General features: G+C 52.2%; 52 protein-coding genes, 2 tRNA genes and 1 pseudogene. 37 read left to right on the top strand and 18 right to left on the bottom strand.

Going from position 1 to position 54,001, the window contains the following annotated elements; genetic code table 11:
- The first annotated feature begins 120 nt into the window (after window positions 1-120).
- From Q9I99_RS05195 to Q9I99_RS05185, 3 genes are all read left to right on the top strand, one after another.
- Complete coding sequence (locus Q9I99_RS05195) at window positions 121-2,268, top strand: transferrin-binding protein-like solute binding protein (RefSeq protein WP_301667106.1); 2,148 nt, start codon at window positions 121-123, stop codon at window positions 2,266-2,268.
- A gap of 86 nt (window positions 2,269-2,354) precedes the next feature.
- On the top strand, window positions 2,355-5,102 hold the full coding sequence (gene tbpA, locus Q9I99_RS05190; RefSeq protein WP_301667105.1) for a transferrin-binding protein TbpA: 2,748 nt from the start codon (window positions 2,355-2,357) through the stop codon (window positions 5,100-5,102).
- Window positions 5,103-5,119: 17 nt separating this feature from the next.
- Window positions 5,120-5,254 carry a hypothetical protein gene (locus tag Q9I99_RS05185; RefSeq protein ID WP_301667104.1) on the top strand — a complete coding sequence of 45 codons (135 nt, stop codon included), beginning with the start codon at window positions 5,120-5,122 and terminating at the stop codon, window positions 5,252-5,254.
- Window positions 5,255-5,949: 695 nt separating this feature from the next.
- Here Q9I99_RS05185 and Q9I99_RS05180 read toward each other — a convergent pair.
- On the bottom strand, window positions 5,950-7,092 hold the full coding sequence (locus tag Q9I99_RS05180) for an extracellular solute-binding protein (RefSeq protein WP_002224944.1): 1,143 nt from the start codon (window positions 7,090-7,092) through the stop codon (window positions 5,950-5,952).
- A 302-nt stretch (window positions 7,093-7,394) separates the two neighbouring features.
- Here Q9I99_RS05180 and rpsT point away from each other — a divergent pair, with 302 nt between their 5' ends.
- The 5 genes from rpsT (at window position 7,395) to Q9I99_RS05155 (ending at window position 12,114) form a co-directional block, all read left to right on the top strand.
- Complete coding sequence (gene rpsT / locus Q9I99_RS05175) at window positions 7,395-7,658, top strand: 30S ribosomal protein S20 (RefSeq protein ID WP_002212556.1); 264 nt, start codon at window positions 7,395-7,397, stop codon at window positions 7,656-7,658.
- 162 nt (window positions 7,659-7,820) lie between these two features.
- Window positions 7,821-8,969 (top strand): phospholipase A, encoded by a 1,149-nt coding sequence (locus tag Q9I99_RS05170; protein ID WP_301667095.1) that lies wholly within the window; start codon window positions 7,821-7,823, stop codon window positions 8,967-8,969.
- 142 nt (window positions 8,970-9,111) lie between these two features.
- Window positions 9,112-9,813, top strand: a complete 702-nt coding sequence (locus Q9I99_RS05165) for a DUF502 domain-containing protein (protein WP_301667094.1) — start codon at window positions 9,112-9,114, stop codon at window positions 9,811-9,813.
- A 57-nt stretch (window positions 9,814-9,870) separates the two neighbouring features.
- A complete protein-coding gene (gene aspS / locus Q9I99_RS05160) occupies window positions 9,871-11,679 on the top strand; it encodes an aspartate--tRNA ligase (protein WP_301667092.1) in 1,809 nt (602 codons plus the stop codon).
- 150 nt (window positions 11,680-11,829) lie between these two features.
- Window positions 11,830-12,114, top strand: a complete 285-nt coding sequence (locus Q9I99_RS05155; RefSeq protein ID WP_301667091.1) for a PepSY domain-containing protein — start codon at window positions 11,830-11,832, stop codon at window positions 12,112-12,114.
- 80 nt (window positions 12,115-12,194) lie between these two features.
- Here Q9I99_RS05155 and Q9I99_RS05150 read toward each other — a convergent pair whose 3' ends face one another.
- Entirely contained in the window at window positions 12,195-13,211 is a 1,017-nt protein-coding gene (locus Q9I99_RS05150; protein WP_301667090.1) for a L,D-transpeptidase, read from the bottom strand.
- Between the two features lie 30 nt (window positions 13,212-13,241).
- On the opposite strand from Q9I99_RS05150, the gene rlmD reads away from it, so the two are divergent.
- The 10 genes from rlmD (at window position 13,242) to Q9I99_RS11435 (ending at window position 20,394) form a co-directional block, all read left to right on the top strand.
- The gene (rlmD, locus tag Q9I99_RS05145; RefSeq protein WP_301667089.1) at window positions 13,242-14,657 is read left to right on the top strand and encodes a 23S rRNA (uracil(1939)-C(5))-methyltransferase RlmD; all 1,416 of its coding nucleotides are present in this window, start codon (window positions 13,242-13,244) and stop codon (window positions 14,655-14,657) included.
- Between the two features lie 151 nt (window positions 14,658-14,808).
- Window positions 14,809-15,150 (top strand): hypothetical protein, encoded by a 342-nt coding sequence (locus tag Q9I99_RS05140; RefSeq protein ID WP_003753224.1) that lies wholly within the window; start codon window positions 14,809-14,811, stop codon window positions 15,148-15,150.
- Between the two features lie 128 nt (window positions 15,151-15,278).
- Window positions 15,279-15,485 (top strand): RHS domain-containing protein, encoded by a 207-nt coding sequence (locus Q9I99_RS05135; protein WP_301667088.1) that lies wholly within the window; start codon window positions 15,279-15,281, stop codon window positions 15,483-15,485.
- A gap of 192 nt (window positions 15,486-15,677) precedes the next feature.
- The gene (locus Q9I99_RS05130) at window positions 15,678-17,096 is read left to right on the top strand and encodes a tetratricopeptide repeat protein (protein WP_301667087.1); all 1,419 of its coding nucleotides are present in this window, start codon (window positions 15,678-15,680) and stop codon (window positions 17,094-17,096) included.
- A 19-nt stretch (window positions 17,097-17,115) separates the two neighbouring features.
- The gene (locus Q9I99_RS05125) at window positions 17,116-18,213 is read left to right on the top strand and encodes a response regulator (protein ID WP_301667086.1); all 1,098 of its coding nucleotides are present in this window, start codon (window positions 17,116-17,118) and stop codon (window positions 18,211-18,213) included.
- 11 nt (window positions 18,214-18,224) lie between these two features.
- The gene (locus Q9I99_RS05120) at window positions 18,225-18,761 is read left to right on the top strand and encodes a GTP-binding protein (protein ID WP_003710372.1); all 537 of its coding nucleotides are present in this window, start codon (window positions 18,225-18,227) and stop codon (window positions 18,759-18,761) included.
- Between the two features lies 1 nt (window position 18,762).
- Window positions 18,763-19,407, top strand: coding sequence for a peptidase M23 (locus Q9I99_RS05115; protein WP_301667085.1), 645 nt, complete (start codon window positions 18,763-18,765; stop codon window positions 19,405-19,407).
- Between the two features lie 20 nt (window positions 19,408-19,427).
- Complete coding sequence (locus tag Q9I99_RS05110; RefSeq protein WP_003710368.1) at window positions 19,428-19,787, top strand: roadblock/LC7 domain-containing protein; 360 nt, start codon at window positions 19,428-19,430, stop codon at window positions 19,785-19,787.
- 92 nt (window positions 19,788-19,879) lie between these two features.
- A tRNA-Asn gene (locus Q9I99_RS05105) sits at window positions 19,880-19,955 on the top strand.
- A gap of 205 nt (window positions 19,956-20,160) precedes the next feature.
- Window positions 20,161-20,394, top strand: coding sequence for an MmcQ/YjbR family DNA-binding protein (locus Q9I99_RS11435; protein WP_308447940.1), 234 nt, complete (start codon window positions 20,161-20,163; stop codon window positions 20,392-20,394).
- 154 nt (window positions 20,395-20,548) lie between these two features.
- Here Q9I99_RS11435 and dacB read toward each other — a convergent pair whose 3' ends face one another.
- Window positions 20,549-21,958: a D-alanyl-D-alanine carboxypeptidase/D-alanyl-D-alanine endopeptidase gene (gene dacB, locus Q9I99_RS05095; RefSeq protein WP_301667084.1), complete on the bottom strand. Its 1,410-nt coding sequence runs from the start codon at window positions 21,956-21,958 to the stop codon at window positions 20,549-20,551.
- 158 nt (window positions 21,959-22,116) lie between these two features.
- On the opposite strand from dacB, the gene Q9I99_RS05090 reads away from it, so the two are divergent.
- The 3 genes from Q9I99_RS05090 to Q9I99_RS05080 all read left to right on the top strand — a co-directional run bounded on the left by Q9I99_RS05090 (window position 22,117) and on the right by Q9I99_RS05080 (window position 24,810).
- Window positions 22,117-22,689, top strand: coding sequence for an NADPH-dependent FMN reductase (locus Q9I99_RS05090; RefSeq protein ID WP_301667083.1), 573 nt, complete (start codon window positions 22,117-22,119; stop codon window positions 22,687-22,689).
- Between the two features lie 114 nt (window positions 22,690-22,803).
- Entirely contained in the window at window positions 22,804-23,478 is a 675-nt protein-coding gene (locus Q9I99_RS05085) for a response regulator transcription factor (RefSeq protein ID WP_301667082.1), read from the top strand.
- Window positions 23,479-23,559: 81 nt separating this feature from the next.
- Complete coding sequence (locus Q9I99_RS05080; protein WP_301667119.1) at window positions 23,560-24,810, top strand: ATP-binding protein; 1,251 nt, start codon at window positions 23,560-23,562, stop codon at window positions 24,808-24,810.
- A 34-nt stretch (window positions 24,811-24,844) separates the two neighbouring features.
- On the opposite strand, the gene rng is transcribed toward Q9I99_RS05080, so the two are convergent.
- The gene (gene rng / locus Q9I99_RS05075) at window positions 24,845-26,338 is read right to left on the bottom strand and encodes a ribonuclease G (RefSeq protein ID WP_301667081.1); all 1,494 of its coding nucleotides are present in this window, start codon (window positions 26,336-26,338) and stop codon (window positions 24,845-24,847) included.
- Between the two features lie 213 nt (window positions 26,339-26,551).
- Here rng and grxC point away from each other — a divergent pair, with 213 nt between their 5' ends.
- The 4 genes and pseudogenes from grxC to Q9I99_RS05055 form a co-directional block, all read left to right on the top strand.
- Window positions 26,552-26,809, top strand: a complete 258-nt coding sequence (gene grxC / locus Q9I99_RS05070; protein ID WP_002214462.1) for a glutaredoxin 3 — start codon at window positions 26,552-26,554, stop codon at window positions 26,807-26,809.
- Window positions 26,810-26,829: 20 nt separating this feature from the next.
- On the top strand, window positions 26,830-27,273 hold the full coding sequence (gene secB / locus Q9I99_RS05065; RefSeq protein ID WP_002229859.1) for a protein-export chaperone SecB: 444 nt from the start codon (window positions 26,830-26,832) through the stop codon (window positions 27,271-27,273).
- A gap of 85 nt (window positions 27,274-27,358) precedes the next feature.
- Window positions 27,359-29,401, top strand: a complete 2,043-nt coding sequence (gene recG / locus Q9I99_RS05060) for an ATP-dependent DNA helicase RecG (RefSeq protein WP_301667080.1) — start codon at window positions 27,359-27,361, stop codon at window positions 29,399-29,401.
- Between the two features lie 431 nt (window positions 29,402-29,832).
- Window positions 29,833-29,949: pseudogene (locus Q9I99_RS05055) on the top strand (IS5/IS1182 family transposase); the annotation flags it as partial.
- Between the two features lie 152 nt (window positions 29,950-30,101).
- On the opposite strand, the gene argC reads toward Q9I99_RS05055, so the two are convergent.
- The 3 genes from argC to Q9I99_RS05040 all read right to left on the bottom strand — a co-directional run bounded on the left by argC (window position 30,102) and on the right by Q9I99_RS05040 (window position 33,025).
- Window positions 30,102-31,145: an N-acetyl-gamma-glutamyl-phosphate reductase gene (gene argC / locus Q9I99_RS05050; RefSeq protein ID WP_301667079.1), complete on the bottom strand. Its 1,044-nt coding sequence runs from the start codon at window positions 31,143-31,145 to the stop codon at window positions 30,102-30,104.
- A 208-nt stretch (window positions 31,146-31,353) separates the two neighbouring features.
- Window positions 31,354-31,803, bottom strand: coding sequence for a DUF6636 domain-containing protein (locus tag Q9I99_RS05045; RefSeq protein ID WP_301667078.1), 450 nt, complete (start codon window positions 31,801-31,803; stop codon window positions 31,354-31,356).
- A gap of 4 nt (window positions 31,804-31,807) precedes the next feature.
- On the bottom strand, window positions 31,808-33,025 hold the full coding sequence (locus tag Q9I99_RS05040) for a YihY family inner membrane protein (protein ID WP_301667077.1): 1,218 nt from the start codon (window positions 33,023-33,025) through the stop codon (window positions 31,808-31,810).
- 98 nt (window positions 33,026-33,123) lie between these two features.
- Here Q9I99_RS05040 and wrbA point away from each other — a divergent pair, with 98 nt between their 5' ends.
- From wrbA to Q9I99_RS05005, 7 genes are all read left to right on the top strand, one after another.
- Window positions 33,124-33,726 (top strand): NAD(P)H:quinone oxidoreductase, encoded by a 603-nt coding sequence (gene wrbA, locus Q9I99_RS05035; RefSeq protein WP_301667076.1) that lies wholly within the window; start codon window positions 33,124-33,126, stop codon window positions 33,724-33,726.
- Window positions 33,727-33,851: 125 nt separating this feature from the next.
- A complete protein-coding gene (gene queC, locus Q9I99_RS05030; RefSeq protein ID WP_301667075.1) occupies window positions 33,852-34,511 on the top strand; it encodes a 7-cyano-7-deazaguanine synthase QueC in 660 nt (219 codons plus the stop codon).
- A gap of 27 nt (window positions 34,512-34,538) precedes the next feature.
- On the top strand, window positions 34,539-35,054 hold the full coding sequence (locus tag Q9I99_RS05025; protein ID WP_301667074.1) for a DUF1543 domain-containing protein: 516 nt from the start codon (window positions 34,539-34,541) through the stop codon (window positions 35,052-35,054).
- A gap of 6 nt (window positions 35,055-35,060) precedes the next feature.
- A complete protein-coding gene (gene queD / locus Q9I99_RS05020; protein WP_301667073.1) occupies window positions 35,061-35,483 on the top strand; it encodes a 6-carboxytetrahydropterin synthase QueD in 423 nt (140 codons plus the stop codon).
- A gap of 376 nt (window positions 35,484-35,859) precedes the next feature.
- Entirely contained in the window at window positions 35,860-36,279 is a 420-nt protein-coding gene (locus Q9I99_RS05015; RefSeq protein WP_042508533.1) for a hypothetical protein, read from the top strand.
- Between the two features lie 270 nt (window positions 36,280-36,549).
- Window positions 36,550-36,921 carry a DUF1304 domain-containing protein gene (locus tag Q9I99_RS05010; protein ID WP_301667072.1) on the top strand — a complete coding sequence of 124 codons (372 nt, stop codon included), beginning with the start codon at window positions 36,550-36,552 and terminating at the stop codon, window positions 36,919-36,921.
- Window positions 36,918-37,556: a 7-carboxy-7-deazaguanine synthase QueE gene (locus Q9I99_RS05005; protein ID WP_301667071.1), complete on the top strand. Its 639-nt coding sequence runs from the start codon at window positions 36,918-36,920 to the stop codon at window positions 37,554-37,556. The genes Q9I99_RS05010 and Q9I99_RS05005 overlap by 4 nt, the downstream gene beginning before the upstream one ends.
- 331 nt (window positions 37,557-37,887) lie before the next feature.
- Here Q9I99_RS05005 and Q9I99_RS05000 read toward each other — a convergent pair.
- From Q9I99_RS05000 to Q9I99_RS04990, 3 genes are all read right to left on the bottom strand, one after another.
- A tRNA-Pro gene (locus tag Q9I99_RS05000) sits at window positions 37,888-37,964 on the bottom strand.
- A 223-nt stretch (window positions 37,965-38,187) separates the two neighbouring features.
- A complete protein-coding gene (gene nagZ / locus Q9I99_RS04995) occupies window positions 38,188-39,273 on the bottom strand; it encodes a beta-N-acetylhexosaminidase (protein ID WP_301667070.1) in 1,086 nt (361 codons plus the stop codon).
- 56 nt (window positions 39,274-39,329) lie between these two features.
- Window positions 39,330-40,850 carry a Na+/H+ antiporter NhaC family protein gene (locus Q9I99_RS04990; RefSeq protein WP_301667069.1) on the bottom strand — a complete coding sequence of 507 codons (1,521 nt, stop codon included), beginning with the start codon at window positions 40,848-40,850 and terminating at the stop codon, window positions 39,330-39,332.
- Between Q9I99_RS04990 and Q9I99_RS04985 the strand changes: the two genes are divergently transcribed.
- Window positions 40,823-41,023 carry a hypothetical protein gene (locus Q9I99_RS04985; protein ID WP_301667122.1) on the top strand — a complete coding sequence of 67 codons (201 nt, stop codon included), beginning with the start codon at window positions 40,823-40,825 and terminating at the stop codon, window positions 41,021-41,023. The genes Q9I99_RS04990 and Q9I99_RS04985 overlap by 28 nt on opposite strands.
- A 26-nt stretch (window positions 41,024-41,049) precedes the next feature.
- On the opposite strand, the gene Q9I99_RS04980 is transcribed toward Q9I99_RS04985, so the two are convergent.
- The 3 genes from Q9I99_RS04980 to Q9I99_RS04970 all read right to left on the bottom strand — a co-directional run bounded on the left by Q9I99_RS04980 (window position 41,050) and on the right by Q9I99_RS04970 (window position 43,775).
- Entirely contained in the window at window positions 41,050-42,549 is a 1,500-nt protein-coding gene (locus tag Q9I99_RS04980) for a DegQ family serine endoprotease (RefSeq protein ID WP_301667068.1), read from the bottom strand.
- Window positions 42,550-42,686: 137 nt separating this feature from the next.
- Window positions 42,687-43,316: an endonuclease III gene (gene nth / locus Q9I99_RS04975; RefSeq protein ID WP_301667067.1), complete on the bottom strand. Its 630-nt coding sequence runs from the start codon at window positions 43,314-43,316 to the stop codon at window positions 42,687-42,689.
- Window positions 43,317-43,361: 45 nt separating this feature from the next.
- The gene (locus tag Q9I99_RS04970; protein ID WP_301667066.1) at window positions 43,362-43,775 is read right to left on the bottom strand and encodes a YqaA family protein; all 414 of its coding nucleotides are present in this window, start codon (window positions 43,773-43,775) and stop codon (window positions 43,362-43,364) included.
- Between the two features lie 205 nt (window positions 43,776-43,980).
- Here Q9I99_RS04970 and Q9I99_RS04965 point away from each other — a divergent pair, with 205 nt between their 5' ends.
- Together Q9I99_RS04965 and nhaC are read left to right on the top strand one after the other, a co-directional pair.
- Window positions 43,981-45,204 carry a sugar MFS transporter gene (locus Q9I99_RS04965; protein ID WP_301667065.1) on the top strand — a complete coding sequence of 408 codons (1,224 nt, stop codon included), beginning with the start codon at window positions 43,981-43,983 and terminating at the stop codon, window positions 45,202-45,204.
- A gap of 290 nt (window positions 45,205-45,494) precedes the next feature.
- The gene (gene nhaC / locus Q9I99_RS04960; protein WP_301667064.1) at window positions 45,495-46,874 is read left to right on the top strand and encodes a Na+/H+ antiporter NhaC; all 1,380 of its coding nucleotides are present in this window, start codon (window positions 45,495-45,497) and stop codon (window positions 46,872-46,874) included.
- Between the two features lie 247 nt (window positions 46,875-47,121).
- Here nhaC and Q9I99_RS04950 read toward each other — a convergent pair whose 3' ends face one another.
- The gene (locus Q9I99_RS04950; protein ID WP_301667063.1) at window positions 47,122-47,946 is read right to left on the bottom strand and encodes a CorC family transporter; all 825 of its coding nucleotides are present in this window, start codon (window positions 47,944-47,946) and stop codon (window positions 47,122-47,124) included.
- Between the two features lies 1 nt (window position 47,947).
- Entirely contained in the window at window positions 47,948-48,463 is a 516-nt protein-coding gene (gene ybeY, locus Q9I99_RS04945) for an rRNA maturation RNase YbeY (RefSeq protein ID WP_301667062.1), read from the bottom strand.
- 118 nt (window positions 48,464-48,581) lie between these two features.
- Between ybeY and hemC the strand changes: the two genes are divergently transcribed.
- The gene (gene hemC / locus Q9I99_RS04940) at window positions 48,582-49,517 is read left to right on the top strand and encodes a hydroxymethylbilane synthase (RefSeq protein WP_301667061.1); all 936 of its coding nucleotides are present in this window, start codon (window positions 48,582-48,584) and stop codon (window positions 49,515-49,517) included.
- Window positions 49,518-50,127: 610 nt separating this feature from the next.
- Here hemC and Q9I99_RS04935 read toward each other — a convergent pair.
- Window positions 50,128-51,321, bottom strand: a complete 1,194-nt coding sequence (locus Q9I99_RS04935; protein ID WP_301667060.1) for an amino acid aminotransferase — start codon at window positions 51,319-51,321, stop codon at window positions 50,128-50,130.
- A gap of 81 nt (window positions 51,322-51,402) precedes the next feature.
- The gene (locus Q9I99_RS04930; protein WP_301667059.1) at window positions 51,403-51,900 is read right to left on the bottom strand and encodes a DNA-mimic protein DMP19; all 498 of its coding nucleotides are present in this window, start codon (window positions 51,898-51,900) and stop codon (window positions 51,403-51,405) included.
- A gap of 115 nt (window positions 51,901-52,015) precedes the next feature.
- On the opposite strand from Q9I99_RS04930, the gene Q9I99_RS04925 reads away from it, so the two are divergent.
- Window positions 52,016-52,219, top strand: a complete 204-nt coding sequence (locus Q9I99_RS04925) for a zinc-finger domain-containing protein (RefSeq protein WP_025458070.1) — start codon at window positions 52,016-52,018, stop codon at window positions 52,217-52,219.
- 167 nt (window positions 52,220-52,386) lie between these two features.
- On the opposite strand, the gene Q9I99_RS04920 is transcribed toward Q9I99_RS04925, so the two are convergent.
- Window positions 52,387-53,973, bottom strand: coding sequence for an L-lactate permease (locus Q9I99_RS04920; RefSeq protein WP_003712526.1), 1,587 nt, complete (start codon window positions 53,971-53,973; stop codon window positions 52,387-52,389).
- Window positions 53,974-54,001 lie beyond the last annotated feature (28 nt).

Here is a 54,001-nt window from a genome sequence, read left to right as displayed (position 1 = left end):
ATGCGTGGGAATGACGGGATTTTGGTGTATTCCCTAAAAAAAAATAAAAAAGCATTTGCAAATTTGTTAAAAATAAATAAAATAATAATCTTTATCATTCTTTAATTGAATTAGGTTTATATGAACAATCCATTGGTGAATCAGGCTGCTATGGTGCTGCCGGTGTTTTTGTTGAGTGCTTGTCTAGGCGGAGGCGGCGGCAGTTTCGATCTTGATTCTGTCGATACCGAAGCCCCGCGTCCCGCGCCAAAGTATCAAGATGTTTCTTCCGAAAAACCGCAAGCCCAAAAAGACCAAGGCGGATACGGTTTTGCAATGCGCTTCAAGCGGCGGAATTGGTATCCGCAGGCAAATCCTAAAGAAGATGAGAAAAAACTTTCTGAAAATGATTGGGAGGCGACGGGATTACCAAGTGACCCTAAAAACTTACCCGAGCGACAGAAATCAGTTATTGATAAAGTAGAAACAGGCAGCGACAGCAATATTTATTCTTCCCCCTATCTCACGCAATCAAACCATCAAAACGGCAACACTGGCAACGGTGCAAACCTGCCAAAAAACGAAGTAACAAATTATAAAGATTTCAAATATGTTTATTCCGGCTGGTTTTATAAACATGCTAGAAACGAAATCATAAGAGAAAACAGCTCAATTAAGGGTGCAAAGAACGGCGACGACGGCTATATCTTTTATCACGGCAAAGAACCTTCCCGACAACTTCCCGCTTCTGGAACAGTTACCTATAAAGGTGTGTGGCATTTTGCGACCGATGTCAAAAAATCCCAAAATTTTCGCGATATTATCCAGCCTTCGAAAAAACAAGGCGACAGGTATAGCGGATTTTCGGGCGATGATGATGAACAATATTCTAATAAAAACGAATCCATGCTGAAAGATGGTCAAGAGGGTTATGGTTTTACCTCAAATTTAGAAGTGGATTTCGACAATAAGAAATTGACGGGCAAACTGATACGCAATGATAAAGTTACAAACGCTACTACTGGCGACAAACATACCACGCAATATTACAGCCTTGAGGCTCAAGTAACAGGCAACCGCTTCAACGGCAAGGCAACGGCAACCGACAAACCCCAAAACAGCGAAACCAAGGAACATCCCTTTGTTTCCGACTCGTCTTCTTTGAGTGGCGGCTTTTTCGGCCCGAAGGGTGAGGAATTGGGTTTCCGCTTTTTGAGCGACGATAAAAAAGTTGCGGTTGTCGGCAGCGCGAAAACCAAAGACAACACTGCAAATGGCAATACTGCGGCGGCTTCAGGCGGCGCAGGTGCGGCAGCATCGGGCGGTGCGGCGGCTATGCCGTCTGAAAACAGTAAGCTGACCACGGTTTTGGATGCGGTCGAGCTGACGCACGGCGGCACAGCAATCAAAAATCTCGACAACTTCAGCAACGCCGCCCAACTGGTTGTCGACGGCATTATGATTCCGCTCCTGCCCGAGGCTTCCGAAAGTGGGAATACCAATCAAGGTACAAACGGCGGAACAGCCTTTACCCGCAAATTTGCCCACACGCCGAAAAGCGATGAAAAAGACACCCAAGCAGGTACGGCGGCGAATGGCGATCAAGCCGCTTCAAATACGGCAGGTGATACCAATGGCAAAACAAAAACCTATGAAGTCGAAGTCTGCTGTTCCAACCTCAATTATCTGAAATACGGGTTGCTGACGCGCAAAACTGCCGGCAATACGGGGGAAGGTGGCAACGGCAGCCCAACCGCCGCCCAAACGGGCGCGCAGAGTATGTTCCTTCAAGGCGAGCGCACACCGGTATCTGATATGGCGGCAAGGACAGAGGCAAACGCCAAATATCGAGGCACTTGGTACGGGCATATTGCCAACGACACAAGCTGGAGCGGCAATGCTTCAGATAAAGAGGGAGGCAACAAGGCGGACTTTACCGTGAATTTTGGCGAGAAAAAAATTACCGGCACGTTAACCGCTGAAAACAGGCAGGCGGCAACCTTTACCATTGAGGGAACGATTCAGGACAACGGTTTTTCCGGTACGGCAAAAACTGCTGACTCAGGCTTTGATCTCGATCAAAGCAATACCACCCGCACGCCTAAGGCATATATCACAGATGCCAAGGTGCAGGGCGGTTTTTACGGGCCCAAAGCCGAAGAGTTGGGCGGATGGTTTGCCTATCCGGGCGACAGTCAGGCGCAGCCGTCCGCTTCGGGGTCAGGTACGTCAGCCGCCAACAGCGCGACCGTGGTATTCGGTGCGAAACGCCAACAGCTTGTGCAATAAGCACGGCTGCCGAACAATCGAGAATAAGGCTTCAGACGGCATCGTTCCTTCCGATGCCGTCTGAAAGCGAAGAGTAGGGAAACACTATGCAACAGCAATATTTGTTCCGATTAAATATTTTATGCCTGTCGCTGATGACCGCGCTGCCCGTTTATGCAGAAAATGTGCAAGCCGGACAAGCACAGGAAAAACAGTTGGATACCATACAGGTAAAAGCCAAAAAACAGAAAACCCGCCGCGATAACGAAGTAACCGGTTTGGGCAAATTGGTCAAAACCGCCGACACCCTCAGCAAGGAACAGGTACTCGATATCCGCGACCTGACTCGCTACGACCCCGGCATCGCCGTCGTCGAACAGGGGCGCGGCGCAAGCTCGGGCTATTCGATACGCGGTATGGACAAAAACCGCGTTTCCTTGACGGTAGACGGCTTGGCGCAAATACAGTCCTACACCGCGCAGGCGGCATTGGGCGGGACGAGGACGGCGGGCAGCAGCGGCGCAATCAATGAAATCGAGTATGAAAACGTCAAGGCTGTCGAAATCAGCAAAGGCTCAAACTCGGTCGAACAAGGCAGCGGCGCATTGGCGGGTTCGGTCGCATTTCAAACCAAAACCGCCGACGATGTTATCGGGGAAGGCAGGCAGTGGGGCATTCAGAGTAAAACCGCCTATTCCGGCAAAAACCGGGGGCTTACCCAATCCATCGCGCTGGCGGGGCGCATCGGCGGTGCGGAGGCTTTGCTGATCCACACGGGTCGGCGCGCGGGGGAAATCCGCGCCCACGAAGCCGCCGGACGCGGCGTTCAGAGCTTTAACAGGCTGGTGCCGGTTGAGGATACCAATCAGTACGCAAATTTCATCGTTGAAGAAGAATGCGAAAGCGGGAGTTATGAAACGTGTAAAGCGAATCCGAAAAAAGATGTTGTCGGCAAAGACGAACGTCAAACGGTTTCTACCCGAGACTACACGGGTCCCAACCGCTTCCTTGCCGATCCGCTTTCATACGAAAGCCGGTCGTGGCTGTTCCGCCCGGGTTTTCGTTTTGAAAACAAACGGCACTACATCGGCGGCATACTCGAACACACGCAACAAACTTTCGACACGCGCGATATGACGGTTCCGGCATTCCTGACCAAGGCGGTTTTTGATGAAAATAAAAAACAGGCGGGTTCTTTGTCCGGCAACGGCAAATATGCGGGCAACCACAAATACGGCGGACTGTTTACCAACGGCGAAAACGGTGCGCTGGTGGGCGCGGAATACGGTACGGGCGTGTTTTACGACGAGACGCACACCAAAAGCCGCTACGGTTTGGAATATGTCTATACCAATGCCGATAAAGACACTTGGGCGGATTATGCCCGCCTCTCTTACGACCGGCAGGGTATCGGTTTGGATAATCATTTTCAGCAGACGCACTGTTCTGCCGACGGTTCGGACAAATATTGCCGTCCGAGTGCCGACAAGCCGTTTTCCTATTACAAATCCGATCGCGTGATTTACGGGGAAAGCCACAGGCTCTTGCAGGCGGCATTCAAAAAATCCTTCGATACCGCCAAAATCCGCCACAACCTGAGCGTCAACCTCGGTTTTGACCGTTTTGGTTCCGACCTCCGCCATCAGGATTATTATTATCAAAATGCCAACCGCGCCTATTCGTCGAAAATACCCACTCAAAACGGCAATCAAAACATTAGCCCCAACGGCAGCCAAGACAAACCCTATTGGGTCAGCATAGGCGGGGGAAATGTGGTTACGGGGCAAATCTGCCGCTTGGGCAATAATACTTATACGGACTGCACGCCGCGCAGCATCAACGGCAAAAGCTATTACGCGGCAGTTCGGGACAATGTCCGTTTGGGCAGGTGGGCGGATGTCGGCGCGGGGTTGCGCTACGACTACCGCAGCACGCATTCGGACGACGGCAGCGTTTCCACCGGCACGCACCGCACCCTGTCCTGGAACGCAGGCATCGTCCTCAAACCTGTCGACTGGCTGGATTTGACTTACCGCACTTCAACCGGCTTCCGCCTGCCCTCGTTTTCGGAAATGTACGGCTGGCGGTCGGGCGATAAAATAAAAGCCGTCAAAATCGATCCGGAAAAATCGTTCAACAAAGAAGTCGGCATCGTGTTTAAAGGCGATTTCGGCAACTTGGAGGCAAGTTGGTTCAACAATGCCTACCGCGATTTGATTGTCCGGGGTTATGAAGCGCAAATTAAAAACGGCAAAGAAGAAGCCAAAGGCGACCCGGCTTACCTCAATGCCCAAAGCGCGCGGATTACCGGCATCAATATTTTGGGCAAAATCGATTGGAACGGCGTATGGGATAAATTGCCCGAAGGTTGGTATTCTACATTTGCCTATAATCGTGTCCGTGTCCGCGACATCAAAAAACGCGCAGACCGCACCGATATTCAATCACACCTGTTTGATGCCATCCAACCCTCGCGCTATGTCGTCGGCTTGGGCTATGACCAACCGGAAGGCAAATGGGGTGTGAACGGTATGCTGACTTATTCCAAAGCCAAGGAAATCACAGAGTTGTTGGGCAGCCGGGCTTTGCTCAACGGCAACAGCCGCAATACAAAAGCCACCGCGCGCCGTACCCACCCTTGGTATATTGTGGATGTGTCCGGTTATTACACGATTAAAAAACACTTTACCCTCCGTGCGGGCGTGTACAACCTCCTCAACCACCGCTATGTTACTTGGGAAAATGTGCGGCAAACTGCCGGCGGCGCAGTCAACCAACACAAAAATGTCGGCGTTTACAACCGATATGCCGCCCCCGGCCGCAACTACACATTTAGCTTGGAAATGAAGTTTTAAACGTCCAAACGCCGCAAATGCCGTCTGAAAGGCTTCAGACGGCATTTTTTACACAATTCCTACCGTTTCCCATCATCCCCGACAATACCGTAATCTTGAAACCCGTCATTCCCGCGAAAAAGGCGGGCGTAGGATGTGCAGCGTGGGCATAGGGCAGGCTGCAAGGCAGGTGTAGGGCTGGCTGTAGGGTGGGCTTCAGCCCACCAACCCCTCCAATCCCTCCAACTCCGTCAATGTTATCCATCCTGCCCAATCCCACCGAAAACCGAAACTGCCGAATCACGCCTATTCCCCAAAAACCTTTGATGCGGTGAAATTGGTGGGGTTGGTGGGCTGAAGCCCACCCTACAGCCCACCCTACGGCTCGCTGAAATTTCGTCATTCCCGCGCAGGCGGGAATCTAAGTTTGTCGGTGCGGAAACTTATCGGATAAAACGGTTTCTTTAGATTTTACGTTCTAGATTCCCGCCTGCGCGGGAATGACGGGATGTAGGTTTCTGTGCGGACGTGTTCTAGATTCCCACTTTCGTGGGAATGACGGGATTTCAGTTTGCGGATTGATTTGAAGTTGCAAAATCCCAACGGACCGGATTCCCGCTTTCGCGTTTCAAAGTTACGGCGTTATCGGAAAAACAGAAAATCAAAGCTGCGAGGATTTATTTAAAACAACCGAATTTCAACGAACCGGATTTTCGCCTGCGCGGCGGCGGAAGGTTTTTTGTTTTTCCTGACAACTGTCCGCAACCTGAAATTCTGGTCGCCGGCATAACGGTATAAATATTTTCTATTTGAATCCAATATAAAATGCCGTCCGAACATTGTTCGGACGGCATTTTAATGCTTCAAATCAGTTGGTGCCGACTTTGATTTTCTGCCACAGGCTGACTGACAGTTTTTTCGCATCCGTACTCATTTGCGGCATCACGAAACCGTCTTTCATATCCTGCTCGTTCGGGAAGATGGAACGGGTGTTCACCAGCTCGGCAGGCATTTTTTCGCGCGCCGGTTTGCTGGCGGGGGCAAAGGTTACGGCGATGCCGTTTTTCGCCGCGATTTCGGGGTCGAGCGTGTAGTTGATGTATTTGTGGGCATTGGCAACGTTTTTCGCATCGGCGGGAATCAGCCAAGACTCAATCCAGAAGCCCATACCTTTCGGTGTCAGCACTTCGATGCCGACGTTGTTTTTCACTTCTTCGGAACGTGCTTTCGCCAAGTTCAAATCGCCGCCGTTGCCTGCCGCCAGGCAGATGTCGCCGCGCGCCAGCTCGTCAATGATGGACGGGCTGAAACGTTTGACATCCGGACGGATAGACTTCAACACTTCCGCCGCCGCCTTCAAATCTTCAGGATTCGAGCCTTTGGGGTCTTTGCCCAAGTAGTTCAGCAAAATCGGGAACATTTCGCTCGGGGTGTCCCACAGGGCGATGCCGCAGGATTTCAGCTTGTGGGTGTATTCGGGTTTGAACAGCAAATCCCAGCCGTTTTCGGGCAGCTTGCCGCCCAAAAGCTCTTTGCCCTTCGCCGTAATCGCAATCGTGTTCACGCCGGAGAAATAGGGGACGGCATACTGGTTGCCCGGGTCGGCGGTTTCCAGCATTTTCAAGAGTTCGGGATCGATGTTTTTATAGTTGGGAATCAGGTCTTTGTTGACTTTTTGATACGCGCCCGCCTCAATTTGGCGCGGCAGGAAGGCGATGCCCGGCACAACCAAATCGTAACCGGATTTGCCGGTCAGCATTTTGGCTTCCAGCGTTTCGTTGTTTTCGTACAAGTCGTAAGTCAGCTTCAGATTGTTGGCTTTTTTAAAGTCTTCGACCGTACTCTCGTCAACATAGTTCGACCAGTTGTAGATGTTCAGAGTATCGGTGGCAGCGGCTTCGGCATTGGCAGCAGACGCAGCGTCTGCTTGAGGTTGCACGGCGTTTTTTTCGCTGCCGCCGCAGGCTGCCAGAGACAGCGCGGCCAAAACGGCTAATACGGATTTTTTCATACGGGCAGATTCCTGATGAAAGAGGTTGGAAAAAAAGAAATCCCCGCGCCCCATCGTTACCCCGGCGCAAGGTTTGGGCATTGTAAAGTAAATTTGTGCAAACTCAAAGCGATATTGGACTGATTTTCCTAAAAAATTATCCTGTTTCCAAAAGGGGAGGAAAACGGTTGCCCGATTTTGCCGTTTTCCTGCGCTGTCAGAGTGTCCGACGGGCGGATAGAGAGAAAAGGCTTGCATATAATGTAAACCCCCTTTAAAATTGCGCGTTTACAGAATTTATTTTTCTTCCAGGAGATTCCAATATGGCAAACAGCGCACAAGCACGCAAACGTGCCCGCCAGTCCGTCAAACAACGCGCCCACAACGCTAGCCTGCGTACCGCATTCCGCACCGCAGTGAAAAAAGTATTGAAAGCAGTCGAAGCAGGCGATAAAGCTGCCGCACAAGCGGTTTACCAAGAGTCTGTCAAAGTCATCGACCGCATCGCCGACAAGGGTGTGTTCCACAAAAACAAAGCGGCACGCCACAAAAGCCGTCTGTCTGCAAAAGTAAAAGCGCTGGCTTGATTTTTGCAAAACCGCCAAGGCGGTTTTTTATATGTAATAAGCAAAAAACCCTGAGGCCTGACGGTTTCGGGGTTTTTGCATTGTGGGGGCAAAATCCCGAAATGGCGGAAAGGGTGCGGTTTTTTATCCGAATCCGCTATAAAATGCCGTCTGAAAACCAATATGCTGACAATGGGGGTGGAGATGAATACACGGAATATGCGCTATATCCTTTTGACAGGACTGTTGCCGATGGCATCCGCTTTTGGAGAGACCGCGCTGCAATGCGCCGCTTTGACGGACAATGTTACGCGTTTGGCGTGTTACGACAGGATTTTTGCGGCACAGCTTCCGTCTTCGGCAGGGCAGGAAGGGCGGGAGTCGAAAACCGTACTCAATCTGACGGAAACCGTCCGCAGCAGTCTGGATAAGGGCGAGGCGGTCATTGTTGTTGAAAAAGGCGGGGATGCGCTTCCTACCGACAGTGTGGGCGAAACCGCCGACATCTATACGCCTTTGAGCCTGATGTACGACTTGGACAAAAACGATTTGCGCGGGCTGTTGGGCGTGCGCGAACACAATCCGATGTACCTTATGCCGGTTTGGTACAACAGTTCGCCCAACTATGCCCCGGGTTCGCCGACGCGCGGTACGACTGCGCAGGAAAAATTCGGACAGCAGAAACGTGCGGAAACCAAATTGCAGGTTTCGTTTAAAAGCAAAATTGCCGAAGATTTGTTTAAAACCCGCGCGGATCTGTGGTTCGGCTACACCCAAAAATCCGATTGGCAGATTTACAACCAAGGCAGGAAATCCGCGCCGTTCCGCAATACGGATTACAAACCTGAAATTTTCCTGACCCAGCCTGTGAAGGCAGACCTTCCCTTTGGCGGCAGGCTGCGTATGCTCGGTGCGGGTTTTGTCCACCAGTCCAACGGACAGAGCCGTCCCGAATCGCGTTCGTGGAACAGGATTTATGCCATGGCAGGCATGGAATGGGGAAGGATGACGGTGATTCCGCGCGTGTGGGTGCGCGCATTCGGTCAGGGAGACGATAAAAACGACAATCCCGATATTGCCGACTATATGGGTTACGGCGATGTGAAATTGCAATATCGTTTGAGCAACAGGAAGAATGTGTATTCCGTATTGCGCTACAACCCCAAAACGGGCTACGGCGCGATTGAAGCCGCCTACACGTTTCCGATTAAGGGCAAACTCAAAGGCGTGGTACGCGGATTTCACGGTTACGGCGAAAGCCTGATCGACTACAACCACAAGCAGAACGGTATCGGTATCGGGTTGATGTTTAACGACTGGGACGGCATCTGAACCGCGTGTTCAGACGGTATATCAAGTTGCCGTGCCGTCTGAAGCCGCCGGCGGTTTGGCGGGGCGGGATAAAAAATTCGTTTGAATCCGGGCAAACGCGTATAATGTGCGGTTTGTACGGACTTTGTCGGAATCAAGCAAGATGACGGAATCTGCGGCCGAAGGCGGCAAAGCTGCCAAGGCGTTAAAAAAATATCTGATTACAGGCATTTTGGTCTGGCTGCCGATTGCGGTAACGGTTTGGGTGATTTCCTATATCGTTTCCGCGTCCGACCAGCTTGTCAACTTGCTGCCGAAGCAATGGCGGCCGCAATATGTTTTGGGGTTTAATATCCCTGGGCTGGGCGTTATCGTTGCCATTGCCGTATTGTTTGTAACCGGATTATTTGCCGCCAATGTATTGGGTCGGCAGATTCTTGCCGCGTGGGACAGCTTGTTGGGTAGGATTCCGGTTGTGAAATCCATCTACTCGAGTGTGAAAAAAGTATCCGAGTCCCTGCTTTCCGACAGCAGCCGTTCGTTTAAAACACCGGTACTCGTGCCGTTTCCCCAGCCCGGTATTTGGACGATTGCTTTCGTGTCAGGGCAGGTGTCGAATGCGGTTAAGGCCGCATTGCCTCAGGATGGCGATTATCTTTCCGTGTATGTTCCGACCACTCCAAATCCGACCGGCGGTTACTATATTATGGTAAAGAAAAGCGATGTGCGCGAACTCGATATGAGCGTGGACGAAGCGTTGAAATATGTGATTTCGCTGGGTATGGTCATCCCTGACGACCTGCCCGTCAAAACATTGGCAGGACCTATGCCGTCTGAAAAGGCGGATTTGCCCGAACAACAATAAAGCCGCCGTTCAGACGGCATTTTCTGTTTTCAGTTTAAATCAATAAAAGGTGATTTTATGCGTACCAACTATTGCGGCCTGATCAGCGAGCAATACTTAGACCAAACCGTTACCGTCAAAGGCTGGGTACACCGCCGACGTGACCACGGCGGTGTGATTTTTATCGACCTGCGCGACCGCGAAGGCATCGTCCAAGTCGTGATTGATCCCGACACGCCCGAAGCATTTGCCGCTGCCGACTCTTCCCGCAACGAATATGTTTTGAGCATTACCGGCCGCGTACGCAACCGTCCCGAAGGTACGACCAACGACAAAATGATTTCCGGCAAAATCGAGATTCTTGCCAAAGAAATCGAAGTCTTGAACGCTGCCGCTACGCCTCCGTTCCAAATCGACGATGAAAATATCAGCGAAAACGTTCGCCTGACCAACCGCGTTATCGACTTGCGCCGTCCTGCCATGCAACGCAACCTGCGCCTGCGTTACCAAGTTGCTATGGGCGTTCGCCGCTACTTGGACGCACAAGGCTTTATCGACATCGAAACCCCAATGCTGACCCGCTCCACGCCTGAAGGCGCGCGCGACTACCTCGTGCCGAGCCGCGTCCATCCGGGCGAATTCTTCGCTCTGCCGCAATCTCCGCAATTGTTCAAACAACTGTTGATGGTTGCTGGTTTCGACCGTTACTACCAAATCACCAAATGTTTCCGTGACGAAGACTTGCGTGCCGATCGCCAACCTGAATTTACTCAAATCGACTTAGAAACCTCGTTCTTGAACGAGGATGAAATCATGGACATCACCGAAGGCATGGCCAAACAAGTCTTCAAAGACGCTTTAAACGTGGATTTGGGCAACTTCCCACGCATGCCTTACTCTGAAGCCATGTTCTACTACGGCTCTGACAAACCGGACATGCGCATCAACTTGAAATTTACCGAGTTGACCGACCTGATGAAAACGGAAGAATTCAAAGTCTTCCGTGGCGCAGCCGACATGAAAGGCGGCCGCGTAGTCGCTCTGCGCGTACCGAACGGTGCAAAATTCAGCCGCAAAGAAATCGACGAATACACTAAATTTGTCGGCATCTACGGCGCGAAAGGTTTGGCGTACATCAAAGTGAACGATGTGAGCAACCTCTCCAACGGCGAAGACAGCGGCCTGCAATCTCCAATCGTAAAATTCCTGTCTGAAAACGCCCTGAAAGAAATCATCGAGCGTACCGGCGCACAAAACGGCGATATTATCTTCTTCGGCGCAGACAAAGCCAAAGTCGTGAACGAAGCCATCGGCGCATTGCGTATCAAAGTCGGCTTGGAACACGGCAAAGACAACGGCTACTTCACAGACGAATGGAAACCTTTGTGGGTTGTCGACTTCCCAATGTTTGAATACGACGAAGAAGCCGACCGCTACGTTGCCGTACACCATCCGTTTACCGCACCTAAAGAAGGTCATGAAGACCTGATGGTTTCCGATCCTGCAAATTGTTTGGCGCGCGCCTACGATATGGTATTGAACGGCTGGGAAATCGGCGGCGGCTCTATCCGTATCCACCGCGCAGACGTGCAAGAGAAAGTGTTTGCCGCGCTGAAAATCAGTCCTGAAGAGCAACAAGAGAAATTCGGCTTCCTCTTGGACAACCTGAAATTCGGTGCACCTCCTCACGGCGGTTTGGCATTCGGCCTCGACCGTCTGGTTACCCTGATGACCGGTGCCGAATCTATCCGCGACGTGATTGCCTTCCCGAAAACACAACGTGCCCAATGCCTGCTGACCAACGCGCCCAACAGCGTGGACGACAAGCAGTTGCGTGAATTGAGCCTGCGCCTGCGCCAAAAGGTGGCTGAAACCAAAGAAGCATAAGGAAAACGGAGCCGTTTGACGGCTCTGTTTTTTTCAGACGGCATTTACGCTTCTTAACTTCCTGCTAATTCAAACCTAATTTTGCTGTGTTTTAATGGCGGCATTGAAAAACACCCCTTGTTCAATAAGTCGATAAAGAAAGGACTGAAAATGAAAAAACTGTTATTGGCTGCCGTTGTTTCCCTGAGTGCCGCAACCGCATTTGCCAGCGACTCTGCCGAGCGTCAGATTTACAGTGATCCCAATTTTGAACAGAACCGCGTAAAAGCTGTGAAAATGTTGGAACAGCGCGGTTATCAAGTTCACGATGTCGATGCCGATGACCATTGGGGTAAGCCTGTGCTGGAAGTAGAGGCCTATAAAAACGGCCGCGAATACGACATCGTATTGTCTTATCCGGACTTGAAAATCATCAAAGAGCAGCTCGATCGCTGACTCCTTTGATAGAAAGATGAACCAAAATGCCGTCTGAAAGACAGTTCAGACGGCATTTTGTTTTTGCTGGAAAGAATGGTCTAGAATAGCAGGTCGATTGTTTCAGAAGCAGTATTTTCAAGGGTTTCTGTTTCTGCCTGAGGTACGGATTCGACAGCAGGCCTTCTATTGGAAGGCAGGATGGGAACGGGGCGGATGCTTTGAGCAGGCTGTTTTTCTTCAGTCTGCGGGACAGACGGTTCGGCAGGATTGGATTGGATGGCTTGTGCCGGTGTTTCAGCTTGGCTGTATGCGGAAGAACCCTGTATCCACGCCAGCGATTTGAGCGGCATCTTCATCTTACCGTTTTTGCCGCAGGTCAGGCAGACGGCCGATCCGGTGCGATCTTTGAGTACGGCATCGATTTTACCGGATGCGATGGTTTTACCCTGTGTTTTTGCCCATTGTGCAATACTTTTTTTCAGAGAGGCGATGTCAAGGTTGTTCTTACCGTAAGGGTCGCGGAAGGCAGCAAGCCACAGGTTGCGATCCGCATCTTCATTGAGACCCGCCATTTGATAGATGACGGAGGCGGGCGAGCCGCTGGCGATGGTTTTGGCAAACTCGAGCGCGTCGGGCGATTTCATGCGGACGCAGCCGTGACTTCGAACCCCGGGGACGCTGGCCGGCGCATTGGTTCCGTGTATGCCCAAACCGAGTTTCGGGTCGCCTAAGCGGACAAAAACCGGCCCCAAAGGGTTGTCCGGGCCGGCGGCTATGGTTTTCACGCCGTCGCCGCGTTCTTTTTGTATGGATTTGGGGATGTGCCAGACAGGGTTATAGGCTTTCGCCCCGATTTTATGTTCGCCTAGATTGGTTTGCGTCATCGCCCGACCTACCGCAACGGGATAGACCTTGGTCAGGTTACCGTCGGTGTAGAGGAACAGGCGTTGCTGAGGGATGTTAATGAAGACATGTTGACCTTGTGCGACGGGGGAGACATCGGGAATAACTGTATGCGCGTATGAAAAACTGGTTATAGACAGTACGGCGGTGAGGCAGATTGTTTTATTCATATCAAAATGTAGTGTGCGTTCGATGGTGTTTTGGCAAATCATACCTGAAACCGTGCGGTTTTGTGCGAAAATATGCGTTTCGGTACAGTACGGACGGATTTGGGAGTGGAGACGGAAGTAAATGTCGCGGAAATTTCCGCCTTGGATTATGAAGGCAGGGGTGTGGCAAAGGTTGGCGGCAAAACGGTTTTTATTAAAGGGGCATTGCCGTCTGAAAAAGTCGGTTTTCAGATTACCAAACAGAAAAAGCAGTTTGACGAAGCGGAGGCGGTGGCGATATTCAAAGTTTCAGATGAGCGTACCGTCCCGCAGTGCCGTTATTTTGAACGCTGCGGCGGTTGTTCCCTGCAACATATTTCTCCGACAGCGCAGGTGGCGTTCAAACAAAGGATGATGGAAGAGCAGCTCGAGCGTATCGGCAAGGTCAAACCGAAGCAGATATTGCCGCCGATTTACGGACATGTATGGCATTATCGGGATAGGGCGCGGTTCAGTGTGTCATTAGACAAATCATGCCGTCTGAAACTGGGGTTTCAGGCAAAGAAAACGAATGATGTGGTGGGTATTTCGTCATGTATGCTGATTCCGAAGCCTGTTTCAGACAAGCTGTCGGCCATCAGGGAGCTTTTGCAGGATTTGGCGGAAGAGGGAAGTGTTGCCCGGTTTGCCGAGTTTTATTGCGGCAGTGAAATCATCGTATTGAACATCGCGTTCAAAAGCAAACTTCGGCAGAACGAAGAAAACCGGATTAGGCAGTGGTTTGATTCGGAATTGTCGGATGACTGGCAGATTTGGCTGCAAATCGAAGGGGGCGTATCGCAACCGTTTTATCCCAAAACAGACAAAACATTAAAATATACATTACCTGAATTCGGCATCGAAATGCCGTTCCGGCCGGGAGATTTTACGCAGATTAATGCAGATACCAACCGGCTGATGGTTTCACGCGCCGTAAAAATGCTTGACATACGGCGGGGCGAAAGGATTGCCGACCTGTTTTGCGGTTTGGGCAATTTCAGTCTGCCGATGGCAAAAAGCGGGGCGGATGTCGTCGGCATCGAAGGTGCGGAAAACCTGGTCAGGCGCGCACGGCAAAATGCTCGGTTGAACGGTTGCGGCGGACAGACAGATTTTATTGCTGCCAACCTCTTTGATTGCACCGAAAAGACAGTCGCCTCTTGGGGGAGGTTTGACAAAATGCTGATAGACCCTCCCAGAAGCGGTGCGTATGAAGTCGTCAAATCGCTGCATACACCCTATCTTCCGCAAAAAATCGTTTATGTATCCTGCAACCCTTCCACTTTGGCACGGGATGCGGGCGTGTTGGTTGAAAAAGGCTATATACTCAGCGGGGCAGGGATAATGAATATGTTTGCCCAGACATCTCATACCGAGTCTGTCGCTGTATTCGATTTGTTGCCGCAAACAGGAAAAAAACTTTTTGAAAATAAAAGGCAAAGAATAATTAAGGAAGGGGGGTGCAAATAGATAGTGCCCGACAAATACATTTAAACGTATAAAACATAAGAGGAAGTAAATATGATAATCCTATTAAGCAAATTATCAAGGAATATGAAGATTTAGGAATGCTTAAAAAGGGAGAATTGACACTAAGTAAAATTAAAGAAGCTTGTAAATAATGAGAGAACAAATTTTGAAGTTGAAAGCAATTGGTAGAATGCCAACAGAATCAGATGCAGATGACAATGATGAAAAAATAGATGAATTGATAGAACAATATGATGAGCTTATATCAAGTATAGAAAAACCTATTACACTTGAAGAAGCAGAGGTATTAGTATCTCTTTTTCCAGATGGTTTTTTCTATGATATGCATTGGGGGTTATTGCATCTTTTTGAAACTTGTATTTTAAGTGCATCAGAGGAAGAATATCAAAAACTTATAGATAAATGTCCAAGTGAAGAATGGCGAGAAAATTTACAAATTCGCTATGAAAATTGGAAAAAGAAAAATCAATAATATTGGGACGGTAACGTTCTTTTGCACGAATGGGAATATGAAAAAGAAAACGCCCCACGCCGAGTTGTTAATAAGTTAGGCGGAGTATCTTTTGACAAGCAGAGCTAGTGCAAAACCTCGGAACGTGGGTGTATGACGGTGGTAGCTACACCCCGGTGGCAAAGCTTGCCGAGGAGGACAGCTACACCATCGTGCAGGACTATCTGGGTACGCCCATACAAGCTCTAGACAGCAAGGGCGAGGTAGTATGGGACTGCGTCCTCGACATCTACGGAGAAGTGTTCAGACTGAGAGGAGAACGAGACTTCATACCTTTCCGTTTCCAAGGTCAATAGCTCGTAAATATGAACAACAAATCCAAGAAAGGTCATATGGCAAGGCTTGTGCAGAAGGCATATTGTCAAACGTTAAATTATGGTATGATTTGAAACCTACAAGTCTATTTCAGTAAATCGTTAATAATAAAAGCGGACAATTGCCGTTGCAGGCAGTCAGCTATCCGCTCGTTACGGTATCGGGAGTATCCTTTGGAAAACTCATTAATTATCGGTCTGGCACTGGCGGTATTGCTGGTGCTTTTGGTTATGCGTGCGAAGCAGGGTAAGAAAATACCGAAGCGCAAATCCCAAGGTGTCGGCAATACGCAGGGGCAGCCGCCCGGAAGCAATGATTCGGACTGGGTCGATCAGGTTGACCAATCGGTTTCAGACGGCACGCAGACGGGATTTTCTTGGAATGAGAGTGCCGAGACCGCATCTGCGGCAGTATCCGCGCAAGAAGTCGATCCGCTGACGGAATATCAGGTTTATAAGCAGTTCGGTTATCAGGGCAAGGCTGCCGAGTCTTTGGCTGCCTATCTGGACGGCATTCCGGATGGTGAAGCGAAACCTGAAAACCTTATCCGCGAGCTGCTTGATATCAATCTCGAAGTGGGGGATGTCGATGTTTTGGCAGACAATCTGCAAAAATACGGCAGACTGATTCCTTCCGAACTTTTGGCAAAATATATCGAACAGGCATTACAGCGCGATTCAAACCATTTGCGTATCCGCGTCTTGGCGGAAGAAGGTTTGGGATGGGGCATTCAGGAGATTGAAAAACGTGCGGAAGGCGGTTCTACGACGGCAGCTTCCGCATCGCCCCCGCCGGATGCCGACGGTAAGGCTTATGGATTCGAAGAAATCAAGCGCATCCCGATTGTGCGGGGCAAAAAAGACGTGTCCGGAATCAGCCAAGAGGAAATCGGTGCGATTGCCGGCCTGGTCCGCGCCGATCAAGGTGCGAAAATCCTTAAAGACAAAGTCAGCTACGAAACGGCATCGAAACAATACGACCGTGCCATCCAAACTTCCGAAAAACCTGCAAACCTGATTATCGATGCGTTGAAACTCGATTACCAACACGCGGACATAGACCGTTTTGCCGGACATTTGTGGAAGCTTTACCAAACGTTGGGCAACTACGGCAGGCAGGTTAAAGAGCGGATGCTGGGTTGGGGGTACAGCCTGGGTTACCATGAAGTTTTCGATGATTTGGAAAAAGGGCCGAACGACCTGCAAATCAAAGACATCGGTATGGGGCACGGGTATCTGCCGAAAAATATACAGAAATTCAAAGCGCAACATCGGGATTTGGTGCTTCAAGATTCTTCATTGATCAACACCGGTTCGTCTCCGGCAGACGATGCGGTTAAAGAAGTAGAGTCGTTGCTGATGTATGGTCAGATTGAAGCGGCAATGGATGTGTTGGAGCAGGCGGTATTGAAATATCCCGACGAGTCCCAGCTTTATATTACGTTGATCGATATTTATGAACGTACTGAAGATTGGGATAGGTTGGGGCAGTTTTTAAGGGTATTGAGGGAACGTGCGGACAGGCTTCCTGAAGAGGTCGTTATGCTGATGAGTCGGCTGCTGCAGCGTATGAATCAAAATATAAAAAAATAAAACGGTACGGAAAATAAAAATGGAAGTTCAACTGCCGAAAATTAAAACAGTACGCGTAATGTTGGCGGGGATGACGGCGCAGCAGGAATCCGTTTTCAAAATGGCATTCAAAATGCACAATACCACCCGTTATGAAACGGTATCCCCTTCAGACGGCAGTGTCGTGCCCGATTTGGTTTTGGCGGATACCGATGCCGAGGGCGGTTTTGAACTTTGGAAAGAGCTTGCCGAGCGTTATAAGGATATACCTGTCGCCGTCTGTTCGGAGAAAGTTCCCGATTCTGAAGTTCCCTACCTGCCCAAACCGATTCGGTTTGAAACATTGTTTCCTATGCTCCGCAAGTTGTTGCAGGGCGAGAATGTTTATGGGAAATCGTTTATTGCACCCGCAGACCGGTCGGCGAAAAACAACGGGAATGTGCAGCGTACGGTTACGATACGCCGGTTTAACCCGAATAAAGGATTATTGGGGGCGTTGCGGTTTGCGGAAAAGAACAGGCGGGACATCGCTATCTTGCATGGAAATAAGCCGGTCCTTATTGTTTTCCCCTCGATACAACGGGTTTTGCTGACAGAAAGTGTGCAAAAACTCGAAGCGTTGTGCAAAGACGAAAATTTGCAGGTCAGTTGCAAGACTGTTCCCGATAACCCGCAATGGCGCGAAAAGGCTAAAGTAGGCATTATGTCCTGTATGTGGCAGTTTTCCATTTGGACGGCGCAGGGCAGGTTGGTTTATCCGATTTCTCCCGATACTCCGTTTACGTTGAAATCTTGGCCAAACCTGACCCGGTTGGCAAATGTGCCGGGGTCGATACGCTTGTCGGCATTTCTGACCAAAGCATCCGTCAACCTTAACGTGTTGTATAAAGTGATGCCTTTAAACCTCAATGATATTCTGAATTATCTTGCGGCAACCTATACAACCGGGTTTTTGTCGGTAGATTTAAAAACGGTTTCACAACAGGCATACTCCGATATGGCGGATAAAATAAATATCGGGGCCGATTCTGCCTCTGATAGTGAAATGGTGAAAAAAGCGGAAAAAATCACGACACCATCCCAATCCCAGCCGCGCGGCCTTCTTCAAAGGCTGATGAAAAAACTGTTGGGCAGCTAAGAGGCGGAGAGATGAGAGAAAATAAAATTATTTTCACAGGACCTGTCGGCGTAGGGAAAACCACTGCCATTGCGGCTATTTCGGACGAAGCACCCGTCCAGACCGATGCTTCCGCATCCGATATGACTTTGGATAGGAAAAGGAATACGACAGTGGCGATGGACTACGGGGTCATCAGCTTGGATGAGGATACTAAAGTCCATTTATATGGTACGCCCGGTCAGGAACGGTTCAACTTTATGTGGGAAATCTTAAGCCAAGGCAGTATGGGTTTGGTCTTGCTTTTAGATAATGCCAGAACCAACCCGTTGAAAGATTTGGAATTCTTTTTACATTCGTTTCGAGGGCTGCTGGAGAAGGCCCCCGTCGTTGTCGGTATTACCAAGATGGATATACGCTCTCAGCCCGGTATCGACGTGTATCACAAATATCTTGCAAAACATAATCTTAATGTTCCGGTTTTTGAAATTGATGCCCGTAAGGAAGATGACGTAAAGCAATTGGTTAGCGCAATGTTATTTTCTATTGATCCGGGACTGGAGGTTTAATATGGAATCAACACTTTCACTACAAGCAAATTTATATCCCCGCCTGACTCCTGCCGGTGCATTTTATGCCGTATCCAGCGATACCCCCAGTGCCGGTAAAACCTTGTTGCACAGCCTGTTGAAAGCGGATGCGGACGAAGTGGTCAGCAGTGAGAAGCTGCTCGCCTGGGCGGACACCGCCGACATCGATACCGCTTTGAACCTGTTGTATCGTTTGCAAAAACTCGAATTCCTTTATGGCGATGAAAACGGTCATTCAGACGGCATCAATCTGTCGGACGAGCAATTGCCGTTGCTGATGGAACAATTGTCCGGCAGTGGTAAGGCATTATTGGTCGATCGGAACGGCCTGTATCTTGCCAACGCCAATTTCCACCATGAGGCGGCTGAAGAGTTGGGGTTGCTGGCGGCAGAAGTTGCACAGATGGAAAAGAAACACCGGCTGCTGATTAAGAACAACCTGTATATCAACAATAACGCTTGGGGCGTTTGCGACCCTTCCGGTCAGAGCGAATTGACATTTTTCCCATTGTATATCGGTTCAACCAAATTTATTTTGGTTATCGGCGGCATACCCGATTTGAGCAAAGAGGCATTTGTTACTTTGGTCAGGATTTTATACCGCCGTTACAGCAACCACGTGTAAAACTTGGGATAGGAGGGTTTATGCAGCAATTATTAATTTCGGTTTTGGAAGACTTGAACAACACATCTCCGGATATTGTCGCATCTGCCGTTATCTCAACCGACGGATTGCCGATGGCGACAATGCTTCCTTCACATTTGAATTCGGACAGGGTAGGGGCGATTTCTGCCACTTTGCTTGCTTTAGGCAGCCGTTCGGTGCAAGAACTCGCCTGCGGGGAATTGGAACAAGTGATGATTAAAGGAAAATCAGGCTATATCCTTTTAAGTCAGGCGGGTAAAGATGCCGTGTTGGTGCTGATGGCAAAAGAAACCGGCAAACTTGGTTTAATCCTATTGGATGCCAAACGGGCGGCAAGACATATTGCGGAAGCCATATAACATATAAAGATTGCGGGCTTGCAGATAAAGTGCAATCGATTGCAAATTTATATTGACACGTTCGGTATTTCTGTTTTATTATTCGCGCTTATTCCCCGATAGCTCAGTCGGTAGAGCGACGGACTGTTAATCCGCAGGTCCCTGGTTCGAGCCCAGGTCGGGGAGCCAAATTCCAAAACCCTCTAAGTATTTTCTTAGAGGGTTTTGTTTTTGTCAGAGAATCCGGTACGGCATTCTTTTATGGAGGGAGAGTTGTTACCCAATCAAGGCGGATTTTAGAATACGTAGAGAAGCAATGCGGCACGGTTCTTAAGTATTTGTGGATAAAATATCCTGATTCTGCCGTGTTGAGGCATGGTGGGAATAGGGGGAAATGGTATGCACTAATCGGGAGGATTGCCAAAAGCCGTTTGGGTTTGCAGGGGGAACATCTATTAATGTGAAGAGTAATCCTGATATGCTTTCCGTTTTGAGGTGGGGAGAAAATTTTTTACCTGCATACCATATGAACAAGCAGCATTGGGTCGGTATCGTGTTGGATTATGGTGCGGAAACGGATGAAATATTGATGCTGTTGGATTGGAGCTATGATTTGATGGAGAAATAAAAATGCCGTCTGGCCTTGACTGCACCCTATAAGTTGTGGCAGTGCAAGTTCAGACGGCATTTTATCGTAGGTCGGCAGAAATTGGAACAAGGCGGTGAAACTGCAAACTGTACGGCAATGCGGTAACCTGTTAATTCACTATCTTTTTGTCCGTTCAGGCGCGGCGTTCTTTGCACATCAGTTTCGCATCCAGCCAGCCGTCGCCGCCGGAGATGATATTTTTGGCAACGAAGTTGTCCAAGTCGGGCAGCAGGGAAACGGCGCGGCTGCTGTTGATGATGACGACCACCACCATCGGTTTGTCACCCAGCCAATAACCTGCAAGGGCGCGGACATTGTTGAGCGTGCCGGTTTTCAGGCGCAGCAGCCCGCCGCTTTGTTTGAAGCGGTTGCGTAAAGTTCCGTCTGTACCGGCGATAGGGAGCGTGTCGATGAAATCTTGTGCAAACGGGCTGAAATAAGCTGTTTCCAACATTTGCGCCATCATTCTCGCCGTTACCCTTTCTTTTCTGGACAGACCCGAACCGTTTTCCAAAACCAAATCCGCAACATCGATGCCTGACACGGCAAGTTCGCGCCGGACGGCAGACGCTGCCTGTTCGGAAACGGCGGGCAGTTTGCCGTTGCCGCCGAGTTTGAGGAAGACGGAGCGCGCAATCAGATTGTCCGAACGCTTGTTCATGTCCGTCAAAATTTCCTTCATCGGCTTTGAGTGTGCAACGGCAAGCGTCTGCGCGCCTTCCGGCGTGTCGGCTATGCCGATGCCGTCTGAAATCCGTCCGCCGCCGAGCAGCCAGTGGTTGGTAAAACTTTGCCGGATCAGTTCGTCAAGCGCGAACATCCGGACACCGACAGGCTTGCCCAAACAACTTTCGGGAATATTGCCGCGCAATTTCAGCGTATTGTCCGAAAAAGATGCGCGCATCAGTTTTTTGACCGAAGGGCAGGCAGCTTGGGAGGCGGTAATTTTCAAGTTGTTTTGGGCGAAAATATGCGGCAAAGGCGGATCGGTGAGGATGTCGGTACTACCGGCGGCATTGCGTTCGGCGCGCACCATAACCATACCGGCAGACAGCATAGTCGGATTGGGGGGAGTCATAAACGGCGAACCGCCGTCGGCTTCAAAATGGTCGGGACTGCCGACTTCGCCCCACAGCTTGTGGTCGAGTATCAGGTGTCCCGTGATATTGCGTATGCCTTTGTCGCGCAACTGTTTTTGAACATCAAGCAGGTTTTCTTGATTGAAAACGGGGTCGCCGCTGCCTGCCCAATACAAATCGCCATCCAGTGTGCCGTTACTCACTTTGCCGTTGCTTTTAAACTCGGTCGCCCAGCGGTAATTGCTGCCGAAGGTTTTGAAGGCGGCAAACGCGGTAACGAGTTTCATCGTGGACGCGGGATTGACGGGGACATCCGCGCGATGGTCGATGACGACCCTGCCGCTGCCGAGTTCTTGGACATATACGGCGATTTCGTTTTGCGGAATGCGGCCGGTATCGAGCGCGTGTGCGGCGAGGGAGGCGAGAAGCAGCAGCAGGGAGGCCGCTGTTTTGGGGAAATTCATAGGTGAATCTGTTACATAAAAAAAGCAATTATAAGGCAAAGCCGGATAAGTGGGAACGCCGGAGCGGCAGGCCGGCTTGTTTGCAGGGGAAATCGCATATATAATAATCGCTATCATTATTAAATGATTGAGACGTACAAACTTAATATTCAGGAGGAATGATTGTGGCTAAGAAAATCAGTATTTTGGTGGGCAGTCTGCGCCGTGCTTCTTTTGCGCGCAAAGTGGCATTGAATGTGGCGGAGATGTTCCCCGAAGGCTGGCAGGCGGAAATTGTCGAAATCGGACATCTGCCGCTTTATAATTTCGATTATGACGACCCTGCGGTGGAAGATGTGCCGCTGCCCGAAAGCTACACGGCTTTCCGCGAAACGATTAAGGCTTCAGACGGCATTTTGTTCGTTACGTCCGAAAACAACCGCACCGTTCCCGCCTGTTTGAAAAATGCGGTGGACATCGGCTCGAAACCGAATGCCGACGTGGCGTGGAAAAACAAACCTGCCGGCATCATCAGCCATTCCGTCGGCAAGATGGGCGGTTACAGTTCCCAAAAAAACCTGCGCCTTGCTTTGTCTTATTTCGATATGCCGCTGACAGGGCAGCCTGAGGTGTTTTTGGGCAATTCACCGACGCTGTTTGATGAAAACGGTAAGTTGATTGACTCGGCAAAGGATTTTGTTCAGTCATATATTAATCAGTTTGTCTCTCTGGTGGAGAAACACGCAAAATAGGTTGAAAACGGTCAAAAACCGCAGAATTTTTGTTCTGCGGTTTTTTGTTGCTGCTAAATTGCGGCTAATTTTGGGGTGTTAGAATAGGCACGGTTTATCTGAAAGGGAAAGTTGATGCGTGTTTTGTTGGTTGAAGATGATGCGATGATTGCGGAGGCGGTGTCGGCAAGTTTGAAAGACGGCGGCTATGCGGTGGATTGGGTTAAAAACGGCGCGCAGGTTGCAGCGGCGGCCGCTGCCCGGCCTTATGACTTGATGCTGCTGGATTTGGGTTTGCCGGTGCGGGACGGTTTGGATGTTTTGTCGGAAATACGCGCGGCAGGCTGCGCCGTCCCCGTGCTGATCGTTACGGCGCGGGATGATTTGTACAGCCGGCTGAACGGTTTGGACGGCGGTGCAGACGACTATATCGTCAAGCCGTTCGATATGGCGGAGCTTAAGGCGCGGATGCGGGCGGTGTTGCGGCGCGGCGGCGGTCAGGGACAGGTTTGCCTGTCCAACGGTGTGATTTCGCTGAATCCGGCAACGTATCAGGCGGAAATTGTTGCCGAAGGGCGGCAGGTGGCATTGAGCAATAAGGAGTTTGCAGTATTGCAGGCTTTGTTGGCGAGGCCGGGTGTCATTCTGTCGCGTTCGGATTTGGAGGACAAGGTTTACGGTTGGGGCGAGGAAGTCGAAAGCAATGCGGTGGATTTTCTGATTCACGCGCTGCGTAAGAAACTGGGTAAGGAAAGCATACAAAATGTGCGCGGTGTCGGCTGGCTGATGCCGCGTCAAGATGCCGTCTGAACAGGAACGAAGATGCCGGACCGTTTTTTTAAAATTTTAAAACATTCGCTTCAGGTCAGAATCAGCCTTGCCCTGATTTGGATGTTTGTTCCGCTGGCAATGCTTGCAGGTATGTTTTCCTACTACGAAACCTTCCGCGAAACGGAAGCGTTGCAGGACGACCTGCTCCGTCAGACGGCATTGTACGTCGGCCCCGATTCCAAATCCGAAACTTTGCCCGAGGGCGACGGCGATACGCGCATTTTCGTGCAGATGCCGCAGCAGGAAGACCCTGTTGTCAGCCTGCCCGCGCATCTGGCGGACGGTCTGCACACGCTTCAGGCGGACGATGACGACGATTATTACCGCGTCTATATCCGCACGACCGAACAGGGACGGATTGCCGTCATGCAGGAAAACGAATACCGTGAAGATTTGGCGGCGGATGCGGCACGGCAAAGCGTGTTGCCCCTGTTGGCGGCACTGCCGCTGATGATACTGCTGACCGTGTGGATTACGCACAAAGCCATGCGCCCCGTCCGCAAATTGTCGCAAAGTCTCGAACAACGCCGAATCAATGACCTGTCTGCCTTGAGTGTGGACAATATTCCCAGTGAAATCAGAGGTTTCGTAACCGCCATCAACCTGCTTTTGAAACGTGTTGATGAAGATATACGCCGCCGTCAGCGGTTTGTTGCCGACGCAGCACACGAATTGCGTACGCCGATGACCGCCCTTTCCCTTCAGGCGGAACGGCTCAACAATATGCCGCTCCCGCCCGATGCGGCGCGGCAGTCCGCCGTTTTGCAGCAGAGCATCAGGCGCAACAAACACCTGCTCGAACAGCTTTTGGCACTGGCGCGTTCGCAGTCGGACGAAACCCCTCTGACGAAAACGACATTCGGTCTGCAAAGCCGTTTCCGCCAAGTGTTGCAGGAACTGATGCCGCTGGCCTTGGAAAAACGCCAGGACATCGGCGTGGCGGTCGGAGGCGATGTCGAAGTGTCTGCCGACGAAACGGAAATCTATACGCTGATTAAAACCTTTGCCGACAACGCGGTACGTTACACGCCGCCTGAAGGCAGGATAGATTTGGGTTTCACGGACGAAGGAAAATATCTTGCCGTGTGGGTGGAAGATAACGGGAACGGCATTCCCGAATCCGAACGCGCCCGCGTCCTCGATCCGTTTTACCGTATTTTGGGAACGGAGCAGCAGGGGACGGGGCTGGGGCTGTCGATTGCCGACACGCTTGCCAAAAAATACGGCGGACATTTGGAATTGTCCGACAGCCGACGTTTCGGACACGGTCTGCTGATACGCGCCTTGTTGGACAAGGAAACCCTGAAATAGACAGATGCCGTCTGAAGGCTTCAGACGGCATTTTTTACATCAGCACAATATCGTATTGTTCCTGCGTGTAAGCGGTTTCGACCGCCAAAGAAATCGGTTTGCCGATGAAATCTATCAGCATTGCCAAGGATTGCGATTCTTCGTCGAGGAAAAGGTCGATGACGTTGGGTGCGGCAAGGATGCGGAAAGATTGCGCATCGTAGCGTCGGGCTTCACGGACGATTTCGCGCTGGATTTCGTAGCACACGGTTTGCGGCGTTTTCAGACGGCCTCTGCCTTGGCAGGAAGGGCAGGGTTCGCAGAGGACTTGGTTTAAGTTTTCGCGCGAACGTTTGCGCGTCAGCTCGACCAGCCCCAAATGGGTAAAGCCGTGCAGGGTGATGCGCGTGCGGTCGAAGGCGAGGGCTTTGGCAAGCTCCTGCAACACGGCTTCGCGGTGGCTTTCCTGCGCCATATCGATGAAGTCGATGATGATGATGCCGCCAAGGTTGCGCAGCCTCAATTCGCGGGCGATAGTGTGGCAGGCTTCGAGGTTGGTGCGGAAGATGGTTTCGTCGAAGTTGCGCGCGCCGACAAAGCCGCCGGTGTTCACGTCTATCGTGGTCATCGCTTCGGTGGACTCGATAATCAGGTAGCTGCCGAAGTTGAGGTTGACGCGCGGTTGCAGGGCGCGGCTGATTTCCTGCTCGACGTTGTGGGTTTCAAACAGCGGGCGTTCGCCTTTGAATAGCTCTATCCTGCCCAATGCGCCGTGAACGTATTGTTCGGCAAAACGCGTCATGCGCCCGTGGTTTACGGTGGAATCGACGAGGATTTTTTGCGTGTCGCAGCCGACCATATCGCGCAACACGCGCAGGCTTAAAGGCAAGTCCTGATAAAGCAGGGTTTCCGGCGGTTGGATTTTTGCCTGCTCTTGGATGTGTTCCCACACTTTGGTCAGGTAGTCGATGTCGGATTGTAGCTGTTCGTCGGTGGCGTTTTCGGCGTTGGTGCGGATGATGTAGCCGTGGCATGCCTTTTCCGGCAGGAGCTTGTTGAGACGCTCGCGCAGGTTGCTTCGTTCCGTATCGTCCTCGATACGCTGGGATACGCCGATATGTTCTTCCTGCGGAAGGTGGACGAGGAAACGCCCCGCCAGCGAGATTTGGGTGGAAAGGCGCGCGCCTTTGGTGTTGATCGGGTCTTTGATGACCTGCACCAAAACCGACTGCCCTTCAAACAGCATATGTTCGATGCGCTGGGTTTCTTCGGGGTTGCGGCGTTGTTCGAGGACATCGACGATGTGTAAAAACGCCGCGCGTTCCAAGCCGATGTCGATAAACGCGCTCTGCATCCCGGGCAGCACGCGGCGCACCACGCCCAGATAGATATTGCCGACCAGGCTGTGTCCGCTGTTACGCTCGATATGCAGTTCGCAGATATTGTTTTCCTCCAACACCGCTACGCGCGTTTCCTGCGGCGTGATGTTGACCAATATCGTTTCGGGCGGGCGCGCGATGTCTTTGGGGATGGGGAGTCCTGACAACATGGTTTTTCCTGAAAATGTAATAAAAATATTTTTGCACCCGTTCCGCCGCGCAGAGCGGGTGCAAAAATATTTTTCACAATGCCTATCATACTTTAAAAAAGAAACTTTGACACACTCCGCACATGCCGCCTGAATGTGCATCTGTTCCGCACTTGCCAAACGGAGCGATTGCCCCTATATTGATTATCATTGCAAAACTTTCGGAAACCCAATATGCAGACCGTTACCATGTACACAGGTCCGTTTTGTCCCTACTGCACGATGGCGAAAAGGCTGCTGCACGCGGCAGGTGTCGGACATATCGACGAAATCCGTGTCGATGCAAGCCCCGAAGCCTTTGCCGAAATGCAGCAGCTTTCGGGACAGCGCAGCGTGCCGCAGATTTTCATCGGCGAAACGCACGTCGGCGGATTTACCGACCTCTACCGCCTCCAGCAGGAAGGCGGGCTGGACGGACTGCTGAACCCTTAACCCCCAACTAGGAAAACAAAATGAGCGAAGAACTGCAACCCGTATTCAGCATCGAGCGACTGTATGTCAAAGACTTGTCTTTGGAAGTGCCGCACGCGCCGCAAATCTTTTTGGAACAGGGCGAGCCTGAAGTGGATATGCGCGTTTCCACCGGCAGCCAAAAGCTGGAAGACGGCTACTACAACGTGGACGTAACCGTGACCGTTACCGCCAAATTGGATAACGAGCGCACGATGTTTTTGAACGAAGTAACCCAAAGCGGTATTTTCCGTCTGGAAAACATCCCCGAAGAAGATGTGCAGCTGCTGTTGGGCGTGGCGTGTCCGAACATCCTCTTCCCTTACGCGCGCGAAGCCGTTTCCAGTACGGTAACGCGCGCCGGCTTCCCGCCCGTCCTGCTCGCGCCGATTAATTTTGAGGCGATTTACCAACAACAGCAGGAAGCCGAAGCCGCCGGAGCTTGATTCCTGCCTGCCGATGCCGTCTGAATCCGTTTCAGACGGCATTTTTGTTTTCGGATAAAATAGGCGCGTCCAAAGGAATCTGCCTATGATGTCGCCCGAAACCCGAAAACAGCTCAAAATCACCGATGTTTCCGCCAAGAAGCTCGACAAACTCAACCTTCATACCGCGTGGGATTTGGTGTTGCACCTGCCGCTGCGTTACGAGGACGAGACGCACATTATGCCGATTAAGGACGCGCCGATCGGCGTGCCGTGTCAGGTTGAGGGCGAGGTTATCCATCAGGAAGTAACGTTCAAACCGCGCAAGCAGCTGATTGTCCAAATCGCCGACGGTTCCGGCAGCGTCCTTTTTCTGCGCTTCATCCACTTTTACGCCAGCCATCAGAAACAGATGGCGGTCGGTAAACGCATCCGCGCCGTGGGAGAAATCAAACACGGGTTTTACGGCGATGAGATGATTCATCCCAAAATCCGTGATGCCGAGAGCAGTGGTTTGGCGGAAAGCCTCACGCCGATTTACCCGACCGTAAACGGTTTGAACCAGCCCACTTTGCGCCGCATCATTCAGACGGCCTTGGACGTTACGCCGCTGCACGATACTTTGCCCGATGCCTTATTAGGCCGTCTGAAACTACCACACCTCGCCGAAAGCCTGCGCCTTTTGCATTCGCCGCCGCCGAGTTTCACCATCCACCAGCTTTCAGACGGCACGCTTCCTGCATGGCAGCGGCTCAAATTCGACGAACTTTTGGCGCAACAGCTTTCCATGCGGCTGGCGCGGCAGAAGCGCGTCAGCGGCACGGTGGCAGCATTGGGCGGCGACGGCACATTGACCCAAGCCCTGCGCCACGCCTTGCCGTTTGCCCTGACCGATGCTCAAGAAAGAGTCGTGTCCGAAATCCGCCGCGACATGGCGCAAACCCACCCCATGCACCGCCTGCTGCAAGGCGATGTCGGCAGCGGTAAAACCATCGTCGCCGCCTTGTCCGCGCTGACCGCCATCGAATCGGGCGCGCAGGCGGCTGTAATGGCACCGACCGAAATCCTTGCAGAACAGCACTTCATCAAGTTCAAACAATGGCTTGAGCCATTAGGCCTCGAAGTCGTCTGGCTTTCCGGCAGCCAGCGCAAAAAAGCCAAAGACGAAGCCAAAGCCAAACTTGCTGACGGCTCTGTCAAAATCGCCGTCGGCACGCACGCCCTGTTTTCAGACGACGTCGAGTTTCAAAATCTTAGCTTGGTGATTGTGGACGAACAACACCGGTTCGGCGTTGCCCAACGTCTCGCCCTCAAAAACAAAGGGCGCGACGTCCACCAGTTGATGATGTCCGCCACGCCCATCCCGCGCACGCTCGCCATGAGTTTCTTCGCCGACTTGGACGTGTCCGTCATCGACGAATTGCCGCCCGGGCGCACCCCGATTAAAACCCGCCTCGTCAACAACGTCCGCCGCGCCGAAGTCGAAGGCTTCGTCCTCAACATCTGTCGCAAAGGGCAGCAGGCATACTGGGTCTGCCCGCTGATTGAAGAAAGCGAAACCCTGCAACTGCAAACTGCCACCGAAACCCTAGCCCAGCTTCAGGCAGCCTTGCCCGAACTCAACATCGGCTTGGTACACGGGCGCATGAAAGCCGCCGAAAAAGCCGAAGTCATGGCTCAGTTTGCCGCAGGTCGTCTGAATGTATTGGTCGCCACCACCGTCATCGAAGTCGGCGTAGATGTACCCAACGCCGCCCTGATGGTGATCGAACACGCCGAGCGCATGGGCTTGGCGCAGCTGCACCAATTACGTGGGCGGGTAGGGCGCGGTGCGGCAGAAAGCGTGTGCGTCCTCCTGTTTGCCGAACCCTTGAGCGAACTTGCCAAAGCGCGGCTGAAAGTCATCTACGAACACACCGACGGCTTTGAAATCGCCCGCCAAGACCTCAACATCCGCGGTCCCGGCGAATTTCTCGGCGCGCGCCAAAGCGGCGTCCCCATGCTGCGTTTCGCTAACCTTGAAGAAGACCTGCACCTCTTGGAACAAGCGCGCGAAATCGCCCCCATGTTGATTGAGCAAAACCCCGAAATCGTCGAAGCGCATTTGGCAAGATGGCTTTCCAGCAGGGAAGGGTATCTGGGCGTGTGAGCAAAATGCCGTCTGAAATATTAGAAAAAAGTGTAACGGAAATCTGATTTTTTATAGTGGATTAACAAAAATCAGGACAAGGCGACGAAGCCGCAGACAGTACAAATAGTACGGAACCGATTCACTTGGTGCTTCAGCACCTTAGAGAATCGTTCTCTTTGAGCTAAGGTGAGGTAACGCCGTACTGGTTTTTGTTAATCCACTATATTATTTTTGACACATTTTCATGATTTTAAATCCCGTTATTCCCAAATGGGCGGAAATCCGGCAATGGGAAGCCGCAGAGACTTATCGGGAAAACGGCAAGCCCTCCGCCGTCATTCCCGCGCAGGCGGGAATCTAGAAATGAAAAACCACGGTGTTATCGGAAATGATTGAAACCGGAGAAATGACGGAATCGAAGCGTGTGGAAATGTGTCGGAAATCGCTGAAACCGGATAAACTATAGTGGATTAAATTTAAATCAGGACAAGGCGACGAAGCCGCAGACAGTACAGATAGTACAGCAAGGCGAGGCAACGCTGTACTGGTTTAAATTTAATCCACTATAGATTCCCGCTTTTGCGGGAATGACGGGATTTTAGATTGTTGTTTTCGCGGAATGATGAGCCAAAAGCCGTCCGAACCCAAAAAAAAACCGTCGCTTTCAGACGGCATCAAAAAACCGCAGGCACGATGCCTGCGGTTTGCCGTTTGCGCTTCAGGGGAGCAGGGGGATGCCGCCCAAGCCGTGCGTTTCTTCCAGTCCGAACATAATGTTCATATTTTGCACCGCCTGACCCGCCGCGCCTTTGACGAGGTTGTCAATGACGGAAAGGACGACCCACACATCGGATTGCGCTGCCTGACGGATGCTGATGCGGCAGATGTTGCTTCCGCGCACGCTGCGGGTTTCGGGTGTCGAACCGGCAGGCAGGATGTCCACGAACGGGCTGTCGCGGTAATAGTCGCGCAGGACGGTTTCGGGGTCGCTGCCGTCTGAAAGGTGGAGGTAAACGGTGGCGTGCATACCGCGTATCATCGGCGCGAGGTGCGGCGTGAACACGAATCCTTCGGCGATGCCGTCCTGAAGCCCGGCGATGGTCTGCCTGATTTCGGGCAGGTGGCGGTGTCCGGCTATGCCGTAGGCTTTGAAGTTGTCGCCGGCTTCGCACAGCAGCGAACCGACATTGCCTTTCCTGCCCGCGCCGGACACGCCGGATTTGCAGTCGGCAATCAGCGGCATACCGGCTTTCAGACGGCATTGCCGCAACAGCGGCACGAGCGGCAGGGAAACGCAGGTCGGGTAGCAGCCGGGGTTGGCGACGAGGCGTGCCTGTGCGACGGCTTCGCGGTTGAGTTCGCTCAATCCGTACACGGCTTGGGGAACGAGGTCGGGGGCAGCGTGGGTCATGCCGTACCAGTGTTCCCAGGTCGGAATGTCGCGTATGCGGAAGTCGGCGGAGAGGTCGATGACGCGCACGCCCTGTTCCAAAAGGCGCGGCGCGTCTTTCATGGCGATGCCGTTGGGCGTGGCGAAGAAGACCACATCGCATTGTTCTAAACTTGCCTCGTCGGGCGTTTGGAAGGCGAGGCCGTACACGCCGCGCAGACTTGGAAAGTAATCGGCAACTGCGGTTCCCGCTTCGCTGCGGCTGGTTACGGCGGCAACTTCGACATCGGGATGGGTGGCAAGCAGGCGCAGCAGTTCCACGCCCGTGTAGCCCGTCGCGCCGACAATGCCGGCTTTGATTTTTTTGTTCATCGTATTTCCTTTTCGGTTGAAACCCCGCCCTTCAGGGCGGCAGGATCAGACTTTATTCGGGAGGGGCGCAACTCCTTCCAAATCAGGGCAACACATAGGGCGGTGCTTTATGTGTCGTCCTGTGTGTTGAAACATGGTTTTTCCTTTGTGTGGTTGGCGGGTATGCCGTCCGAACGCTGCAAAACTGCGGTTCAGACGGCATTCTGTTTTAAAACATACGCTGCCATTTGCGGTTGAGCAGGAAGCCGTGTCCTGCCGAGTTGGTGCAGAGTACGCCGTTTTCAAGGCTGCCGCACTGCCAACCTTTGCCTTTGGCGGTGTGTCCGTAGGCGAGGACGGGCGGTTCGGGGCTGTACGGGTAGTCGCTGTAACAGCTCATATAGGCTTTCCCTTTGTTGTCGATATTGAACACGTTGCCCCAGTCGAATCCGCATCCTTTGGGTTTCGGCATGGCGGGTTTGGTATTGTCGGTTTCGTGGATGAAGCAGGATACGCCGTGCCACGGTTCTTCGCCTTCCGGCGGTCCGGTGTCGCCGCCGCAGACGATGTTGCCGCTGGGGGATTGGAAGTTGACGGTAAAAACGCCGTCGGGCGCATCGGCGCGCGCTGAAGCAAAGGCGGCTGCGGAGATGAGGATGAGGAGGTTTTTCGGCCGCATCGTTTTATCCTTCGGACGGCGGTTGGGACGGCTGGGGGGCGGTTTGCCCGGTTTGCGCGGCAAACTCCGCCAGCGTTATCTCTAAAGATTGAAGGCAGGGTTGCACCAGCCTGCCGACGGCTTGTCCGACGGGGTTTTGATTGGCGGCGGAAGGACGGTACACAAAGCGTTTGAAAAGCGTGTCTAATTTAATGGCATCCGCCCCTGTTTTCAAAACCCAGCCCTGCCGTCCGGAATAAACATAACCGTAGCGCGCCAGTTTTTCCAAGAGCGCGCCCAATTCGTCGTAGCCCATACCGATATGCCGTCTGAACTGCCGGACCCGCAGGGCTTTGCCGCGTTTTTGCGCCGCGTCGAGCAAGAGTAAAATGTCCAACACATCGTCAAAGCCGCCGCGCGCGTCCTCATTTTTCCGAAACGCCCCGCCCTGCCAATACGACAGGGAGGCCGTCAGCACTGCCCCGCCCAAGACCAGCGTCCACAACAGGTTTAACCACAGCAGGAAAAACGGCACGGCGGCAAACGCGCCGTAAATCGAACGGTAGCCGTCGAAACTGCCCATATACCACACAAAAAGCGCGCGCGCGCACCACAGGCACAAAGCCGTCGCCGCTGCCCCGATCAAAGCGTGCCGCGCGGGTACGAAACGGTTGGGGACAAAGCAGTACAGCCCCCACAAAAGCAGCACCGTTCCCAGCGGCATTGCCAGTGGGCGCAGCAGCCACGATTCCCCCCATCCCGCCGTCAGCGAGATGCCCACGCCCAAAAACAGCGGCCCGAACGTCAGTAAAGCCCAATAGACGAGAAACTGCATCATCCACGGACGCTGGGAATTGACCCGCCAGATGCGGTTGAACGTATTGTCTATCGTCCGAATCAGCATCAGCGAGGTAACGACCAGCATTACGCTGCCGATTGCCGTCAGCCGGTTCGCCTGCTCGCGGAACGCATTGATATAGTCGAACACCATGTCCGCGCCCTGCGGCACAATGGTCTGGTTGACGAAGGAGACGAACGAATCCGACCAGCGTTCGAACACGGGGAAAATCGAAGCGACCGCCACCATCACGGTCAGCACGGGGACGAGTGCCAGCAGCGTCGTAAACGTCATGCTCGCCGCCGCCTGCGGTACGCGCTCTTCACTGAAACGGCGGATGACGAACCATGCAAACGCACAGATTTTATTGTCTGCCAAACCTTGCAAACGTTGTAAAAAGGTCATAATCTCTTACCAGATTTCATGTTTTCAAACTGTTTCAGACGGCATCTGGACAACCGTTATGCCGTCTGAACGCCAAACTATTTTAACGGAATCCGCCCATGAACCCAAATCCCCTCAAAATCCTCGTCCTCTACTACTCCCAAAACGGCAGCACCCTCAACCTTGCCCGCCAAATCGCACGCGGCATTGAAAGCGTCGCAGACTGCGAAGCCGTATTGCGCACCGTCCCCAAAGTCTCCACCGTCTGCGAAGCTGTCGAAGAAGACATCCCCGACAGCGGCGCGCCCTACGCCACCGCCGAAGACCTCAAAACCTGCGCCGCCCTCGCCCTAGGCAGCCCCACCCGCTTCGGCAACATGGCAGCTACCATGAAATACTTCATCGACGGCACCATCCCCCTGTGGCTCGGCGCAGAACTTGTCGGCAAACCCGCCACCGTCTTCACCAGCACCGCCTCCCTGCACGGCGGACAAGAAACCACGCTGCTTACCATGATGCTCCCCCTCCTACACCACGGCATGATTATCAGCGGCATCCCCTACACCGAATCCGCCCTCGGCAATACCCGAAGCGGCGGTACCCCTTACGGTGCGTCCCACGTTGCCGGACATGACGGCAAACCCGTCCTGACCGTAGAAGAAAACGACATCGCTTTCGCACAAGGCAGACGGCTTGCGGAGCTTGCCGTCAAGTTGGCCTAAACAGCCTCCTTTCAGACGGCATGAGGAATGATGCCGTCTGAAAGCGTTTGCCTGTATAATCCGCGTCTTTACTGTCCAACTTCGCGGTTCGCAAACCTCCCGCGTTACCAAAACTAGGATTCGATATGTCAAACCAACAAGCCTTGGTCATCTTTTCGGGCGGCCAAGATTCCACTACCTGCCTGATTCAGGCGATTCAAACCTACGGGCGCGAAAACGTCCAAGCCATCACTTTCCAATACGGGCAACGCCACGCCGTCGAGCTGGAACGCGCAGAGTGGATCGCGCAGGATTTGGGTGTCAGTCAAACCGTACTCGATTTGAGCCTGATGCGGCAGATTACGCACAACGCCCTGATGGATGAAGCCGCCGCTATCGAAACTGCCGAAAACGGCGTTCCCAATACCTTTGTGGACGGGCGCAACGCACTTTTCCTGCTCTACGCAGCGATTTACGCCAAAGGGCAGGGGATACGGCACATCATCGTGGGCGTGTGCGAAACCGATTTTTCCGGCTATCCCGACTGCCGCGACGTGTTCGTCAAATCGATGAACGTTACCCTTAATCTGGCGATGGACTATGATTTCCAAATCCACACGCCGCTGATGTACCTGACCAAGGCGCAAACGTGGGCGTTGGCGGACGAAATGGGCGTGTTGGACTACATCCGCGAACAGACCCACACCTGCTACAAGGGCATCGTCGGCGGCTGTCGCGAATGCCCGAGCTGCGTGTTGCGCGAGCGCGGATTGGCGGAATATTTGGAGAGTAAAAAGGCCGTCTGAACGCGCGCAAACCATAAGGAATACGATATGCCCAAGCTTCATATGTTTTACCTCGGCGGTAACGCAGGCCGCTCCAATATCGAAGTGCACGACATCCAATTTGCCGTGTGCGACGATTACCGCGAAGCCATCCCCGCACTCAAAGCCGCATGGTTCGGCGATGCGGACAAAATCCACATCGACGGTTGGCAGGTTGTCGAATGGGCGGACGGTTACGACATCGCCGTATCCGAAATGCCCAAAACGGAAATGCCGTCTGAACACGCCCAGCACCTGTATTTTGTCAATGTCGGCGGCTATCGCGCAGGGCAGCTTGCAGAAGCGCACGCGTTCGGACTGTTCGCCGCCGCCACGCCTGCCGAAGCCAAACAAAAAGCCCTGCAAACCCTGTTAACCGACTATGTTCAGCAGCATAAAGACAACTTGAAAGACGTGGACAACCTGCTTGCGCTCGACCGCATCGGCAATTTCCATATCCGCCTGACCCCGAATCCGCACGGCAAACCCGCCGAAATCGGCTTTCAAGGCTATTTGCCCATTTGAGAACCCATGAAAATCACCAAAATCTTCACCTTCGACTCTTCACACATGCTCGACGGGCATGACGGCAAATGCCAAAACCTGCACGGGCATACCTACAAACTCGAAATCACCGTTTCAGACGGCATTATCAAAGGCGGCGCGAAAGACGGTATGGTAATGGACTTTACCGACTTAAAAGCCATTGTGAAACAACATATTACCGAACCCTTCGACCACGCCTTCATCTATCACGGCGGCAACGGGCGCGAATCTCAAATCGCCGCGCTTTTGGAAGGCTGGAATATGAAAACCCTGCGCCTGCCCTGCCGCACCACTGCCGAAAATATGGCGGTCGAAATGTACTGCCGTCTGAAAAACGCAGGGCTGAACGTGTACAGCGTGAAATTGTGGGAAACGCCGACATCGTGTGCGGAGTATGAAGGGGAGTAGGGAATATCTTGAACGTATCGATATAGTCAATTCAAATAAGGAATGCCCGATCGCGTCATTCCCGCGAAGGCGGAAACCCGGACCTTGGTTTTTCAGGAATATTTAAAAATTGCAGCAATTCCAACTCTTTGGATTCCCGCCTGCGCGGGAATGACGGTGTGGAGCGTCCTTATTTGAATTTATAGTGGATTAGATTTAAACCAGTACGGCGTTACCTCGCCTTAGCTCAAAGAGAACGATTCTCTAAGGTGCTGAAGCATCAAGTGAATCGGTTCCGTACTATTTGTACTGTCTGCGGCTTCGTCGCCTTGTCCTGATTTTTGTTAATCCACTAGTGGTACAAAATTCAAGATAGATTTCAAAGGGAGAGTTAATATTGTTAATTAAAAAAATAATTTTATGGGTAGTTATGACTTTATTTTGGATTTTCATTTTTTATCCAAATGAGAAGGAATTATCAACAAAACGATTTATTTTTGAGAAGTCATACAGTTATAATTCTGGCATACCATTTAACTATTTCTTAATAGATAAAAATCAGAATTCCATTATTTATTTCTTTATTAATAACTATATAGAAGAGGGTAACTTTATTTATTTTTCATATATTGATGGAGGTATTGTGCATGATTTCTGCTATACAAATAAAAAGTTAAAGCTATTACGTATTAACAAACTAACTGATAGTATAGAAAATGCTCAAATAAATAAGCACCAAATAGTTTTTGATAAAATTAATAAAATAAAATACAGTGATTTAACATGGTTGCAAAGTGAATATAATAGATGCAAGTAAATTTCTGTATTGATTATTTATTGGAAAAATTGCATTGTTTACACTTTTTTCATGCTGATCAGTGCACAGGTAGGGGGCGTGCTGGGGCAGAATGCGGTGGAGAATAATGCCCTAGACCGTTTGGACGGATTCACACCCGGCGAACGAAGCCTGAGAGCCAGAGCAGATAAGATCTACCAATATACCGTAAAACGGTTTTTTCTCCTGCACGGATTCCCCGTCTTTTCAAACGGCATTCCATCTCAAACGTACCCATTAAAAGGAACACCCATGAAACTCCTCTCCACCATTCTCGTTCTCCTCGTCGCCGCCGAACATTTCTACATCGCCTGGCTTGAAATGACGCAGATTCCCAGCGAAAAGGCGGCGGAAACGTTCAAGCTGCCTTATGAATTTATGGAACAAAAGCGCGTGCAGACCCTGTTTGGCAACCAAGGGCTGTACAACGGCTTTCTTGCCGTCGGGCTTTTGTGGGCGCAGTTTGCCGCGCCGGATAACGCGGTGTACGGCGCGACGGTGCTGTTTCTCGGTTTCGTATTGATTGCCGCCGCATGGGGCGCGTTCTCTTCCGGCAACAAAGGCATACTCGTCAAACAAGGTTTGCCCGCGATGCTGGCAGAGGCGGCGGTATTGGCGGTATGAAAAAAATCAATGTTGCCCCCGGAAATCCGCAATACCGCATCGTCGAAATTTTTGAAAGCCTGCAAGGTGAAGGCTGGAACACGGGCATGCCTGCCGTTTTCGTCCGCTTGGGTAAATGCAATCTGGCGTGCGGCTGGTGTGATACCGATTATTTGACATTCGGCATGATGAGCCTGTCCGACATCTTAGGCCGTCTGAAAACCTACACCGCGCGCAATATCATCATCACCGGCGGCGAACCGACCATCCAGCCGCATCTCGATATGCTGCTGGACATGCTCAAGGCGGAAGGTTATTTCCTCTGTATCGAAACCAACGGACTCAATCCCGCGCCGCCGCAAATCGACTATGTCGTCACCAGCCCCAAAGCCTGCTATGCCGCCAAATACGAAAAAAGCTGTATCGAAACAGCCGACGAAGTGCGGATTGTTGCCGACGGCGATGTCGTCGGGTTCTGCGAAAATATGGAACGCAAAATCCGTGCGCGCCATTACTACCTTTCGCCCTGCGAACAAAACGGTGCGATGAACATCTACGACACCATCCGCCAAATCGGTATCTTAAACAGCCGCCCTGACACCCCCGTGCATTGGCAGTTGAGCGTGCAGACGCATAAATGGGCGGGGATAGAGTAGTTTAAGTAGTGTTCAAAGGGACGGCGTACCGTTTTGCCGATGTTTGACATACGGGGAAAGTGTGCCGCTTCCGCGTGAAATTGCCGACATTTCCGTTGCCCAATTAGGACGGAGCCTTACTGAATAAGATGCCGCCGTTGGGTACACGCTCGGCTTCCTAAATTCCGATAGTCTTTTGAACCTTGCCGATACCCTTTGTCAGTGCGCGCAAATAGCAGGGTTAGGGAAAACGAAATGCCGTCTGAAACAGAATGCTGTTTCAGACGGCATTTTTCTGTTGACGCCAAAAGGAAAAACCGCCTCGGCAATGGATGCCGAGGCGGTTTGAATATGGTCGGAATGAGAGGATTCGAACCTCCGACCCCTTCGTCCCGAACGAAGTGCGCTACCGGGCTGCGCTACATTCCGAATTAAGTAAGGCGTGATTATAGCGCAAAAAATACGGCGTGCCTATACCGTTTTGCCTTTTTGCCGCGTGTCGGGCGGATTTAAAACGCTGTGTTTGAATACAGTGTTGATAAGCATCCTTATCTTCAAGTAATTCAATAGGATAAATTTCTACTTAACCGGAAAATCATTGCCTTTCCCTGACAAACGGTTGAAATCGGCAGATTGTTGAAACGCAGCCGATTTAAAAGGCTTCGCCGACTTTTACGCCGCCCGCCGTGTCCTGCGGCGAAGTCAAACGGGAGGTCAAGGCTTGCGCCGCTTGAAAATCCGCCGTCTGCATCACGGTTTGCGCGGAGGCACTGCCGAGCGTGTTGGCCATGTATTGCCAACGTTGCGCCAAAGCGGGATTGTCGGGAATGCGGAAATCTTCGCGCAATTCATCGACCAAGTCGGGACGGTTGCAGACCAATATGATGTCGCAACCTGCTTCAAACGACAGTCGGGCGCGTTCTTTGATACCGCCAGCTCCGCACGCGCCTTCCATAGTCAAATCGTCCGAGAAAATCACGCCGTTGAACCCGATGTCGCGGCGCAAAATTTCTTTCAGCCATTTTTCGGAAAAACCGGCGGGCTTGGCATCCACTTGCGGATAAACGACGTGGGCGGGCATAACCGCCGCCATACCTTCGCGGCTCATAATGCGGAAAGGGATGAGGTCGGCGGCTTCGAGCTCGGACAGGCTGCGCCCGTCTTCGGGCAGCACCAAATGGCTGTCCCCTTCGACAAACCCGTGTCCGGGAAAATGTTTGCCGCAGGATTTCATGCCGCCGCGATTCAAGCCTTTTTGCAGGGCGAGGGCGAGGCGGGTTACGGCTTCGGGGTTGCGGTGGAAGCTGCGGTTGCCGATAACGGGGCAGTTTCCCCAGTCCAAATCCAAGACGGGCGTGAAGGACAAATCGATGCCGCAGGCGGAAAGCTCGGTTGCCAACACCCATCCGATGTGTTCGGCATAGGTTTCGGCGGTTTCCGCGCCTTCTCTGTCCCAAATCTCGCCGAGCGTACTCATTGCGGGCAGGCGGGTGAAGCCTTCAATGAAACGTTGTACCCTGCCGCCTTCGTGATCGACGGCGATGATGAGTTCGGGTGTGCGGAGGGCTTTGATTTCGGCGGTGAGTGTTTTGAGCTGTTCGATGTTTTGGAAGTTGCGGCGGAACAGGATGATGCCGCCGATTGCGGGGTCGAGAAGGCGTTGCTTTTCCTCTTCGGTCAGGCGGAAGGCGGCAATGTCTGCCATGACGGGGCCGCGCGGAATATGGGGAACAGTCATTTCGGTTTGCTCCAAAAAGCTTCAGACGGCATATGCCGTCTGAACAGGGAAAGGGGTCAGGCGTTGGTGCGTTTTTTATCTTTCAACAGAAAAATCAGCACCGCCAATACAATGCCGGTCGTGCCGAAGCCGAGCAGCGCGGACTTGGTCATGCCCAAGGCAAGGTAGCCCGATGCGGCGGCGGCGGCAACGGTCAAGGCGTAAGGCAGTTGCGAGGTAACGTGGTCGATGTGGTTGCAGCGCGCGCCGGTGGACGACAGGATGGTCGTGTCGGAAATGGGCGAGCAGTGGTCGCCGCATACCGCCCCCGCCATTACTGCGGACATACACGGGATAATCAGTGAGGGATCGACTTTGACCGCCATGGCGGCGGCAATCGGCAGCATGATGCCGAACGTCCCCCAGCTTGTGCCGGTGGCAAACGCCATTACGCTGGCGAGCAGGAAGAGGATGACGGGCAGGAAGCCGGGATGGATGTTGCCCGCAACCAGTGTAGAGAGGTAATCGCCGGTGTGCATTTCGCCGACAACCGTACTGATGAGCCAAGCGAGGATTAAAATGGCGATTGCGCCGAACATAGATTTCGCACCCTGCCAAACGGCTTTGGGATAGTCGGCGGTTTTAATCGTGCCGAGCGTGCAGAGAACGACGGCAAGCACACCGCAAGTGCCACCGAAGACCAGCGAAGTGTTTACGTCGGTATTTTCAAATGCCCCCAAAATGCTGAAGGTTTCGCTTGCCTGCGCGCCGGTGTAGATCATGGCGGAAACCGTTGAGGCGATTAAGGCCAAAACGGGAATAATCAATGCGTAAACCCTGCCCCGGCTGCCGTCTGAAACGGCGGTTTCATCATGGGTTTCGTTCAAAGCGGCTTGTTCGAAACGTGCCATCGAGCCGATGTCGAAGGAAAACCATGCGACGACGAACACCATAATCAGGGCAAACAGTGCGTAATAGTTCATCAGGCTCATGGCGACAAACGTCCCCATCGGCGTGTATTCGGTGATTTTGTAGGTAACGAGCAATCCGGCAAGCGTAGCGATAATCGACGCGCCCCAGCTTGAAACGGGCATCAGCACGCACATGGGCGCGGCGGTGGAGTCGAGGATATAGGCGAGTTTGGCGCGGGAAACTTTGAACTTGTCGGTAACGGGGCGGGCAATCGCACCGACGGCGAGGCTGTGGAAATAGTCGTCGATAAAGGTTACGAACACGAGGCAGGCGGTCAGCATTTTCGCGCCGCGCCGGTTTTTAATGTGCCGTTTTGCCCAGTCGGCAAACGCCTGATTGCTGCCGGAGTAGGTAAGCAGGGAAGTGAAAATGCCCAAAAGTATCAGGAAAACCAAGATTTTTGGTTTGCCCAACGACCAATCGCCGTCTGCCCAAGCCAAGCCGACGACCATGTCTTTCAGGTGTGTCAGACCGTCGACGGGGTTGCCGCCGACCAAAAAGGCAACGCCGACCAAAATACCGATGCCTAAAGACAGCAGTACGCGGCGGGTAATGACGGCAAGTGCCAGTGCCAAAAAGGGTGGCACAACCGAGAAAAATGAATGTGAATAGTCAATTAGCTGCATGGTTTGTGAGGTGTAAGCGTCCGGATGGGGCGGTTTCTGTCCGCAACGGTTCGGATTTTGTTGGCAAAATGGGCGGAAATATTTTTTGTCCTAAAAAATATTTGTTTAAAATCAAACAACTGATTTTTACAAAATGCCCGTTAATCGGTATTGACGGGCATTTTATCATTTAAAAAATATTTTGGTTAAATTATGTGTGTTATTGCAGGTTTAATGCGATAAACAGCGTGTTGCCACGGCGCATGACTAGCAGGGGGACGTTTTTGCCTGCCTTGTCCATAGCTTTGCGGAAACCGTCTTCGTCATTGACGGGGACTTGCCCGATAGCAAGAATTTCGTCGCCGCGCCTCAAGCCTGCGCGTTCTGCCGCGTCGGAAACCCGTACGACGACGAGGTGTCCGCCGCTGCTGTCGGTATGTGTCTGAAGGGTAATGCCTGCGGATTCGACCGAGAACGTACCGGATTGCTGTTCGGTGTAGGGGGCTTCATCTGTTTTGGATGATGCGCCGGTATGCTCGGCGGCGTTGCCCAGCTTGACTTTGATTGTGATTTCTTCGCCTTTGCGCCATACGCCGAGGCTGACTTCTTTTCCTGGTGTAATGGCACCGACCATAACGGGAAGGTCTCCGGAAGAACGTATTTCTTCTCCGTTGAGGCTGCGTATGATGTCGCCCGCCTGCAGGCCGGCACGTTCTGCGGGGCTGCCGGGCAGGATTTTGGCAATCAGTGCGCCGCCGGCTTTGTCCAAACCGAACGATTGTGCCAAACCGTAGGATACTTCTTGAATAATCACGCCCAGTTGTCCGCGTTGGACTTTGCCGGTGTTTTTCAGCTGTTCGGCGACATTCATGGCAACGTCAATCGGGATGGCGAAGGAAATGCCCATAAATCCGCCGCTGCGGCTGTATATTTGCGAATTGATGCCGACGACTTGTCCTTTCAGGTTGAACAGCGGGCCGCCGGAGTTGCCCGGATTGATGGCAACGTCGGTTTGAATGAAGGGTGTGTAGCTTTCATTGGGCAGGCTGCGGCCTTTGGCGGAGACGATGCCGGAGGTAACGCTGTTGTCGAAGCCGAAGGGTGCGCCGATGGCGGCTACCCATTCGCCGGGTTTCAAATCTTTGGGATTGCCGATTTTGACGACGGGCAGCTCTTCCGTTGCATCGATTTTCAGAAGGGCGACATCGGATTGGACATCCGAGCCGATGAGCTTGGCGGTATATTCGCGCTTGTCGTTGAGCAGGACTTTGATGCTGCCCATACCGGCAACGACGTGGGTATTGGTCAGGATGTAGCCGTCTTTGCTGATGATGAAGCCCGAACCGAAGTTCAATCCGCCGTCGTCGGATTCTTCTTGGGGGATTTCGGGCATGTTCGGGACGAGGCGTTTGAAAAATTCGTAGAACGGGTCGCTGTCGGCAAGCGGGTCGGAATCGGTTTCGGCATTGCCGCTGCCGTTTTGGGTGCGCGGGGCGGGGGCTGCCTGAATATTGACGACTGCCGGACCTTCGCTTTGCACCAGTTGGGCAAAGTCGGGCAGCAGCATACTGACGCTGCCGTCGTCTTTGGTGTGTTCGATGCGTTCTACGAAGGATGCTTCTTTTTTGTCCGCACCGAAAAAGCTGCCGGCTTTGTCGCAGCCTGCCAATGCGGCGGCGCACAGGGTTGCCAAAGCGAGGTATTGGTATTTTTTGAACACGTTTCGTCCTTTGTGTTGTGCCGATATTGACTTCAATGCCGTCTGAAGCGCATTTTGTCGGCTTCAGACGGCATAGGTTGAAATTCTACAACGTCCGTCCGAATTTTCAAGCATTTCATTTTGAAGGGCGGCGGCAGTCAGGCTTTGGCGGGATATTCGCACAAATCGTTGATGATGCAGGTTGGGCATTGCGGTTTGAGTGCCTTGCAGGTGTAGCGTCCGTGCAAAATCAGCCAGTGGTGCGCGTCCATCAGGAACTCTTTAGGAATGAAGCGCATCAGTTTGTCTTCGACTTCGCGCACATCTTTCCCGGGGGCGATTTTGGTTCGGTTGGACACGCGGAAAATATGCGTATCGACCGCCATAACGGGGTGTCCAAACGCCGTGTTCAATACCACGTTTGCCGTTTTGCGCCCCACGCCCGGCAAGGATTCCAAAGCCTCGCGGTCTTCCGGCACTTCGCCGTTGTATTTTTCCAGCAGGATGCGGCAGGTCTGCATGATGTGCTTGGACTTGGTTTTATATAACCCGATGGTTTTCGTGTATTCCATCACGCCGTCCAAACCCAAATCCAGCATCGCCTGCGGCGTATCGGCAACGGGAAACAGCTTCGCCGTCGCTTTGTTCACGCCGACATCGGTCGCCTGCGCCGAAAGCAGAACGGCAATTAAAAGCTCGAAAGGGGAGTTGAAATTCAGCTCGGTGGTCGGATGGGGGTTGGCGGCGCGGAAGCGTTCGAAAATTTCTTGGCGGATGTGTCTGTTCATTTTTTTATACGGTGGGTTTGTGTGTTCGGCATTATAACGTATGGTTCAGGCGGCGTAATATTGCATTCCCCACAGAATGAAGGCGTAACGCGCCGTTTTGCCGGCAACCAGCATCAGCCCGCTTGTCCACGGATTCAACCGCAGCCAGCCGGCGGCAAGCGGCAGTGCGTCGCCGATGACGGGCAGCCAGGCAAACGCAAGCAGCCATACGCCGTAACGCTTCATTATCCTGATTGTTTTTTCAGACGGCATTTTTCGGGAAGGCAGCAAACGCCCCATCCGATAGGAAACCATACTGCCCAATCCGTTGGCAAGGCCGGCGCACAGCCATGCGCCGTATGCGTGTTCGGAAAAGCGGTGGACGAATAGGGCAAAGGCGGCTTCCGATGTGCCGGGCAGGAGGGTGGCGGAAGTGAAGGCGGAAAAGGCGAGTGCGGCGTAGGCGGAAAAAACGGTCATGTACGGTTTGTGATAAATCAAAATGAGGATTGAAAAAATACAGCGTCGGCGTGCTTGTCGGGATAATAGCGGATGTTGTCCGGCAAGGATATGCCGACGGCTTGCAAATTTGTGAAATGTCAGTATGATTCATGCCGCCCTTGAAGAATGTCAATTTTTGCCGTCCGAACCGTGTAATGTATTCCAATAAAATGAAAGGCAAATCATGTCTGCGCAATCACAAAACAACCATACGTCCCCGTTGGTCGTCTTGACCACGCTGTTCTTCATGATGGGTTTTATTACCTGCATGAACGACATCCTTATCCCTCATTTGAAAGAAATTTTCGACCTAACTTACGTTCAGGCGATGCTGATTCAATTCTGTTTCTTTACCGCCTATGCGGTGATGTCGATTCCCATGGGTACGCTGGTGGGCAAAATCGGTTATAAAAACGGCGTTATCGGCGGCTTTCTGCTGACGGCGGTCGGATGCCTGTTGTTTTATCCTGCTGCGGGCAGCCATTCTTATGCGGTATTTTTGGGCGCGTTGTTTATTTTGGCTTCCGGCGTAACGCTGCTTCAGGTTGCCGGTAATCCTTATGTTACCCTGCTGGCGAAACCCGGCAAGGAATCGGCAACGCTGACGCTGGTTCAGGCGTTTAACTCTTTGGGTACGACCATTGCGCCTCAAATCGGCGCGTTCCTGATTCTGGCAGACGCAACCCAAACCGTCAGCAAGGCGGAACAGATTTCTTCCGTACAGATTCCCTATTTGGGACTGGCGGGGCTGTTGATTATCCTTGCCGTTTTCGTGAAAATGATCCGCCTGCCCGACGCGCAAAAAATTGCCGCCGAGGAAAGCGCGCATAACCACGACGGCAAAACCGGCGTATGGCAATACAAACATCTCGTGTTCGGTGCGGCAGGCATTTTCTGCTATGTCGGTGCGGAAGTCTCCATCGGTTCGTTGATGGTCAATGTGTTGGGTTATCTGAAAGGGCTGGATCATGCTTCTGCCGCGCATTACCTGTCGTTCTATTGGGGTGGTGCGATGGTCGGACGTTTCCTCGGTTCGGCGGTGATGGCGAAATTCGCGCCCAACCGCTATCTGGCGTTTAACGCATCGGCTGCGGTCGTACTGCTTGCCGTCGCGATGGCGATGGGTAGCGGCAATGCGGATGTGGCGATGTGGTCGCTGCTTGCCATCGGTTTTTTTAACTCGATTATGTTCCCGACGATTTTCTCTTTGGCAACCAAAGGGTTGGGCAAATTCACCAACGCGGCTTCCGGTGTGCTGTGTACCGCGATTGTCGGCGGTGCGGTCGTGCCGGTGATTCAAGGTTGGGCGGCGGATACTTACACCCTGATGTCTTCGTTTGTCGTTTCCGTTATCTGTTACCTGTATATCGTGTTTTTTGCGGTGTACGGATATAGGGCGGACGAATAATCTTTTTCTTGAGAAATGCCGTCTGAACATCTTTCAGACGGCATTTTTGCGTACCGGTGTTTGCGGCATGTGTGCCGAGGTTTTAATACTTCAATCCATAAAAGTCTTATATGCCAACAAACAAAAAAATAAAAAATTATATTTCAAAAAAATTAATTTAAATTGAGAAAATTGCCGTTTTGTTTCTGCCCGGCTTTTGTAAAACGCTAAAATGCCGTCTGAAAACGTCGGGCGGATTCGGTATGGTGTGTTAGAATCCGTTAACTTTATATTAAATCGGGCAAAGAATCATGTTTGCTTTCAAATCCTTACTCGATATGCCGCGCGGTGAGGCACTTGCCGTCGTCGTCGCTCTGATTGCCGCGATGGGCTATACCATCATTTCATTGGAGTGGCTGCCGCATATGTCCATTATTGCCGCCATCGTCGTGCTGATTTTGTACGGCTTGGCGCGCGGTTTGAAATACAACGATATGCAGGCAGGGATGATAGGCGCGTTGAATCAGGGTATGGGCGCGATTTACCTGTTTTTCTTCATCGGGCTGATGGTCAGCGCGCTGATGATGAGCGGCGCGATTCCGACGCTGATGTATTACGGTTTCGGGCTGATTTCCCCGACTTATTTCTACTTTTCCGCCTTCGCGCTGTGTTCCGTCATCGGCGTGTCCATCGGCAGCAGCCTGACCACCTGCGCCACTGTCGGCGTTGCCTTTATGGGGATGGCGGCGGCGTTTCAGGCCGATATGGCGATGACGGCGGGCGCGATTGTTTCGGGCGCATTTTTTGGCGACAAAATGTCCCCGCTTTCGGATACGACGGGCATTTCCGCGTCCATCGTCGGTATCGACCTGTTTGAGCACATCAAAAACATGATGTACACCACTATTCCAGCATGGCTGATCAGCGCGGCACTGATGCTTTGGCTTTTGCCGAATGTCGCCGCATACGATATGGGCAGCGTCGAATCCTTCCGCAGCCAGCTTAAAGCCACGGGATTGGTGCACGGCTATTCGCTGATTCCGTTTGCACTGTTGGTCGTTTTGGCATTGATGCGCGTCAATGCCGTGGTCGCCATGCTCTTTACCGTCATTGCCGCCGTTGCCGTAACGTATCTGCACAGCACGCCCGATCTGCGTCAGCTCGGCGCGTGGTTTTACGGCGGCTACAAACTCGAAGGCGAAGCGTTTAAAGACATCGCCAAACTCATTTCGCGCGGCGGCTTGGAGAGCATGTTCTTTACGCAGACCATCGTTATCCTCGGTATGAGTTTGGGCGGGCTGTTGTTTGCGCTGGGCGCGATTCCTTCCTTGCTGGATGCCGTCCGCAGCTTTTTGACGAATGCCGGACGCGCGACGTTCAGCGTTGCCATGACTTCGGTCGGGGTCAATTTCCTGATTGGAGAGCAATATTTGAGTATTTTGTTGTCGGGTGAAACATTCAAACCCGTTTACGATAAGCTCGGCCTGCATTCGCGCAACCTGTCGCGGACTCTGGAAGATGCGGGGACGGTGATTAACCCTCTCGTGCCGTGGAGCGTGTGCGGCGTATTTATCAGCCATGCGCTGGGCGTACCCGTTTGGGAATATCTGCCCTATGCCTTTTTCTGCTATTTGAGTTTGGCTTTGACGCTTCTGTTCGGCTGGACGGGGCTGACCTTGAGCAAAAAATAAGCGGATAAGCGAAATGCCGTCTGAACCTGTTTTCCGGTTTCAGACGGCATTTTTATAGTGGATTAAATTTAAACCAGTACGGCGTTGCCTCGCCTTGCCGTACTATTTGTACTGTCTGCGGCTTCGTCGCCTTGTCCTGATTTAAATTTAATCCACTATATGTTTGGCGGATGGGGCGGATTGAAACAGAAAACGCCCGTACCGTCATTCTAAACTGTGCAGAAACGGCGGTGCGGGCAGGCTCTGCTTACTTCACGCGGGTCGCCATCAGGGTGTGCAGGCGGCGGTTGTCGGCGCGTGCGACGGTGAACTGCAAACCGCCGATAAGGACTTTTTCGCCGCGCACGGGCAGGTGCCCCAATTCCTGAATGACCAGACCGCCGATGGTGTCGGCTTCTTCGCTGCTGTATTCCGTGCCGAAAAAGGCGTTGATGTCTTCGATTTCGGTAGCCGCGTGGATGCGCCAGCGTTCGGCGGAAACGGCGTGGATGTTGTCCGCGCTTTCGTCTTCGTCAAACTCATCTTCGATGTCGCCGACGATTTGCTCGATGATGTCTTCAAAAGTTACCAAACCTGACGTGCCGCCGTATTCGTCGATGACAATCGCCATATGGTTGCGCTGTTCGCGGAATTCTTTTAAAAGCGCGTTCAGCGATTTGCCTTCGGGCACGAAGACGGCGGGACGGAGAATGGATTTGAGGTGAAACTGCTCGGGGTTGAACATATATTTGAGCAGGTCTTTGGCGTGCAAAATGCCCAAAACTTCGTCTTTGTCTTCGCCGATGACGGGGAAGCGCGAATGGGCGGTATCGATGACGTAGGCGGTGATGCGTTCGATGCTGTCGTTTTCTTTTAAAACGTTCATACGGCTGCGCGTAATCATCGCGTCGCGCACTTCCAAATCAGAAAAATCGAGGACTTTTTCCAATCTTAAAAGTGTATCCGCATCAAATACTTCCTGTTCGTGCGCTTGGCGCAACAGGGTCAATACGTCTTCGGCGGAATCAGGTTCGCGGGCGAGTCGGGCAATCAGGCGTTCAAAAAAATTTGTTTTCGGTTGTGCGTCGTCCATTTTAATGTCCGTCTTCTCGGTAGGGGTTGGGGAAGCCTGCTGCCCGCATCAGGCGGATTTCTTCGGCTTCCATTATTTCGGCTTCATCGTCTTCGATATGGTCGTAGCCCATCAGGTGCAGCGTGCCGTGTATGGTCAGGTGGGCAAAATGCCGTTCGGGCATTTTGCCTTGTTCGGCGGCTTCTTTCAAAACCACTTGCGGGCAAATCACCAAATCGCCATACAGGCCGTCTGAAAACTGGTCGGGCAGGATTTCGCCTTCGTTGAGCGCGAAACTCAATACATTGGTGGCGTAATCTTTGCCGCGGTAGTCGCGGTTGTAGGCTCGGGCTTCTTCTTCGTCCAAAAGAATCAGGCTGATGTCGGCGCGGCGGTATCCGCTTTTCAGGGCAGACCACGCCCAGCGGTAGAAGTCGTTCTCTGAAGGAAGGTTGGCGGCGGAAGAAGCGTTTTCAAAGTTCAGATGAAAACGTTGCCGCTGTAAGGATAAAAAAGGGTATTTTTTGGCGCGTTTCATTGTGGCGGGTTTCGTGTTTTGTGGGCGTAAATATAACATAGACCTGACGGTGCCGTCTGAAGAAACGTTCAAAATATGATAGACTTCACGCCGTTTCCATTCTTTGAACGCATTGAACATGAACCCGAAAAAACTCGTCATCGCCAGCCGCGAAAGCCTGCTTGCCATGTGGCAGGCGAAACATATCCAAGGCCGTCTGAAGGAGCTGTATCCCGATTGCGAAGTCGAAATTTTGGGCATGACCACGCGCGGCGATCAGATTTTGGACAAAACCCTGTCGAAAATCGGCGGTAAAGGCTTGTTTGTCAAAGAGTTGGAACAGGCTTTGTATGACGGTCGCGCCGATTTGGCGGTGCATTCGATTAAGGACGTGCCGATGGATTTGCCTGAAGGTTTCGCGCTTGCAGCCATCGGCGAACGCGCCAATCCGTTTGACGCGTTTGTGTCCAACCAATACGCGCGTCTGGAAGAAATGCCCAAAGGTGCCGTCGTCGGCACATCCAGCCTGCGCCGCGAAGCCCAGTTGCGCGCGCGCTATCCGCATTTGGTCATCAAACCTTTGCGCGGCAATGTGCAAACCCGGTTGTCCAAACTCGATAACGGCGAATACGACGCGATTATCTTGGCTGCCGCCGGTTTGCAGCGTCTGGAATTGGACGAACGCATCCGCATGATTTTGTCGGAATCCGACAGCCTGCCTGCCGCCGGACAAGGCGCATTGGGTATTGAAATTGCAGCGCATCGCGAAGATTTGTATGAAGTTTTGAAACCCTTGAACCACGGCGTTACCAATGCCTGCGTTACCGCCGAACGCGCCCTCGCACGCGCTTTGGGCGGAAGCTGCCAAGTGCCGCTGGCCGCATATTGCACGGAAGAAAACGGCTTGCTGACCTTGCGCGGTCTGGTCGGACACCCCGACGGATCGGTTGTGTTGCAGGCGGACGCGCAAGCCCCTGCCGGATACGCCGACGCGCTCGGACGCGCAGTTGCTAAGAAATTGGCGGACGACGGTGCGCAGGAATTGATTGGAGCAGTATTGAATAGGGAAAATTGATTTTATCGAAAATTTATAGTGGATTAACAAAAACCAGTACGGCGTTGCCTCGCCTTGCCGTACTATCTGTACTGTCTGCGGCTTCGTCGCCTTGTCCTGATTTTTGTTAATCCACTATAAAGAAAATAATATAAGTTATTGTTTTTAATTAATTTATTTCATCGGTTTTGCTCGCCTTATTTCGTCATTCCCGCGCAGGCGGGAATCCGGTTTGCTCGGTTTCAGTTGTTTCTAATCAATTCTTGCAGCATTGGGTTCCCGGATTCCCACCTGCGCGGGAATGATGGCGGAAAGGTTTTTGTGGCTTCGGATAATATAGTGGATTAACAAAAATCAGGACAAGGCGACGAAGCCGCAGACAGTACAGATAGTACGGCAAGGCGAGGCAACGCCGTACTGGTTTAAAGTTAATCCACTATACTGTGGCGTTCAAATTTTGAATTTGAGAATGATGATATTCGTATTTTTTATTTGAGTTCATCATATTGGGTTGATTTTATAGATGTTTTTAGCTTGTTTGAAATTGTTATAGTTTATTGTTTTTTAACAAAAAACAGATGCCGTCTGAACTGGTTAAGGTTCAGACGGCATTTTCATATGGCTGTGCTTTTTACAGTACTTTCACGATGCTTTCGCACAGATAATCGATGTTGTCGTCGGTAATGCCGGCGACGTTGATACGGCCGGAACGGACGGCATAAATGGCAAACTCGTTTTTCAGGCGGTCGACTTGTTCGGGAGTCAAGCCGCTGAAAGAGAACATGCCGTTTTGTTCAATAATAAAATCAAAGTCTTGGGTAGCACCTTTGGCTTTGAGCAACTCGACAAATTTTTGGCGCATGGCTTTGATACGGCCGCGCATTTCATCGAGTTCAGCAATCCATTGTGCTTTCAAATCATCATTTTTCAACACCAGCGCAATAGTGTTCGCGCCGTGCGAGGCCGGGTTGGAATACAAGGTACGGATGATGGTTTTGACTTGGCTGTGGGCGCGGGCTGCTGTTTCTTCATCTTCGGCCACCAAAGTGAACGCGCCGACGCGCTCGTTGTACATACCGAAGTTTTTGGAATAAGAACTGGCAATCAGCAATTCTGTATTGTGTTTCAAGAACACGCGCAAGCCGTAGGCATCTTCTTCCAGACCGTTGCCGAAGCCTTGGTAGGCAAAGTCAAACAGCGGCAGCCAGCCTTTTTCGGCAGAAAGTTTTGCCAGAGTTTCCCATTGTTCGGGCGTAGGGTCGATGCCGGTAGGGTTGTGGCAGCAGCCGTGCAGCAGGACGATGTCGCCTTTTTGCGCTTGGCTCAAGTCTTCAATCATACCGTCCCAATCCAAACCGTGTTTGGCGGCATCATAGTAGCGATAAGGTTTGTCTTGGATACCGACCGCTTTGGCGATGGCGTTGTGGTTTGGCCAAGTCGGATTGGAAATCCAGATGGTTTGCGCGTTCAACTGACGTTTGGCAAACTCGGTCGCAATACGCAATGCGCCTGTACCGCCAAGGCTTTGTGCTGTTTTGGCGCGGCGGCTGGCGATGATTTCGTGGTCTTTGCCGAACAGCAGGATTTGGGTTTGCTCGTTGTAGTCGGCAACGCCGTCGATGGTCAGGTAGTTTTTGGTGGTTTCGCTTTCCAACAGGCGTTTTTCGGCTTCTTTGACGGCTTTGACAATGGGTGTCGCGCCGGATGCGTCTTTGTACACGCCGATGCCGAGGTTGACTTTTTCGGGGCGGGTTTCGGCTTTGAACGCTTCGCCCAAACCGAGAATCGGATCGGCGGGGGCGGCTTCGATGTGCTTGAAGAACATAGCTTGCTCCTTGATGGGGACGGAAGGTCATTCGGGTTTGCCGATTTTACGCTGTTTTACACGGGCTGGAAACAGACGCAATCACGCCTGCCCGATATGGGCGAAGGTTTCCCAGTTTGACCGTATGTGTTCTGCAAGCAGGGGTAAATCTTGTTCGGCGGCTTCGTAGTATGCGCCGTCCCATTCTTCAAAGTCGGGGAACTGTTTGCGCAGGGAAGGGATGTCCCGCCCTTCGTCGGCAAGCGTTTCGATGTTTTCGCCGTGTTGTTCGTAGAGGGCTTTGGCTTTGTCCAAGACTTTCGGCACGGCTTTGATTTTCCAGCGGCGCAGGCTGTCGGCAAGCGGGTTGCGGAAAATGTATTCGCCGTAGCCGGAGGCGATAAGCTGTACGAAGCCGCCTTCTTCGACTTGGCTGTCGAGGTAGCAGAATGCGGTCAGCGTGTGCTGGTCGTCGGACAGGCAGGAGAGGGATTCGTCGCCGGTTTGGGCGGTGTGTTCGAGGTAGGCGGAAACGAGGGTGTAGAGCAGGGCGGATGGCTCTTGTTGTTTGATGTTTTCAGGGAGGGTAAGCGCAGTCATGGTATGCCGTCTGAAAAGTGGGGATTATAGCGGATTGCGGCTTTGCGCCGAAAATATCCTTTAGCCTGCCGATGGCGTAAAATAGGCGTACACCAACCACGCAAAGGAAAATCAAATGGATAATCTGAATCCGCAGGAAATTTCCGTGTTGCCGGAAAATCTGCCGCTGTATTGCTCGGGGCCCGACAACGAGCAGTGGAACGGGCATCCGAGAGTGTTTTTGCCTTTGGGTGAAGGAGAATCGGGCAGCGTTTCTTGTCCGTATTGCGGCACGCGCTACCGCCTTGACGGCAAGATGCCGCATCATCACTACGTCTGAATGCAAACGGCGGAAAAATGCCGTCTGAAGCCTTTTCCGGTTTCAGACGGCATTTGTTTGGCAGGGTGGGCTGTTCCGGCACCGAGATTCTGCCCGACGCGCCGCTCTGACGAGGAACGGCGGTTTCCGTTCCCCGCGTGCTGCCGCTATGGATGGCGGCGTTTCGCCTAGAGGAAGAAAATCATTGCTGTGACGACGGCAATCACGCCGTAAATCGCCATCGGGATAACGGTTTTCTTGATAATCGCACCTTCGGAATTTTTCACGTCCAATACGGTACATACGGCGATGATGTTGTTGAGGCACACCATATTGCCCATCGCGCCGCCGACGGACTGCAACGCCAGAATCAGGGTAACGGACAGGCCGGTATCCAGTGCGATTTGCTGTTGGATCGGACCGAAGGTCAGGTTGGACACGGTGTTGGAACCGGAGAAGAACGCGCCGATCGCGCCCAGATACGGCGAGAAATAAACCCAGTGTTCGCCCGCCATTGCGGCAAATTCCTTACCGATGATTTTCACCATCGAATTGTCGCCGCCGACCAGCATCAGCTGCACCATAATCAGCGCGCCCATCAGGGCAAGCAGCGGTTTTTTGGTTTGATTGAAGGTTACGGCATAAATCGTCCAAGCATCTTTGAATTTGGTCTTATACAGCAGGATGCAGATCCAAACGGTAAAGACAAACGGAATCCAAGCGGGAACGTACAGCGTTTGGTAAGACGCGCTGACATCTTGTCCGAAAATATTGCCGAAGGTAATCGTCAGGGAGTCGCTGACGGTAATTTTGGACAAATCAAACGGCAGTTGGAAGCTGAACCATTCTTCTTTGCTGGTCAAAATGCCTTTGATGCCGAGCTGTTTGATGCGCGTAACCACCAGCATACCGATCAGCATACCTAAAGGGGCAAGTGCTTTGGCGACTTGGGCGAACGGCACTTTTTCGGCATTCGGGTCTTTGGCGTGGTCTTTGCTCAAGCCCCAGCCTTTATTAGCTGCAAATACGGAAAACATCAGACCGATTGCGCCGGCAACCAAAGAAGGAAATTCTTCGTTGACCATTGCCAATGCGACATAGGGAAGGGTACAGGAGAAAACGGCAATGGCGACGAAGCCCAAGTTTTTGCGGATTTCAGACCAAGGCACGATAAAACTCAAGCCGATGACGGGGATGACGAAACCTGCGAAGAAGTGCATCACGCCGGTCTGCCTGCCGATGGCGAGGATGTCTTCGGCACTCAGGTTCAGCGGTGCGAAACCGAACCAAGTCGGCGTACCGACCGCGCCGAAAGAGACGGGGACAGAGTTCATCACCAAAGTGAAAATCGCCACTTTCAACGGATTGAAGCCCAAGCTCATCAGAATCGGCGCGGCAATCGCAGCAGGCGTGCCGAAGCCGGATGCGCCTTCAATCATAAAGGCAAACGACCAGCCGATAATCATCAGTTGCGCTACGGGATTCGGGCTGATGGTCGCCAGCCATTTGCGGATGACATCGATGCAGCCCGTGGTTTCCATCATACGGTTGAACATAATCGCGCCGAAAATCACGGTAATCGGCGTGAGCGTTTTGACGAGGCCGGAAGCGGCGGTGGCGTTGAGCAGCATTCCCGCATCGCCGAAGTAGAAAAGTTTGATGGCGTAAATCAGCACTGCGGTAATCGGCAGCGCGACGTAGGAAGGCATACTGTTTTTTTTCACCATCAGCCAAATCAGCAGGACGATGGGGAATATGCTGAGGAAAAGTGCCATAACGAATCCTTTTTAGGCATTTGCATCA

This window comes from Neisseria basseii (genome assembly GCF_962707005.1).
Taxonomy (GTDB): domain Bacteria; phylum Pseudomonadota; class Gammaproteobacteria; order Burkholderiales; family Neisseriaceae; genus Neisseria; species Neisseria bergeri.
The sequence above is the reverse complement of the archived record's forward strand: the minus strand, read 5'-3'. Positions and strand labels throughout refer to the sequence as shown.

What these genes read in the sequence shown, in the direction of transcription:
- Q9I99_RS05040 (WP_301667077.1), bottom strand. Translation starts at nt 33,025, where the DNA reads ATGACCTTTTTACAACGTTTGCAAGGTTTGGCAGACAATAAAATCTGT.
- Q9I99_RS05110 (WP_003710368.1), top strand. Translation starts at nt 19,428, where the DNA reads ATGCAGCAATTATTAATTTCGGTTTTGGAAGACTTGAACAACACATCT.
- rpsT (WP_002212556.1), top strand. Translation starts at nt 7,395, where the DNA reads ATGGCAAACAGCGCACAAGCACGCAAACGTGCCCGCCAGTCCGTCAAA.
- Q9I99_RS05170 (WP_301667095.1), top strand. Translation starts at nt 7,821, where the DNA reads ATGCTGACAATGGGGGTGGAGATGAATACACGGAATATGCGCTATATC.
- tbpA (WP_301667105.1), top strand. Translation starts at nt 2,355, where the DNA reads ATGCAACAGCAATATTTGTTCCGATTAAATATTTTATGCCTGTCGCTG.
- nagZ (WP_301667070.1), bottom strand. Translation starts at nt 39,273, where the DNA reads ATGACTGTTCCCCATATTCCGCGCGGCCCCGTCATGGCAGACATTGCC.
- Q9I99_RS05140 (WP_003753224.1), top strand. Translation starts at nt 14,809, where the DNA reads ATGAGAGAACAAATTTTGAAGTTGAAAGCAATTGGTAGAATGCCAACA.
- Q9I99_RS04925 (WP_025458070.1), top strand. Translation starts at nt 52,016, where the DNA reads ATGGATAATCTGAATCCGCAGGAAATTTCCGTGTTGCCGGAAAATCTG.
- Q9I99_RS05180 (WP_002224944.1), bottom strand. Translation starts at nt 7,092, where the DNA reads ATGAAAAAATCCGTATTAGCCGTTTTGGCCGCGCTGTCTCTGGCAGCC.
- aspS (WP_301667092.1), top strand. Translation starts at nt 9,871, where the DNA reads ATGCGTACCAACTATTGCGGCCTGATCAGCGAGCAATACTTAGACCAA.
- Q9I99_RS05045 (WP_301667078.1), bottom strand. Translation starts at nt 31,803, where the DNA reads ATGCGGCCGAAAAACCTCCTCATCCTCATCTCCGCAGCCGCCTTTGCT.
- Q9I99_RS05115 (WP_301667085.1), top strand. Translation starts at nt 18,763, where the DNA reads ATGGAATCAACACTTTCACTACAAGCAAATTTATATCCCCGCCTGACT.
- Q9I99_RS04950 (WP_301667063.1), bottom strand. Translation starts at nt 47,946, where the DNA reads ATGGACGACGCACAACCGAAAACAAATTTTTTTGAACGCCTGATTGCC.
- Q9I99_RS04930 (WP_301667059.1), bottom strand. Translation starts at nt 51,900, where the DNA reads ATGACTGCGCTTACCCTCCCTGAAAACATCAAACAACAAGAGCCATCC.
- rng (WP_301667081.1), bottom strand. Translation starts at nt 26,338, where the DNA reads ATGTTGTCAGGACTCCCCATCCCCAAAGACATCGCGCGCCCGCCCGAA.
- Q9I99_RS05120 (WP_003710372.1), top strand. Translation starts at nt 18,225, where the DNA reads ATGAGAGAAAATAAAATTATTTTCACAGGACCTGTCGGCGTAGGGAAA.
- recG (WP_301667080.1), top strand. Translation starts at nt 27,359, where the DNA reads ATGATGTCGCCCGAAACCCGAAAACAGCTCAAAATCACCGATGTTTCC.
- Q9I99_RS05195 (WP_301667106.1), top strand. Translation starts at nt 121, where the DNA reads ATGAACAATCCATTGGTGAATCAGGCTGCTATGGTGCTGCCGGTGTTT.
- Q9I99_RS05150 (WP_301667090.1), bottom strand. Translation starts at nt 13,211, where the DNA reads ATGATTTGCCAAAACACCATCGAACGCACACTACATTTTGATATGAAT.
- wrbA (WP_301667076.1), top strand. Translation starts at nt 33,124, where the DNA reads ATGAACCCAAATCCCCTCAAAATCCTCGTCCTCTACTACTCCCAAAAC.
- Q9I99_RS05185 (WP_301667104.1), top strand. Translation starts at nt 5,120, where the DNA reads ATGCCGTCTGAAAGGCTTCAGACGGCATTTTTTACACAATTCCTACCG.
- nth (WP_301667067.1), bottom strand. Translation starts at nt 43,316, where the DNA reads ATGAACAGACACATCCGCCAAGAAATTTTCGAACGCTTCCGCGCCGCC.
- Q9I99_RS05080 (WP_301667119.1), top strand. Translation starts at nt 23,560, where the DNA reads ATGTTTGTTCCGCTGGCAATGCTTGCAGGTATGTTTTCCTACTACGAA.
- rlmD (WP_301667089.1), top strand. Translation starts at nt 13,242, where the DNA reads ATGCGTTTCGGTACAGTACGGACGGATTTGGGAGTGGAGACGGAAGTA.
- Q9I99_RS04920 (WP_003712526.1), bottom strand. Translation starts at nt 53,973, where the DNA reads ATGGCACTTTTCCTCAGCATATTCCCCATCGTCCTGCTGATTTGGCTG.
- ybeY (WP_301667062.1), bottom strand. Translation starts at nt 48,463, where the DNA reads ATGAAACGCGCCAAAAAATACCCTTTTTTATCCTTACAGCGGCAACGT.
- nhaC (WP_301667064.1), top strand. Translation starts at nt 45,495, where the DNA reads ATGTTTGCTTTCAAATCCTTACTCGATATGCCGCGCGGTGAGGCACTT.
- Q9I99_RS05125 (WP_301667086.1), top strand. Translation starts at nt 17,116, where the DNA reads ATGGAAGTTCAACTGCCGAAAATTAAAACAGTACGCGTAATGTTGGCG.
- Q9I99_RS05155 (WP_301667091.1), top strand. Translation starts at nt 11,830, where the DNA reads ATGAAAAAACTGTTATTGGCTGCCGTTGTTTCCCTGAGTGCCGCAACC.
- Q9I99_RS04990 (WP_301667069.1), bottom strand. Translation starts at nt 40,850, where the DNA reads ATGCAGCTAATTGACTATTCACATTCATTTTTCTCGGTTGTGCCACCC.
- Q9I99_RS05010 (WP_301667072.1), top strand. Translation starts at nt 36,550, where the DNA reads ATGAAACTCCTCTCCACCATTCTCGTTCTCCTCGTCGCCGCCGAACAT.
- Q9I99_RS05025 (WP_301667074.1), top strand. Translation starts at nt 34,539, where the DNA reads ATGCCCAAGCTTCATATGTTTTACCTCGGCGGTAACGCAGGCCGCTCC.
- Q9I99_RS04965 (WP_301667065.1), top strand. Translation starts at nt 43,981, where the DNA reads ATGTCTGCGCAATCACAAAACAACCATACGTCCCCGTTGGTCGTCTTG.
- queD (WP_301667073.1), top strand. Translation starts at nt 35,061, where the DNA reads ATGAAAATCACCAAAATCTTCACCTTCGACTCTTCACACATGCTCGAC.
- queC (WP_301667075.1), top strand. Translation starts at nt 33,852, where the DNA reads ATGTCAAACCAACAAGCCTTGGTCATCTTTTCGGGCGGCCAAGATTCC.
- dacB (WP_301667084.1), bottom strand. Translation starts at nt 21,958, where the DNA reads ATGAATTTCCCCAAAACAGCGGCCTCCCTGCTGCTGCTTCTCGCCTCC.
- Q9I99_RS04970 (WP_301667066.1), bottom strand. Translation starts at nt 43,775, where the DNA reads ATGACCGTTTTTTCCGCCTACGCCGCACTCGCCTTTTCCGCCTTCACT.
- argC (WP_301667079.1), bottom strand. Translation starts at nt 31,145, where the DNA reads ATGAACAAAAAAATCAAAGCCGGCATTGTCGGCGCGACGGGCTACACG.
- Q9I99_RS04935 (WP_301667060.1), bottom strand. Translation starts at nt 51,321, where the DNA reads ATGTTCTTCAAGCACATCGAAGCCGCCCCCGCCGATCCGATTCTCGGT.
- Q9I99_RS05085 (WP_301667082.1), top strand. Translation starts at nt 22,804, where the DNA reads ATGCGTGTTTTGTTGGTTGAAGATGATGCGATGATTGCGGAGGCGGTG.
- grxC (WP_002214462.1), top strand. Translation starts at nt 26,552, where the DNA reads ATGCAGACCGTTACCATGTACACAGGTCCGTTTTGTCCCTACTGCACG.
- Q9I99_RS11435 (WP_308447940.1), top strand. Translation starts at nt 20,161, where the DNA reads ATGGTATGCACTAATCGGGAGGATTGCCAAAAGCCGTTTGGGTTTGCA.
- Q9I99_RS05090 (WP_301667083.1), top strand. Translation starts at nt 22,117, where the DNA reads ATGATTGTGGCTAAGAAAATCAGTATTTTGGTGGGCAGTCTGCGCCGT.
- Q9I99_RS05165 (WP_301667094.1), top strand. Translation starts at nt 9,112, where the DNA reads ATGACGGAATCTGCGGCCGAAGGCGGCAAAGCTGCCAAGGCGTTAAAA.
- secB (WP_002229859.1), top strand. Translation starts at nt 26,830, where the DNA reads ATGAGCGAAGAACTGCAACCCGTATTCAGCATCGAGCGACTGTATGTC.
- hemC (WP_301667061.1), top strand. Translation starts at nt 48,582, where the DNA reads ATGAACCCGAAAAAACTCGTCATCGCCAGCCGCGAAAGCCTGCTTGCC.
- Q9I99_RS04985 (WP_301667122.1), top strand. Translation starts at nt 40,823, where the DNA reads ATGAATGTGAATAGTCAATTAGCTGCATGGTTTGTGAGGTGTAAGCGT.
- Q9I99_RS05005 (WP_301667071.1), top strand. Translation starts at nt 36,918, where the DNA reads ATGAAAAAAATCAATGTTGCCCCCGGAAATCCGCAATACCGCATCGTC.